Below are 56,860 nucleotides of genomic sequence, written 5' to 3'. Positions count from 1 at the left end.
GCGCCATCCCGTCCTGGGCAAGATCGGCACCGTCCTCAGTGAGGGGGCGGAGGAGGTGGCGGACGCCGTCGAGACCGCCATCGACGTCGTCGGCGCGATCGCCAGGATCGACTATGCCGGTCTGGGTGCGGACATCGGTCGATTGCCGCAGCTCATCGGGGTGGGAGACCTTCGCTCCGCCCATAAGGTCGCGGGGCGTGTGAACACGCAGTTGCGCCCATTCGTGAAGCTCGCGGACACGGTGGACTACGCGAAGACCGCCCGCATCCTCGACCTCATCCCGGATCAGACGGGTCTCGCCAAGGTCGGCGCCTCGATCTGCCGCGTACTCGATCGGGTGGACATCGAACGTAGCGCGGACCTGGTCGGGGAGGTTCAGGAGCTGACCTGGACGGCGGCAGGATCGGTGGGGGCACGAGTCGGTGCGGCATCGATCCCGGACACCGAGGTCTCGGCCGAGGAGGTTCTGGAGCTGGGGAAAGAACTCGCCTCGCTGGTTGCGGACACGACCGTCGATGCCTCTGACGACGAGGACGCGGGCGAGGGGAAGAACTCCGGGGTGTTGTCCGAACTGATCTCGCCCGAGTTCAGGGAGCTCGGCAAGGAGCTGGCCAGGATCGTCACGAAGCAGGCCATCACCGACCCGGCGTCGCTGATCCGCGACGCCGTCACGGCGAAGGACTTCTACTCCGGGAGCTCGCACACCGACTACGCGAAGCTCGTCGTGGATGAAGTGGGTCGGAGTGCGATCGCATGGCTGGGCGTCTGGCTGGCGGACACCATCAACAAGGCCGGCTCGAAGGTGGAAGGTGACTCGGACTAGGCCGCTGCCGACGTGTGCCAATAGCTGTTGTCGAAATACCAATGACCATTGTCGTAAATTTCGGGACATTAAAGATCTTGGTCGAATGTCCATTTGGATCTGTAGTTCAAACGGCCGACAGATACGACAACGGATGTAATCAGAATTCTGGAACAAATGACCTAGAGGCGGTGAGTCACTTCACACGGCCAATCTCGAAAAACAGGTAACAAAAAATCCGAAACAATCTAAATTACTCGTGAGTAGCAATGAGCTACGCCCCCGCAGAATGATGGACGGAAGATGACCAACAACCAGACCCCCACCAGCGCCCCCCTGACCGACGAAGAGCGCAACCGCAAGAGCCGCAAGCGCAAGGCCATCCTCGCCTCCGGTGCAGTCCTCGGCGTTGGCGCTGTGGTCACCCTCGCCGCGTGGAACGACACCGTATTCGGTTCCGGAACATTCGGTATCGGCGAGAGCGCTTGGAACGTGCAGGCCAGTACCGTGTCGGATACGGAGGGGTTCGCGGAGTATGCGGACAGCGCCGCCCCCGGCGTCATCTCGTTCCCAGTGGTCGCGGGTGTGAACCCGGTCAACCTGATGCCCGGGCAGACCACCAAGGGCAGCTTCTGGCTCAAAGAGACCAAGGGCAAGATGGACGCCGACATCACCATCCAGGCTCCTGCGAACGCGACCAACACTCTTGCCCAGGCGCTCTACGTGACCATCAAGGACGGGTCCACCACCCTGGTGAACAACCAGCAGCTGAGTAGCAGCGGCGTCGCAACGACGTTCCGGGTCACCAAGAACACGGCCAAGAAGATCGACTTCGAGGTGACGTTGCCGGCCAGCGCCAATCCCAACAACATCCTCGACACGAGTGTCACCCCGCGCTGGGAGATGAGGGCACAGAGCGTCGACAACCCGTGAGTCGTTCTCGATCCGGCGGCAAAGCCTCCTTCCCATCCCTGGGCGCCGCCGGATCGAGGGTTCACGCGACCCGCAGAGTTGTGCTGCCTGCCAACCGAATCCGCACCCCTAGATCTCAGAGAGACGGCGCGATGACGACGACCTCGAGTCCCTGCACCGACCGACCCGACGCGAATGGGTCCGGCATTCGGGATTCGTGGACGGTGACCGCACCGATGAGGGTCGTGGCACCTGCCCCGCGGGTGGTCTGGACGTCGGCTCCGGCGGGCCACGTTCCGGCGTCGGAGGCCCCGACCCTGCCGATTCCGATCGTGCCGTCACCGCCGGTTGTGGACGCGGCTACTGCCGAACCGGCGCCCGTCGAATCGCACGTGGCGACGCCGGCGACGCGGTCGCTGGGCAGTCGGCTCGTCGACTGGGGGCTGAACATCCTCGCAGTGTTCGGCGTGTTGTGTATTGCGCTGACAGTCCTCGCCTTCGTGGGCAACTACACGATCATCATGTTCAAGACAGGTTCGATGGATCCCACCATCCCGCAAGGATCCATCGCTGTCGTGCACGAGATCCCTGCGACCGAGGTGAAGGTCGGAGATGTCATCACCGTCGACCGTGGGATCGGTCTGAAGCCGATCACTCATCGGGCGATCGCGGTGAAGCAACTCGGCGGCGGCGAGGCCCTCATCGAGATGCAGGGCGATGCCAATCCGAACCCCGACCCGGAGCCCTACCGCGTGAGCCAGGTGCGCAAAGTCGTCTGGCATGCACCGGGTCTCGCAAAGCAGATCGTCTGGTTGTCGAATCCGTACGTTCTCGGGGCCATCACCCTCGGTGCGGCACTCCTCGTCCTCTGGGCGTTCTGGCCGAAGTCGACGACCGGTCGCCGCCGGGACGAGCACAACGAACCCTCTCGTTCTTGAACCCAGTTCCTCCGCAACTCATAGAGATACACGGCAAGCATGAACCTCACCAAGCGCAGCAAGATCCTGATCGCCGTCATCGGCATGATTGCGGTACTCGGCGTGGTCGCGCAGGCGACCGGCGTGCTCGCGGCGTGGAATGACAAGGTCTGGGGGAGTTCCACATTCCGTCTCGCTCCGGCCACTGACGGGTACGCCCGTTCGATCACCGCGCACACAAAGAACCAGCGGTTGATCAGCGGTGACACATGGGACGCCACGACTGCCACGCATACGTTTGCCAACCCGGGGACCACGGTGACCCCCGGTGCAACCACCTTCACCTCCAGGTACAGCGGGAGTGGCTTCTTCGGTGTGGGCATGGTCGCTGCGCGAGGGCGGTCGGAGGCGACGCTGACCCGCACCGCCGGCAACATTTCGGCATCCGCGACCTCAACGGCGCGGGACCTGAGGGCGTCCCCCACGCCGAACTGGTTGAATCCGTTCAGCTCGACCGTGTCGGTCCTGGACACGAAGGAGAACATCTACACGGCTGCGGTCAACTGCACTTCATCGAACTACGGCGAAACGGTCACACCCACGGCCACAGCTCCGACCGGCGGTGACATCTATATCGGCATCGGCTCAAACAACAATTACGCAATGCCCCCGCCGAACGGGTCGAGGTCCTTCACCGACAACGCGGTGGGGTACCGGGTAGAGGGGACGTTCCGCAGCATCGTTGCCACTACCGCGAAGACCGCTCTGTCGACGCTGATCCTGGACCTCGATATCCAGAACCTCTTGTGGCCGCACTCGACCGTCTGGACCGTCAGTATCCAGTTCGTCCGCGCCGAATGTGGTATCGGGGTTGCGCTTCCGGATGCAGGATCTTCTGTCCAGGCTGCGGGCGCGGCACGAATGGCGGCACGCCTCGCGCCGTCCTCGGAGAGCGCCACGCCGTCGGAGTCCGCGGAGAGTTCGGCCGCCGAGAGCTCCGAGAGTTCGGAATCGGAGTCCTCGAGCTCCGAGAGTTCCGAGAACTCCGAGAGTTCCGAGTCCGAGAGCTCCTCGTCGGCAAGCTCTTCCGAGAGCGAAGCCGCCGAAACCCCGGCGCTGAAGCAAGGTCCGACGACCCCGACCGACGTCGACGTCGGGGATCAGTTCCCGGTGATCGCCACCGATGGCACCGACCTCGGTACGGCGACGATCCAGAAGATCGAGTCCACCGCTCCCTCGGAAGGGGCGAAAGCGACGGTCGCGGTGAAGATGTCGGTGACCACGTCGGACACCGGGGGTGACGGCCGGTTGTCATCGATCGCCTGGGATGACTTCGCCCCGATGGTCGGGGGAGTGCAACAGGCATCAGGGCAGGCGACAACCGAGGGAGCGCAATTGCCGGATCAGCTGGCACCGGGGCAGACCTACACCGGTTGGGTGGCGTTCACCGCGCCGAGCGCCGCCGGTAAGGCGATGTGGAAGCCCGCGGGCACAGCCGGATTCACGTTCGTCCTGCCGGACCCGGAGGTGCCGGTGACCTCGACGACGACGTCCGCACCCGCACCCGTCGCGAACGCGCCGGAGACCAGTGAACCGGAAGCGGCCCCGACCGACGACGCGCCCGCGGCCGAGGCGCCTGCAGTCGAGGCCGAGGACTCCGACCCGGTGCCCACTCCCGAGAAGAAGAGCCGGTCGCGATCGAGTTCGGACGAGTCCTCGGCGGACTCCTCCGCGGACGACGAGTAACCGGTCTCTCGTCGTCAGGAGTCCTGCGTCAACCCGGCGAGAATGCTTGCGAGATAGTCGTCTTCGGCCTCGTTGCCGGGCAGCTCGAGCGCGCGACGGTAGGCGGCCGCTGCGCCGTCGTGATCGTCGAGTTCCGCGAGTGTCAGTGCCCGCGCCACATGGAACGGGCGATACCGGTCGAGCGAGGGGTTCGACGCCAACCGGTTGAGCATCTCGATCCCGCGTGACGGTCCGAACGCCCGTCCGACGGAGACGGCCCGGCCGATCCGCACGACCGGGCCGGGATCGTGCGCTTCCAACAGGCGGTAGAGAACCGCGATCTGCGCCCAGTCGGTGTCATCGGCGGTCCGCGCCTCCGCATGAACCGCGGCGATCGCTGCCTGGATCGTGTAGGCACCCGCGTCACGTTGTGCAGCAGCGGATTCGGCGAGTGCGGTGCCCTCTCTCACCATTGCCGTGACCCAGAGGGTCCGGTCCTGGTCGGACAGTGGGATCGGCCGGCCGTCGGGGTCCACCCGTGCGGGCCGCCGAGATTCGGTGAGCAACAGCAGAGCGAGCAGCCCGGCGGTCTCGGCGCAGGGGAGCAGGACATACAGAGTCCGCGCCAGCGCGATGGCCTCGGCGGTGATGTCGTCGCGGATGTGTGAGCTACCCGTCGACCGTGCGTAACCCTCCGAATACACCAGGTACACAACACGTAGGACGCCCCCGAGGCGGTCCGGTAGGTCGTCGGCACGCGGCGGATGGAACGGCACGCCGAGTGCCTTGATCCGCTTCTTCGCGCGCACGAGTCGCTGCTGTGCGGTCGGAACCGGGATCAGGAGTGCGTGCGCGACCTCGGGTGTGGTCAGCCCGGCGACGAACCGCAACATGAGCGCGATCCGGTCCTCGATCCGCAGAACCGGGTGGGTACACGCGAAGTACATGCCGAGGCGTTCGTCGGGCAATGCCGGATGCGTGATGTCGGCGGGGTCGCCGAAGTCCGCCGGAACGGGCGCGCGGTCCGAATCGGTCTGCAGCTGCCCGAGTTTCCCGGCGAGGACGTTCTCCCGCCGCAGTTCGTCGAGCACCCGACGTTTCGCGGTCGTCGTGAGCCACGCCTCTGGTGACTCGGGGACACCTGTCTGCGGCCAGGTGACCAGGGCCTGCGCCAGAGCGTCCTGCAGGGCGTCCTCGGCGCGATCGAGATCACCGAATCGTCTGGTGAGGGTGGCGATGACACGAGTGCGGATGCCGCGATCGATCGTGGCAACCGCTCGACGGGCCACGAGAGGCGCGCCCGCCGAGCGGTCCGGTGTTCCGGTCACGGCTCAGTACGGCGCGAGCGGCCGGATCTCCACGTGCCCACCCGGTGCCGAACCGGGACTACGGCGAGCCCACTCGATCGCCTCGTCGATGTCGGCGACGTCGATGACGTAGACGCCGCCGACGAACTCGCGAACCTCGGCGAACGGACCCGACGACGCCACGACGCGCTCGCCCGTGCCATTCGTGTGCACGACGGCGCGTTCGTCCTCGAGAGCGAAAGAGCTGACCACGACGCCGGCTTCGGTGATCTCCTGGTCGAACGCGAAGAACTCCTCGGGCGTCGCTCCGCCTTCTTCGCCGCATGCCGGGTCGTCGACGTGTCCCATGAGCAGCAGTGCGTATTTCATCGTTCCTCCAGTCATCTGCCGCCGGACCGGAGTGGTCCGACACCATGGTGACGTACGGGCGGACGCGATATCGACAGCCGCCGGAACTTCTCGTCGGAAACGAAAAATGGGAGGCCCGAAACTCGGACCTCCCACTCATCGGGGTGGATGACGGGACTCGAACCCGCGACAGCCAGGATCACAACCTGGTGCTCTACCAACTGAACTACATCCACCATCGGCATCCGACACCCGGGCTTTCGCGCCTGGTCTCAGAGCCAAGAACACTCTAGCGGGTAGATGCCGCAGAACTCCAATCGATTATCTGACCTGCGTTTTCAGGCGGGCCCGAGATCCTTGACGATGTTCGCGAGCGCATCGACGTCGGGGCCGGGAGCCGGCACGAAGGCGGCTGCACGGTAATAACGGAGCTCGCGGATCGATTCACGGATGTCGGCGAGGGCACGATGGGCGAGGCCCTTGTCGGGCTGGCCGAAGTACACCTTCGGGAACCAGCGGCGGCACAGTTCCTTGATCGAACTGACGTCGACCATCCGATAGTGCAGGTAGGCGTCGAGTTCGGGCATGTCCCGGGCGATGAAGCCGCGGTCGGTGGCGATCGAGTTGCCGGCCAGCGGGACGGCACCGGGCGACGTCACGTGCTTGCGGATGTAGTCGAGCACCATCTTCTCGGCCTCGGCGAGGGTGACGGTGGACGCGCGCACCTCTTCGGTGAGACCGGAATCGGCATGCATCTTGGTCACGACGTCGGGCATCGACGCGAGAGCCGCGTCGTCGGCGTGGATGACGACGTCGACGCCGTCACCCAGGATGTTGAGGTCACCGTCGGTGACCAGGGCCGCGATCTCGATCAACTTGTCCGACTCGAGTCGGAGGCCGGTCATCTCGCAATCGATCCACACCAGTTTGTCCTGCACCCGACAACCTTAGCCAACCGTCACGACGAGCCCGCGTCAGACGGAGAACAGGGGCACCTCGCGGGCTATTGTGTCCCTCGTGACCGAAGCCCTCAGCCCTGCTCAGACCATCGCCGCCGGCTACGCCTTCACCTCCACCTCGCTCGAACTGGGGACGGTGTCGGTGGACGGTCAGGTCGACGCGACCGCCTCGGTGCGCATCCCGCTCGCGATGATGAATCGGCACGGCCTCGTCGCCGGTGCCACGGGCACCGGCAAGACCAAGACCCTGCAATTGCTGGCCGAACAGCTCTCCGCCAATGGTGTGCCGGTGGTGATGGCCGACATCAAGGGAGACCTGTCGGGGCTGAGCCGCGAGGGCGTCAGCAACGACAAGATCGTCGAACGCGCACAGCAGACCGGCGATTCCTGGCAGCCCGCCTCTCATCCTGTCGAGTTCGTCTCGCTCGGTGACACCGGCATCGGCGTGCCCATCCGCGCGACCATCACGTCCTTCGGCCCGATCCTTCTCTCCAAGGTGTTGGGCCTCAACGACACCCAGGAATCGACCCTCGGATTGATCTTCCACTGGGCGGACAAGAAGGGTCTGCCGCTGCTCGACCTGAAGGACCTACGGTCGGTGATCGCCTTCCTCACCGGCGACGAGGGCAAGGAAGAGCTCAAGAACATCGGCGGGGTCTCGCGCCAGACCGCGGGCGTGATCCTGCGTTCCCTGACCAATCTCGAGGCCGACGGCGGCGACACGTTCTTCGGTGAGCCCGAGGTCGAGCCCGCCGACCTCATCCGCCTCGCCGCCGACGGTCGCGGCATCATCACGCTCTTCGAGCTCGGCGCCCAGGCCGCCCGGCCTGCTCTGTTCTCCACTTTCCTGATGTGGATTCTGGCCGACCTCTTCGAGTTCCTGCCCGAGGTCGGCGATGTCGACAAGCCGAAGCTGGTCTTCATCTTCGACGAGTCGCATCTGCTGTTCGACGACGCGTCGAAGGCGTTCATCGACCAGGTCGTGCAGACGGTCAAGCTGATCCGCTCGAAGGGTGTGGGCGTCTTCTTCTGCTCGCAGCTGCCCACCGACATCCCCAACGAGGTGCTGTCGCAGCTCGGCGCCCGCATCCAGCATGCGTTGCGTGCCTTCACACCTGACGATCAGAAGGCGCTGAAGAAGACGGTCAAGACGTACCCGGTGTCGGAGATCTACAAGCTCGAGCAGGTCCTCACCTCGCTGGGCACCGGTGAGGCCGTGGTGACGGTGCTGTCGGAGAAGGGTGCGCCGACCCCGGTCGCCTGGACGGTCGTGCGTCCGCCGCGTTCGTCGATGGATGCCATCGGGGCGGAGGCGATCACCGCCGCCGCCAAGGCGAGTCCGCTGTATGCGAAGTACGGGCAGTCGATCGACCGCGAGTCGGCCTACGAGATGCTCGCCGCCAACACGCTGTCGCCCGGCGAATCCGCCGACACGCCCGCACCGGCTCCGGTTCCCGTCCCGGCTCCGAAACATACTCCGGCACCGAAGCCCGTCCCCGAGGAGCCGGGCATCATCACCGAGGTGCTGACCAGCAAGCCGGTGCAGAGCTTCCTGCGGTCGGCGGCCAGCGCCGCGGGACGCGAGTTCAGTCGCGCGATCTTCGGTACGGGGCGGCGTCGGAAGCGTTGAGAAGTGTTCGGCGCCGGGCCTACTCGGCGCTGAACTTTCGGTAGAACCCGCCGACGATCGGCGCGACGACGGCGCGCGGGGTGTACCCGCCGGCCACCGACATGGCTTTGGACAGGGTTCCGGGGACGACACGCATCTTGTTGTGCGCCAGGGCATCCAGACTCATCTCGGCGACCTTCGCGGATGAATGCCAGAGAAAGTCGGGGACGACCTTGTCCACGATCGACGCCTCGTCGGGCGACGGTGTGTGGGTGCGGACCGGGCCGGGAGCCAGAAGTGTGACGTGGACGCCCTGTGCCGAGACCTCGCCCCGCAGCGATTCGCTGAACGTGTTGACGAAGGCCTTCGACGCGGCATAGGTGGCGTTGTTCGGGATCGGCATGTTGCCGGCTGCCGACCCCACCATGAGGATGCCGCCGGAACCGCGCTTCACCATCTGGGGGAGGACAGCGAGGGTCAGGTCGTGAACGGCGTTGACGTTCAGCAGGACCTGGGACTTCTCGTAGTCGGCGTCGAGTTCGGCGACGGGGCCGAAGGTGGCGATGCCGGCGTTGTTACAGAGGATCGAGATCTCGCGTCCGGCGAACTCGGCGGCAAGGACCTCGACCTTGGTCGGGTCGGACAGGTCGACCGCGCGGACCTCGACCGCGACCCGATGGGCGGCCCGCAGTTCGCCGGCGAGCTCTTCGAGGAGCTCACCGCGACGGGCGACGAGGACTACCGAGTGGCCACGGGCGGCCAGCGCCCGGGCGAGCTCGCGACCGATACCGGAGGAGGCCCCGGTGACGACGGCGCGGGCGTTTTCTGAAGGCGGCGGTACCGGCATGGGAGCAATCGTAGCGGCCGCTGCGCCCCGGCCCGAGAAGAGCCGGAGCGCAGCGACAGATGGGTCGAGAGGTCAGTCGATACCGGCGGCGACCTCGGTGCCCTGCCGGATAGCGCGCTTGGCGTCGAGTTCGCCCGCGTAGTCGGCGCCGCCGATCACGTGGGTGGTGACACCGGCGAGGGTCAGCGGATCGATGAGATCGCGCACCGATTCCTGGCCCGCGCAGATGACCACGTTGTCGACCTCGAGGACCCGGGTCTCCGTCACGTTGCCCTCGTCGTCGCGGAAGCTGAGGTGCAGACCCTGATCGTCGATCTTGTCGTAGGTCGCGCCACTGATCTGCTCGACGCCCTTCATCTTCATCGTGGCGCGGTGCACCCAGCCGGTCGTCTTGCCGAGCGACTTGCCCTGCTTACCGGACTTGCGCTGCACCATGTAGACCTGACGCACCGGCGGCAGGGGGCGGGGCTTGGTGACGAAACCGGGCTTCTCCGGATCGTCGGTGACGCCCCATTCCTGTTCCCATTCCTTGAGATTCAGCGTCGGCGACTCGTCGGTGGTGAGGAACTCGCTGATGTCGAAGCCGATACCTCCGGCACCGATGACGGCGACCCGCTTGCCGATCTCGCGATGACCGAGGACGGCGTCGGCGTACGACATCGCCATCGGGTGGTCGACGCCGGGGAAGCTCGGGATGCGCGGCACGACACCGGTGGCGACGATGACGTCGTCGAACTTCTCTGCGATGAGCGTGTCGGCGTCGACCCGGGTGTTGAGTCGGACGTCGACGCCGAGGACCTCGAGCTTGCGGGTGAAGTAGCGGATCGTCTCGTTGAACTCCTCCTTGCCCGGGATGCGGGCGGCGATGGAGAACTGGCCGCCGATGGACTTGCCACCTTCGAACAGCGTCACCTTGTGGCCGCGTTCGGCACTCGAGACGGCAGCCGACAGGCCGGCCGGACCGGCACCGACGACGGCGACCCGCTTGGCCTTGCGCGTCGGGCTGAGGATCAGCGTGGTCTCGCGTCCCGCACGCGGGTTCACCAGGCACGACACCTTCTTACCGACGAAGGCGTGGTCGAGGCAGGCCTGGTTGCAGCCGATGCAGGTGTTGATCTCGTCGGCGCGACCCGCGCGGGCCTTGTTGGCCAGGTGGGGATCGGCGAGGAACGGACGGGCCATCTGGATGGCGTCGACGCGGCCGTTGGTGAGGATCTCCTCGGCGAACTCCGCGGTGTTGATGCGGTTGGCGGCGATCAGCGGGATCGACACCTCGTCGCGGAGACGCTCGGTGAACTTCACGAAGGCGCCGCGGGGGACCGAGGTCACGATCGTGGGGACCTGGGCCTCGTGCCAGCCGATGTCGGTGTTGATCGCATCGACGCCGTGCTCCTCGGCCTTGCGTGCCATCAGGGCGATCTCGTCCCAGGTCTGGCCCTTGCGGATCAGGTCGGCGACGGACTGACGCAGGATGATCGGAAAGTCGCGGGGAACCTGACGGCGGATCTCCTTGATGACCTCGACGAGGAAACGCTGCCGGTTCTCGGTGTTGCCGCCCCACTTGTCGGTGCGGTCATTGGTGTGCGGGCACAGGAACTGGTTGATCAGATACCCCTCGCCGCCCATGATCTCGATGGCGTCGTACCCGGCCTTGCGTGCCAGCTTCGCCGACTGGCCGAAGGTCTTGATGACGTGCCAGATGATCGGCTCGGTCATCCGCAGGTGCTTGAACGGATGGATCGGCGACGGATCCTTGCCCGGAGCGACCTTGAACGGGGTGTACCCGTAACGGCCGGCGTGGATGAGCTGCATGGCGATCTTGCCGCCCTCGTCGTGCACGGCCTTGGTGACGCGCTGATGTCGCTTCCAGTCGAGGGCGTTGGTCATCTTGCCGCCGGCGAAGGCGAGCAGGCCGGTGCGGCTGGTGCCGAAACCGCCCGTGATGATCAGTCCCGCACCGCCTTTCGCGCGCTCGGCGAAGTACGCGGCGAGCTTGTCGGTGTCCCAGAGGCGATCCTCGAGACCTGTGTGCATCGACCCCATCACCAGACGGTTCTCGATGGTCATGCCGCCGATCTGCAGCGGCGTGAACAGGTGCGGGTAATGCGGGTTGGGTTGTGCCGTGTGGGCTGACATGGCGCGACCTTTCATCTCGGTGTCGTGGTGACGCTGTGTGCGTGCAATGCTCTGTCTGGGTGGTGGTTCCGTGCCGTCACGGGTGTCGCTGGTTCATCCCGGCGAGTTCGCGTTCGAGTGCGGGAATGACCTCGTCGCACCACTCGATGTAGCCCTCCTCCTGCCGGATGCCGCCGCGCAGCACGAGGTACTGGTGGAGCTTGCGGCCGGTCAGGGTGTCGGGCTCGGGGTAGTAGTCCGCCTGGAATCCCTTGAACAACGTCAGTTGTGCGACGTGCTCGTCGCGGTGGGCCTTGAGCTCGCCGATGATGGCGGCGAGGTCGCCGAACTCGGCGGCGCGGAGTTTGACGCCGATGTCGCTGCGGAGTGCCTGCCGTGGTGTGGGGCTCATCGCCCACTGCGCCAGCGCATCTCGGCCCGAGTCGGAGATGGTGTAGACCTTCTTGTCCGGGCGGCCGTCCTGGCTGATCGACTCGACACTCACCAGGCCGTCGTCGAGGAGCTTCTTGAGCGTCCGATAGATCTGCTGGTGGGTGGCCGACCAGAAGTAACCGATCGACCGGTCGAATTGCTGACCGATCTCGTAACCCGTGCCGGGTCGCTCCGCCAGCGACACCAGAATCGCATGTTCGAGCGCCATGTGAGCACGCTAACACCGCAACAGGGCACTATGCAACAAGGTGCTTATGAGTCTTGTTGCATATGCGCCGAGTGAGCACCGGGGTAAGGGGAGCGGGCAAGCCGTGAGTGCCGCAAACTGTTGCGCATGACTGAACCGGGGACGAGATCCCAGAACCTGCTGTCGTGGAAGCTCACGACGAACACCGTGGTGGCACCGGAGGAACGGCTGACCTGGCCGCGGACTGTGAGCATCGGTTTGCAGCATGTGGTCGCGATGTTCGGCGCGACCTTCCTGGTGCCGGTCCTCACCGGGTTCCCGCCGTCGACGACCCTGCTGTTCTCGGGTATCGGCACCATCCTGTTCCTGCTGATCACCCGTAACCGTCTCCCCAGCTATCTGGGCTCGAGTTTCGCGATCATCGCGCCGGTGACGGCGGCGGTCGCCTCCGACGGGGCATCGTCGGCGCTCGGTGGCCTGGTCGCGGTCGGTGCGCTGCTCGTCATCATCGGTCTGATCAGTCATTTCGCCGGCGTGAAGTGGATCGAGACGCTGATGCCGCCGGTGGTGACCGGTGCGATCGTGGCACTGATCGGCCTGAACCTGGCCCCGGCCGCGAAGAACAACTTCGTCGCGGACCCCGTCCTCGCGACCATCGTTCTGGTCCTGCTCGTCGCCTCGGCGGTGCTGTTCCGCGGGCTGCTCGGTCGTCTGGCGATCTTCCTCAGCGTCGCGTTCGGCTATGTGCTGGCGCTCGTCCTCGACTGGATCGACTCCGACAACGACTACATCGACACCTCCGGTATCGCCGACGCCGCGTGGGTCGGCCTGCCCGACTTCCAGACCCCGACCTTCGATCTCGGTGTCCTGCCGCTGTTCCTTCCCGTCGTCCTGGTCCTCGTCGTCGAGAACATCGGTCACGTGAAGTCGGTCGCGATGATGACCGGCAGGGACTACGACGACACGATGGGCCGCGCGCTCGCTGCGGACGGTCTGGCGACGATGCTCGCCGGCAGCGGTGGCGGTTCGGCGACGACCACGTACGCCGAGAACATCGGCGTGATGTCGGCGACCAAGGTCTACTCGACCGCGGCCTACTGGGTGGCCGGTGCGGCCGCGATCCTGCTCGGCCTGTCGCCGAAGATCGGTGCGGTGATCGCCGCCATACCGCCGGGCGTCCTCGGCGGGGTCACGACAGCCCTCTACGGCCTCGTCGGCATCATCGGCGTGCAGATCTGGGTCAGCAACAAGGTCGACTTCTCCAAGCCGATCAACCAGTTCACCGCCGCGATCCCGCTCATCATCGGCATCGCCGACTACACCTGGCAGATCGGCGATCTCGTGTTCGCCGGTATCTCGCTGGGCTCGGTTGCCGCCCTGGTCATCTACCACTCGATGCGGATCATCGGTGGCTGGCGCGGGACGGTGGTTCCCGACAAGTCCTGAACAGGTCGGTCGTCACCACGGGAGTTTCAGCGGGATGTCGGGGATGGGGCCTGGTAGGTCCACATCTCCGTCGGCGCGGTCGTTGAGCAGATACAGCCCCCACAGGGGTGCCGGTGCGCCGAGCGGTGGTGGCGGGAGTTCGGGGACATCGGGTTTGCGCGCGACGTACAGGTCGGGTTGCTGACCGGTGATGACCTTCACCATGTTCCGGAAGGCCGTCGAGTGCGGGTCGTCCCAGTAGCCGCCGTGGGTCTTGATCCCGCTGTCGTAGGTGCGTCCGTCGATCTGGACCGTACCGGTGTCGAGACGCGTCACCCCGGGTGCGGAGTCGGGGTCGGAGCCATGCGGGTTCCCGGGTAGGGACTGCGCGTAGTGGATCGGGTCGCCGGGAAATGTCAGCGAGTACCGTTCGACGCCGCCGGGGTGCGTTAGATCGTGCACCCCGGTGCCGGCCGACGACGCGTAGATGACGCGGTCCGGAGTCAGGCCCAGCTGCTCGGCGGTGCCGACCACCACCCCGCCATAGGAGTGGCCGATGTAGGTGGTGCTCGCGCCGGGTGCGTGGCGGGCGATCTCGGCGTCGAGTTCGGTTCCGAACAGCTCGAGCCGCGCGGCCATGGCGCCGGCGAAGGCCGGACTCGTGGCCGCGCGGAGATCCGGAGGCAGATCGCCGTCGAGGTAGAGGAACACCGGGCCGTTGGTCTGGTCGGCGAGTTCGGCTGCGGCGCGGCGGTTGTCGCCGCCGGCGGTGTCGATGGTGGTGCCGGTTCCCGGTACATAGGTGGCGGCATTCCTGGTGCCTGGACGCAGCGTGCCGATCATCTCGACGACGCGTCCCTGCCGTGTGTTCACGAAGGTCACGAACTGCCGCTCGCGCCCGTCGCCGGGCGTCAGCATCTCCCGCAGCGTCCGGGCACGACGACCCTCGCTCCGGCCGGCCTGGATCTCGTCGACCAGGGCGTTGCGGATGTTGATCTCGTTGGCTTGGATGCGAAGGTCGAAGGGAACGCCTGGAAGGTTGCCCAGCACATGCGGATTCGCCTGGATGAGGCGTCGTATGTCGTCGGGTGCCATCTGTTCGAGGATGTCGCGGACCTGGCCGGGAGTGAGTGACTCGAGCACTCGGACGGCAGCGTCGGCGTCCAAGGGGCGATTCCCGGGAAGCGTCACATCGGGTTGTCCGTCGACCATTGACGCGAGGTCGGTCGCGAGCCCGTCGAGTCGCGAGCCGTAGCGTTCGTCGAGACCGTCGACGGCGGCCAGACCGGACTCGATCGAGCCGCTGAACTCGGCGGCCGCCGTGACCCGGCCGGGATCGGGGTGGGTGACCGTGCCGTCGTCGGCGACGCGAAAACCTGCGCCGGTTGCGGCGTCGACGAGACGCAACACGTGCTCGCGCGCATATGCGAGGTCGGTCCCGGCGTCGGATGCTTCGTCGGCGACCATCTGCAGCGCGTTGCGGACCTCGCCGGCGTGGTCGTGCTCCTGCCGGATACGGTCGTGTGCGGCGGCACGGGTGCGTCCACGCCACGAGTCGGATGACTCGAATGCCGTCCGGGCGCGGTCGATTCCGGTGTCGAGAGATTCGGCCGCGGTCGATGCGGCCGATCCCGCGTCGGCGAAGGACTGCGGATTCCAGGCGCGCAGCGCCGAGATCGTAGGGCGCATCAGCGGTCCCGCAGTGCTTCGAACGTCGCGGCAGCTCGGGCGTCCGCCGAGGTCGTCGTCGCTTCGAAGGTGGCCAGGATCTCGCTCATCGCGATGAGGCGGTCGCCGATCGACTCGACGGCGCGACCGGCAGGTCCGGCGGTGTCGCGGAGTGCACGGGCCACCCGACTCGATGAGCCCCGGGCGTCGCCGAGGGTCGCGGTATCGATCGCGTGGATGGCGATGCCATTGGCGCGCCACGACCTGACGACCGCCTCGATCTCGTCCGGCGAAACCCCGAAAACATCCTTCTCCGAGTCGTTTCCGCGATCAGATCGGGGAAACCACTGGGGGACGAGCGGAACGGGTGAGGGGATGGGGAACGGGAATGGCATGATCCTCCGTGACTCTTCGAGGACTGCGACCACCCGGAGAGGTGGCGCGATTCTTGGACGCGCCGCGCGCCTCGCCGGTTCCGAAAACCGCTTCTCCGCGACCACGCGCGGGGGCTACGTTGGGGGCACTCGACAGGACAGGGGAGCCGCCGATGCCGCAACAGGCTTGGCATACGAGGGCGGAACGGCCCGACGACGTCGCGTGTGTCCACGAGATCAATGCGGACGCCTTTCCCACGTCGGAGGAAGCCGAGCTGGTCGACGCGCTCCGCGCCGACCCGGCCTGGCTCGACGGGCTCTCCATCGTTTCCGTCGATGCCGACGATCGCCCGGTTGGTTTCGCGCTGCTGACACGCTGTCACGTCGACGATGCCCCCGCGTTGTGCCTCGCACCGTGTGCCGTGGCCACCGCATACCAGCGGACCGGAGCGGGTTCGGCCGCGATCATCGCCGCCCTCGACGCGGCGCGCGACATGGGGGAGAGCACCGTCGTCGTGCTGGGCCACCCCGACTACTACCCGCGCTTCGGTTTCCGACGAGCCGTCGACCATGGCATCCGGCTCAGCATCGAGGTGCCCGAAGAGGCGTTGATGGTGCTCAGCCTCGACGGCACCGACGTCCCGTCCGGGACGGTGCGCTACGCGGCGCCGTTCGGCATCTGATGCCGTAAGTGACGGTGCCCCCGGCAGGACTCGAACCTGCGACCTAGGGATTAGAAGGCCCTTGCTCTATCCACCTGAGCTACGGAGGCGTGCTCGGCGCGCTCGTGGCACAAGGACACGGGGCGCCGGGCACATGGAGTTTACGACATGCCCTCGAGCTCGCCGCGGATGTGCCCCAGACCACGGCGGTACCAGGTCGGAGGGTGTGGCGTCGGCCCCCGGACCTACAGTTGAGGAATGACCCGCACGTCGACGTCCGCCTCGCCGGATCAGAATCGCGACGCGATGAACGAACCGCGCGGCGTCGTCACCGCGGTCCTCTGGGCGTCGGGATGGCTCGCCGCGATCGTCGCCATCGCCGTCACCGCCATCTCCGCGTCCACTGCGCTCAAGCTGACCGGCGTCCCCGACCCCGGGCCGCTCACCACCTACGGTCTGCCGACCCTGACCGCGATCGGTGAGTTCGCGGCCGCGATCGCGCTGGGCTGCGCGGTGTTCGCCGCCTTCTTCGTGCCGCCGCAGTCCGACAACGTGCTCGACGTCGGCGGCTATCGCGCCATCCGGATCGCGGCGTCGTCGGCGCTGGTGTGGTCGGTGTGCGCGCTTCTGCTGATGCCGCTGTCGGCGTCGGAGGTCAGCGGATCGCCGCTGTCGGAGGCGATCAAACCGGCCAACCTGATCAACGCATACGGTCAGGTCGCCGAGGTGCGCACCTGGTTCTGGACGGCGGTGTTCGCGCTGGTCGCGGCGATCATCGCGCGGACGATCCTCAAGTGGGGGCCGACCGTCGCGGTCATCGCGTTTACGATCTTCAGCCTGATGCCGTCGGCACTGGCCGGGCACTCGTCGTCGGGCGGTAACCACGACATCGCCACCAACAGCCTCATCCTGCACCTGATCGGCGCGACCCTGTGGCTCGGCGGGCTCGCCGCGGTGGTCGTCTACGCGCTCGCGTCCGGGCGGTGGCGGGGACTGGCGGTCCGACGCTTCTCGCGCGTCGCGTTCTGGTGCATCATCGTCGTCGGCCTCAGCGGCGTGATCAACGCCGCCGTGCGCGTGCCCCTCGATCAGCTCTTCTCCGACACCTACGGGCGCCTCGTTGTGGCGAAGGTGGCGGCACTCGTCGTCCTCGGTGCGCTCGGTGCGTGGCACCGGCGAGTGACCATCGCCCAGCTCGAGTCGGAGGAGCGGCCGTCGCTGTTCGTGCGCTTCGGGCTTGTCGAGCTGGCCGTGTTCGCGGCCACCTTCGGTCTGGCGGTCGGCCTGAGCCGGACCCCGCCGCCGGCCCTCGACACCGCGAACGTCTCACCGGTCGAGAACGCCATCGGCTACGACATCGACGGTCCGCCGACCTTCGTCCGGTTCTTCACCGACTGGCGATTCGACCTGATCTTCGGTCTTGCCGCCATCGTCCTGGCCGCCGTGTACATCCGCGGCGTCGTGCGACTGAAGCGACGCGGCGACGACTGGCCGATCGGCCGCACCTTCGCGTGGCTTCTCGGATGTCTGCTGCTGCTCCTGGCGACCTCGTCGGGTCTCGGCCGGTATGCACCGGCGATGTTCAGCGTCCACATGATCGCCCACATGCTGATGTCGATGATGATCCCGGTCCTTCTGGTCCTGGGTGGTCCGGTGACGCTGGCGCTGCGCGCCCTCCCGCCGTCGGGCCGCGGCAACCCTCCCGGACCCCGCGAGTGGATTCAGGCGGGTGTGCACTCGGGGCCGTCGCGCTTCCTGACGCACCCGCTGATCGCGGCCATCATGTTCGTCGGCAGCTTCTACATCCTCTATCTCGGCGGGCTGTACGAGTCGGTGGTCGAGTACCACGCGGCTCACCTGCTGATGAACCTGCACTTCCTGCTCAGCGGATACCTGTTCTACTGGCTCGTCATCGGCATCGACCCCGCACCACGACAGGTCAAACCGGTCGCCAAACTCGGCATCGTCCTCGGGTCGCTGCCGTTCCACGCCTTCTTCGGCGTGGCACTGATGATGACCACGGCCGTCATCGCCGAGAACTACTACCGCGGACTCAATCTGCCGTGGACCTACAACCTGTTCGACGACCAGCGCGCCGGCGGCGGAATCGCCTGGGCGGCAGGCGAGATCCCGCTCGTCGTCATCATGCTGGCCCTGCTGGTCCAATGGCAGCGCAGCGACACCCGGCAGGCGAAGCGCTACGACCGCAACGCGGTCCGCGACCACGACGCCGAACTCGAGAACTACAACGACATGCTCAAGGAGCTCAACAAACGCGGCTGAGTTGCAACGGAACTCAGCTCGATCCGGTCGACACCGTGCAGACGGACGCCCCGGCCTGGACCAGCGCGGCGACGTGAAGCGGGTCGAATCCCGCGTCGGCGGCGGTCTGCGCGGTCGACACGGTCAGCTCCGGCGGGCAGCGCAGGGTCGTCACGATGTCGCGTGAGGCCGCGAGTTCGTCGACGATCGCCACATTGAGTTCGTTGATCGCCGCCCGGACCGGACCGAGATCCGGTGTCGCGGGTGGGGCCGTCTGCCCGGGTAGGCGCCACTGGGCGAACAGCCTGCGTTGTACCGTCTTGCTCGCCTCGATCTGATCGCGGAACACACCGCGAACGTAGCCGGGGTCGAGGTCCCGGTCGAGAGCGAGCTGCGACACGGTGTCGAGGACGACCTGTTCACGCGCGGGATCGTCGATGGCGGCGCCGGATGCCCACTTGGACGCGGCCACCGCGTCGGCCAGTGCGAGGCGACCGGCGATCGCGTCGGTCAGACCCGACATCGCCGGGGCCGGTGCCGCCGCGGACAGGGGTGGCGCGACCAGCATCGTGGCCGCCGCGATCAGACCGGTCAGGAACACTCGCATCCGCATTCCGCGATCCTATGGGCGGAACGCCAGGGGTACCCGCGATCTGTGGGTAATCCGTGGAGAGTTCTCCACAGCCCGATCATGTCCCCGTCTCCGGCGTATGTCGGGGGAGATGCTGATGCGGCCACACTTCCCGTGGCCGACACCAGTAGGAGACGACCATGTTTGAGACGTACACGACCGTCATCGGAACCGTTGTGTCCGAGCCCCGCCGACGCCAGACCACCACCGGCGAGGACGTGATCTCGTTCCGCGTGGCCTGCACCTCGCGCCGCATCGACAAGCGCAGCGGCGAGTGGGTGGACGGACCGACGCTGTATCTGACGGTGAGCTGCTGGCGCCGACTCCTCGCCGGCGTCGGCCTCGCCATCGCGAAGGGCCGGCCCGTCATGGCGCACGGTCAGATCAAGACCAACGAGTATCCGACGGCCGACGGCTCGCGCCGCTCCGATCTCGAGATGACCGCCGTCGCAGTGGGACTCGACCTGAGTCGCTGCATCGTCACCTACCGTGGCACGCCGTCGTCGGAGCGAGACATCGCGGCCGCCTTGCCGGTCGCCGCCGCGGAGAAGGCGGAAACCCAGACGGCTGCGTGAGTTTCACGCCGTCCGGTTGCGGACCAGTCGCCAGTGGTTGCGCCCGTCGGCGCGCCGGTAGGAGAGCTCGTCGAGGATCTGGATGGCGATGGCCAGTCCGCGACCGCGCTCGGCGAAGTCGTCGGGCAGGCTCACCGCGTCGAGGTCGACGCGGGCCGGATGACCGTCGTCGCTGTAACGGCCCTCGATCCGGTCCGCCGCGACCTCGAGTTCGAGCCGCATGGCCACCCGGCTGCCGTCACGGGCGTGTTCGACGATGTTCGAGCCGATCTCGGCCAGCGCGAGCTCGAACTGCATTGCGTCCATGTCGTCGACCGGGCAGTCGCGCAACAGATCTGCGAGCAGCTCGTGAATGTGCTCGAGGGTGGCGTCCGACGTGACCTCCTCGAGAACACGCGTCCCGGTGTTCTCGGTCATGAGGGTGGCCTCTCGGATCTCACTCGGCACCGTACGCGGCGTCCGCGGACTCGTGCACCCGCAACACGCGATTGAGGTTGGTCAGTTCCAGGACGGTGACGACCTGCTCGGTGGGGGCCGCGATCCGGAGATCGCCACCCGCCTGGCGTGCGACCTTCAGTCCGGAGACGAGCGCACCCAGCCCGGACGAGTCGATGAAATCGGTGCCGGATAGGTCGACGACGATCCGGGTCGTCCCGGCCCCGACGAGTTCGTGCAACTGATCGCGCAGCCTGGGTGCGGCGATCATGTTGAGCCGTCCGTCCGGCGTGATCGCCACGGCATCACCGGCGACGGGGCGAGTCGAGTATGTCGTCATCATGGCCTTTCTGGACGGGCGGGGTTGTCGCCGGTGGGCGAGTCTTCTGCCGTGTCGTCGTGACCGCGGTAGCGGACCGCCATGATGACGACGCTCAGGATCACCAGATCGAACAGTACCCAGAACAGGTTGACGCCCACGCCCAGAACAGAGATCGCGCCCCGCCACAACTGCACGATGCCGATGACCGATGCCACGACGAGGAGGACCATCGCGGCGAGCTGCGGGCGGACGAGATGCCACGGCAGCGCGTCCTGGGACTGTTTCGTCTTCGGCGTGACCGCGAATCCGAGTGGCCGGTTCAGGTAGACGTTGCGGAACGCGGTGGTGCAGGCCCGGATCCAGACCGGGAACAATGCGAGACTGTACTGTTGGCCCCGCCAGGTCGGGGTTCCTCTCGCCACGACGAGGAACAACACCTGGTTGATCACCAGGAACGGGATGAGGCGGAGGAAGAAGTCCCAGCTGTAGGCCTGCACCGGGAGAACCCCCAGCACGAGATACACCACCGGGGCGGCGATGTAGGCGATCGCCGCGAAACCGGCCAGGTAGCTCCACATCGTCGCCCAGTACATGAGTCGCTGGGCTACGGTCAGCCCCTTCTGGACCAGCGGGTTCTCCCGCAGCATCACCTGGATGGTGCCCTGAGCCCACCGAAGGCGTTGGGTGAGCATCGTTTTCAGGTCCTCGGGAGCGAGCCCGTAGGCGAGGTTCTCGTGGTGGTATGCCGAATTCCACCCCAGGGCGTGCAGCCGCATGCAGGTGGCCATGTCCTCGGTGACCGAGATCGTCGCGAGCGGCAACATCGGTTGCGCCTCATCGGATCTGCCGACATCGACCGCCGCGACCAGGGCACGGATCGACTCGATGGCGCCGAGTGGGGACCATTCGCGATCGGCCAGAACCGCCAGAGCATCGAAGTCGAGTGCCCCGGCACCGGTTTCCTGCTCGCTGAACTCGGTGAGGGCCTCGATGGCCTCGAGGTCGGCACGCATCGCCTCGACATCGGCGTCGACGAGTCCGCGGGCGGCCTCGTCGACCCACGCCTGGAATCGGTAGGTGATATCGGCCAGCGGTGCCCGATCCTTCAGCTGCTTCCGTGCCTCGGTGACCGCGGCGTCCACCCGGTCGAGCGCGGCGAGTGCCGGAGGGTTGTCGCGGACACGTCGTCGGGTCTTTCGGAGCACGGTCCGCGCGGTCCGCAGGGCGCGGTCGACGCCGTCCTCAACGGCGGTGACGTACTGGGTGATCCCGAGCTGCATCAGTGCTTCACGACGCAGGACCGCGTTCGAGCCGCAGAAGAATGCGGCGTTCCAGCCGTCCTTCCCCTGCTGGATCGGCCCGTAGAAGAGCGGTGCCTGCGATCCCAGCGGGTCCGAGGGTGGCACGTTGACGAAGTACTGCGGGGTCTGGACCACGGCCATCTTCTCGTCGTGGAAGTAACCGAGCGTGCGGTCGAGGATCTGCGGTTCGGGGACCTGATCGGCGTCGAGGATGAGGATGAACTCGCCCTCGGTCTGCATGAGCGCGTTGTTCAGGTTGCCGGCCTTGGCATGTCGTGGCTTGTCCAGCCAGTTCGACGACCGGGTCAGGTAACCCAGGCCGGCCTTGCGCGCGCACTCGGCGAGTTCGGCGCGGTCACCGTCGTCGAGGATCCAGGTGGTGTGCGGGTAGGTGATGGCCTTCGCGGCGAGCGCGGTCTTCATCACGAGGTCGATCGGTTCGTTGTAGGTGGTGATGAAGACATCGACCGTGGCGCCTGCGGGCGGCGGCGGGGGTTCGGGGCGGTGCTGCAGTTTCCACATGGTGAGCCCGAACAGCAGCGAGTCGATGAGGCTGTAGGTCTCGGCGACGACCAGCGGGACGGCGATCCACCACGCCTCCCAGTTCACCGATGCCAGCCAGCGCCACACGATGTAGTTGAGGCCGAGCACTGCTGCCACGACGATGAGCAGCCGTAACCACGGCGACGGGGCGGTGCGGGCGAGGGTGGCCTTCTCGATGCTCTCGCTCATCCGGCATCGTCCCGCCGGATCGCGACGAGTGTGACGTCGTCTACGGGTGGGAGACTGGCCACCAGTTCCTCGACCTTCGTCCGCACTGCGGCGGGAGTGCTTGTGCCGCAGAGCATTCGGAGGAGGTCGAGTGCGTCCCCACCGGCGACGAGGTCGAGGAGGCCGTCCGAGGCGATCACGAGCATGTCGCCGGGGCCGAGATCGATTGCGGCCGAACGCCAGGTGTCCTCCGGCAGGATTCCGATGGGGAGTCCGCCGCCGTGTAGGACGGTGCAGTGGCCGTCAGCGCGGCGCACGGTGGCCAGCCCGTGGCCACCGTCGACGTAGTCGACGTGACCGTCCCGGGTGCGCAGCCGGGCGTGGAACAGGGTCGCGAAGGTTTCCGTGCCGGCGAAGTCCTCGGCGAGCTGACCGGCCACCGTACCCACGACCTCGCCGAGATCATGGTCTGCGCTCTCACCACCGGTGGCGTCGAAAGCCCGTGAGGCAGCACGCATCGCCGACCGCACGGTGGCGGTGAGGATCGCCGCCCCCAGACCTTTGCCCATGACGTCGGCGACGGTGAACACCAGTCCGTCGTGGCAGGGGTAGTGGTCGTAGAAGTCGCCGCCCACGGCGAACGCGGGGAGGCACATCGTCTCGATGGAGTAGCCGGGCACGATACCGAGCGGTGGGGGGAGCAACTGGCGTTGCACCTTCGCGGCGCGTTCGAGATCGTCGGAGTTCTCGATCTCGCGTTGCGCCCAGGCCGCCAGCTCGCGGAACGCGGCCAACTGGTCGGCGGTCAGCTGCCGCGGCCGGGTGTCGTAGACGCAGAAGGTGCCCACCGGGTGACCGCCCGGACCGTACAACGGATACCCGGCGTAGAAACGGATTCCGCCCTCCCCGCTGATCTGAGGTATCTCGGCGAAGAACGGGATCGTCGACACGTCCTCGATGACGAGCGCCGGGTCGGCAGGGCGCGTGTAGGCCCGCGCGACCGTCACCTGGCACACGGTCTGCTCGCGTGGCTGGTTCTGCAGTTCGATGCCGTCGACCGCCTTGAACCATTGCCGATCCCGGTCGAGGAGGGACACCGTCGACATCGGTACGCCGAACACCGCTTTGGCCATGCGGGTGATCTGCGCGAACCGGTCCTCGGGGGCGGAGTCGAGCAGGTTGAGCTGCTCCACCGCTCGGAGACGTGCTTCCTCGACGTCGGGGGCGATCAGCGCTTGCGTCTCATCCACCGTGACCCGACCCGGACGTTCCGACTCGGCTTCCGTCACCGCTCGACTCCTATCACCGCAACCCCACTTCTTCGAGTGCACGTGCCATCGCCCGGCCTGCCTCCGGCGAGCTGTTCAGACCCCAGTCCGATTCCTTGTCGTGGTCGAACCAGACGAAACCCGTGACCCCGTCGGCCTTGTCGAGGTAGTCGACGAGATCTGCGATCCAGTCGGCCTTGGACCCGCCCGCCTCGGCCGAACCGACCTCGGTGACGAGAATCGGCTTGTCCGGCGCGAGTTCGCGCAGCTGGTCGAGGGAGGACCCGAAGAGCTCGTTCGGCGACGTCCATCGGTGGCCGGGTACCGAGCCCCAGTTGTAACCGTCGATGCCGAGGACATCGACGTAGTCGGCGCCGGGGTACCAGCGGGACAGCGGAACGTCCGAGATCGGGACGTTCGGCGCCCACACCCACTTCACGTTCACCGCGTTCTTCGACGCAAAAAGGTCGTGGACGTGCCGCCACGCCGCGACGTACAGCTCGGGCGGCGTCCCACCCGCGGGACTCCACGGGTACCAGTCGCCGTTGGGTTCGTGGGCGAACCTCAGATAGACGGTCGAACCCCAGGCGACGAGCTCGTCGGCCCAGCGGTACAGGTAGTCGTCGTGCGTTCCGGCAACGATCGAGGACATCGAGAAGGCGGCGCGATCGTAGGTGCCGTCGCCGAGATGCCGCCAGGGTTCCCAGGTGACGATCGGCTCGGCCCCCGCGCCGATCACCGCGTTCAGCGCCGCGATCGGTGGGATGGCGGTGAAGTCCTCGAAGAACAGATTGATGGTCGGAGAGACCCCGGTCAGCGCGGTGACGCCGGCGACCTCCGCGGGCTCGAGCGGGCCGCTCGGTGTCGTGACCCCGAATCTCAAACATGGGCCGGCCGGACCGTACAGCGGTGAGATGGTTGGAGGACAATGCCGGGGCTCGGCCGCACAGGCGCCGACAGCACCCATCGACGTGACGATCACGCCCACGACCACCGTCACCACTGTCCACCTACCCACCGAGCGCATGACACTCCCATCGCGCCAACCCAGCGCCGCACTTGTGCTCGCCCGGCGCCGCAACTCACACCCCGTCGTCGGCCCTCGCCGACGCGAACCATTCTCGCGACAAACCGCGCGTCGCGCGCGGCATCCGCCCAATTGCGTGGCCGGTACCGGGCGGACCGGGTCACCGGGCGACGGGCCCGCCGGGGCCGACCACTAGGCTGGGACCCATGTATGCGCACCGACCGTGCGTGCGCCAGAGCATCTGAATTGCTGACATCCACCCGGCATCGAGCAGGTCCGAAGGAGTTTTCACGTGGCTGAGTTCATCTACACCATGAAAAAGGTGCGCAAGGCGCACGGCGACAAGGTCATCCTCGACGACGTCACCATGTCCTTCTATCCGGGCGCCAAGATCGGCGTCGTCGGCCCCAACGGTGCCGGTAAGTCGTCGATCCTGAAGATCATGGCCGGCCTCGACCAGCCGTCGAACGGCGAAGCCTTCCTCGACCCCGAGGCGACCGTCGGCATCCTGCTCCAGGAGCCGCCCCTCAACGAGGAGAAGACGGTCAAGGAGAACGTCGAAGAGGGCATGGGCGAGATCAAGGTGAAGCTCGACCGCTTCAACGAGATCGCCGAACTGCTCGCCACCGACTACTCCGACGAGCTGATGGAGGAGATGGGCAAGCTCCAGGAAGACCTGGACAACGCCGACGCCTGGGACCTCGACTCGCAGCTCGAGCAGGCCATGGACGCGCTGCGCTGCCCGCCCGCCGACTCACCGGTCACGCACCTCTCCGGTGGTGAGCGCCGCCGCGTCGCACTGTGCAAGCTGCTGCTGCAGAAGCCCGACCTGCTGCTCCTCGACGAGCCCACCAACCACCTCGACGCCGAGTCGGTGCTGTGGCTCGAGCAGTTCCTCGCGAGCTACCCGGGCGCCGTCCTGGCCGTGACCCACGACCGGTACTTCCTCGATCACGTCGCGCAGTGGATCTGTGAGGTCGACCGCGGCAAGCTGCACCCCTACGAGGGCAACTACTCCACCTACCTGGAGAAGAAGGCCGAGCGTCTCGAGGTCCAGGGCAAGAAGGACCAGAAGCTGCAGCGCCGCCTGAAGGAAGAGCTCGCGTGGGTTCGTTCCGGTTCCAAGGCCCGTCAGACCAAGAACAAGGCTCGCCTGTCCCGTTACGAGGAGATGGTGGCCGAGGCCGAGAAGACGCGGAAGCTCGATTTCGAGGAGATCCAGATCCCGACGCCACCGCGCCTCGGCGATGTGGTGGTCGAGGTCTCCCACCTCGACAAGGGCTTCGAGGGCCGCGTCCTCATCAAGGACCTGTCCTTCACGCTGCCGCGTAACGGCATCGTCGGTGTCATCGGCCCCAACGGTGTCGGTAAGACGACGCTGTTCAAGACCATCGTCGGCCTCGAGGCACCCGATTCGGGCACCGTGAAGGTCGGCGAGACGGTCAAGCTGAGCTACGTCGACCAGACGCGCGCCAACATCGACCCCAAGAAGAACGTCTGGGAGGTCGTCTCCGACGGACTCGACTTCATCGAGGTCGGCCAGAACGAGATGCCGTCGCGCGCCTACGTCAGTGCCTTCGGCTTCAAGGGGCCGGATCAGCAGAAGAAGGCGGAGGTCCTCTCCGGTGGTGAGCGCAACCGCCTGAACCTCGCGCTCACATTGAAGGAGGGCGGCAACCTCATCCTGCTCGACGAGCCGACCAACGACCTCGACGTCGAGACCCTGGGATCGCTGGAGAACGCGCTCGAGAACTTCCCCGGCTGTGCCGTGGTCATCAGCCACGACCGCTGGTTCCTCGACCGCACCTGTACCCACATCCTGGCGTGGGAGGGCAACGTCGAAGAGGGCAAGTGGTTCTGGTTCGAGGGCAACTTCGAGGCGTATGAGGCGAACAAGGTCGAGCGTCTCGGCGCCGACGCGGCACGTCCGCACCGGGTGACCCACCGCAAACTCACCCGCGATTAATACCGACCCCGTCCGGCGCGGGTGACTAGCATCGGCGATGTGACGTCACTCGTGCCGGACGCGGTGAACCACTACTTCAGGTCCCGGGCCGAAGGCTCGGGGACGGACAGCGCCGCCGAGCAGGTGGTGCGTCATCTTGACGTCGCGACCCGGCGGGATCCCGGACAGGCACTGGTCGAGGTCGTCGACGACGACGGCGGCGCGGTCGAGATCGTCGTCGTCAACGACGACATGCCGATGCTCGTGGAGGCGGTTCTGGCGACCGTTGAGGCACACGACCTATCCATCGAGCGCATGGACCATCCGGTCATGCCGGTGCAACGCGACACCGACGGCGGGCTCGAGGCGATCGACGACGTCCCCGGTGCCGCCTGGGAGTCCTGGATCTTCGTCGGCGGGCTCGCCGGACATCCCGGCGTCGATCCAGAGGCGCTCCGATCGGACCTCCTCGAGGTCGTGTTCCGGGTGGGCGACGTCGACCACGACGCCGCCCGGATGCGGTCGCTGATGACGTCGTGTGCGGCCGACCTGGCGGTAATGCCGGTGCGTGAGTCGACAGGCATGCGCAACACCGACCGGCACGAGTACGCCGAACTCCTCGAATGGTTCGCCGGGAACCACTTCCATCCCCTCGGATACACCCGGGTGGGTACCGACGGCGCCGGTGACGGTGACGAGCGGCTGGGGGTCTGGCGCACCGGCTCCATCACCCGGGACTTCCCGTCGGTGACCACGCAGCCACTGCTCCCGCGAGCGAGTCGGGTCTTCGTCGCCACCGGCATCCAGCGGTCGAATTTCCCGGTGCTGCTGCAGGTTCCCGCCTTCGACGCGCACGGCAACCACGACGGTGAGCACCGGTTCCTCGGCACCATGACCTCTTCCGGTCTGCACCAGACAGTGCTCGACGTCCCGGTGTTGCGCACCAAGGTGCACGACGTGCTCGCGCGCGTCGGCGTCGACGAGGACTCCTTCGCCGGACAGTCCATGATCGAGCTGCTGCAGAACTATCCGGTGGTGGAGATGTTCGCCTCCACCACCGACGAGCTCGCCCGTCGTGTCACCGAGATGCTCGACGCGGTCGCGACCCGGTCGTTGCGCCTGTTCGTGCGTACCAGTCTCGACGGCAAGACCGCGGTCGCCCTCATCTACCTGCCCCGGGACCGCTACAACACCCAGAATCGACTCGCCCTCGAACGTGCCTTGATGGATGAATTGAAGGGCAGCGCACTGGAATACACGGCCCGTGTGAGTGAGATGCCGCTCGCGCTCCTGCAGGTGCTGGTGTGTATCGAGCCGGGCGCCGCATCCGAACTCGGCTCGGTGGACACCGGATCACCCGCGCACGCACGGATGCAGGCGGCGCTCGCGGCGGCGATCCGAGGATGGGACGAGCGTGTCCGGGAACTCGCCGTGAACCTCGGCGACCGTTCCGGATCGGTCTCGGGTGGACCGGAACTCCTTCTGCGGCAACTGCCCTCACTCTCCGACGACTACAAGGAACTCCGCGAACCCCAGGACGCCCTCGCGGACCTGATCCACGTCGTCTCCCTCGAGCCGGGCGCGTTGGCGGTGACCCTCGACGCCATCGAGCAGCGCGGGCCGGGCGACCACCACAGCTGGCGGTTCACCCTCTACCTGTGCGGGGAGTCGGCGACCCTCACCGATGTCCTGCCGGTGCTGCACAGTCTCGGCCTCGATGTTCTCGAAGAACATCCGTACGAGATCCGGCGGTCCGACGACACCGTCTGCTGGGCCTACGAGTTCATCGTGCAGCTCGCCGCCGGGATGTCGGTGGACCTCGACCATGCCGACGACCTCGAGGAGCGCTTCACCGAGGCGTTCCGTCAGATCTGGCTCGCCGCAGCGGAAGTCGACGACTACAACGAGCTGATCATCCGGTGCGGACTGGACTGGCGGTCGGCGGCGATGCTGCGCGCCTACGGGCAGTACCTGAGGCAGTGCGGATTCTCTTACAGCACCGCCCATGTCGCGAATGTGCTGGGCCGTCATCTGCAGATCACGCGCGGGCTGGTCGAACTGTTCGTGACCTCCTTCGACCCGGCCGCCTCCGACCCCGAACGGCGCGAGCGGGTGAGCGCACAACTCCGGGCCGACATCGGCACGGTGCTGAGTCTCGACGCCGATCGCATCGTGTCGGCCTTCGCCGCGGTCATGACCGCGACGTCACGGACCAACTACTTCGTCACGACCGGTGAACGGGATCTCGAGCACCGCCCGGTCATCTCGTTCAAGCTCCGGCCTCGCGATATCCCGCAGACCCCCGAACCCCGTCCGTTGCACGAGATCTTCGTGTACTCGCCCCGTGTGGAGGGCGTCCATCTGCGGTTCGGCGCAGTGGCACGCGGCGGGCTGCGCTGGTCGGACCGCAAGGAGGATTTCCGCACCGAGGTCCTCGGTCTGGTGAAGGCACAGGCCGTCAAGAACGCCGTCATCGTCCCCCTCGGCGCGAAGGGCGGCTTCGTCGTCAAGCGTCCGCCGGCGCCGACCGGGGACACCGCTGCCGACCGGGATGCGCAGCGCGAGGAGGGGATCGCCTGCTACCGGCAGTTCATCTCCGGTCTGCTGGACATCACCGACAACATCGACCGCTCGACCGGGGAGGTCATCCCGGCGCGGGGTGTGGTCCGGCTCGACGAGGACGACACCTACCTGGTCGTGGCGGCCGACAAGGGCACCGCGGCGTTCTCCGACATCGCCAACGAGGTGTCACAGTCCTACGGTTTCTGGCTCGGTGACGCGTTCGCCTCGGGCGGCTCGGCCGGATACGACCACAAGGCCATGGGCATCACCGCACGCGGTGCCTGGGAGTCGGTCAAACGGCATTTCCGGGAGATGGGCGTCGACACCCAGTCGCAGGACTTCACCGTCGTCGGGATCGGCGACATGAGCGGGGACGTGTTCGGCAACGGGATGCTGCTCAGCGAGCACATCCGGCTCGTCGCCGCCTTCGACCACCGGCACATCTTCGTCGACCCGGACCCCGTCGCCGACCGGTCCTACCTCGAACGCCGCCGCCTGTTCGAGGTGCCGCGATCGTCGTGGGCCGACTACGACACCGATCTGATCGGTGAGGGCGGAGGGGTGTGGTCGCGGGACCGCAAGTCGATCCCCGTCAGCGCGGAGATGGCGGCAGCGCTCGGTATCGCGGAGGGCGTCGACGAACTCTCGCCGCCCGAACTGATCCGAGCGATCTTGCTCGCGCCCGTCGACCTGCTCTGGAACGGCGGCATCGGAACATACATCAAGGCGTCGACGGAGAACCACGGGGACGTCGGCGACAAGTCGAATGACGCGATCCGCGTCGACGGTGATCAGGTGCGTGCCAAGGTGATCGGGGAGGGCGGCAACCTCGGCGTCACCGAACGGGGGCGGATCGAGTTCGATCTCGCGGGTGGCCGGATCAACACCGACGCACTCGACAACTCGGCCGGAGTCGACTGTTCCGACCACGAGGTCAACATCAAGATCCTGCTCGACTCCGCGGTGTCGGGCGGTGCGCTGGAGACCGACGACCGGGACCCGTTGCTCGAGTCGATGACCGATGACGTCGCCGATCTCGTTCTCGCCGACAACATCTCACAGAACTCCGAGTTGGGCTTCTGCCGCACCTTCGAACTCACGCGCGTGGAGGTCCACGCCCGGATGCTCGACCAGCTGTCACGCGAACGCGGCGTCGACCTCAGACTGGAAGCCCTCCCGCAGGCACGCGAACTCCGCAAGCGGTTCGACGGTGAGTTGCAGCGCGGGCTGACCTCACCGGAGTTCGCGACCCTGATGGCGCACGTCAAACTCGAGGCGAAGTCGGACCTGCTGGCCAGTGACCTCCCCGACAACGACGTGTTCGCCGCACGCGTGGCCCGCTACTTCCCGGAGGCCCTGCGCGAGACGTACCGCGAGCAGATCAACTCCCACCGGCTACGCCGCCAGATCGTCACGACGACCCTCGTCAACGACGTCATCGATCACGCCGGGATGACGCATCTGTTCCGGTTGAGCGAGGGCACCGGGTGCACCACCGAAGAAGGTGTCCGCGCCTACGTCGTGTCCAACGAGATCTTCGGCATGAGCGACGTCTTCGAGAGCATCCGGCACGCACCGGCACCGGCCGAGGTCGTCGACGGAATGATGCTCTACGCCCGACGCCTGCTGTTCCGGGCGTCGCGGTGGCTGCTCGCGTTCCGTCCCCAGCCACTCGCCATGGCCGCCGAGATCACCCGCTACTCCGATCGGGTCACCCGGCTGTCCGCGGCCGTCGACGGCTGGCTGGGGGAGAGCTCCGCGAAAGACATCTCCGACCGGGTACACGCGTACGTCGACGAGGGGGTCCCCGACGACCTCGCCCGGACGGTGGCCGTCAGCCTCCACCGGTTCTGCCTGCTCGACATCATCGATGCCGCCGAGATCTCCGACCGCGACCCCGAGGAGGTCGGCGACCTCTACTTCGCGGTGATGGAGCACTTCGGACTCGAGGAACTGCTGACGGCGGTGTCGAACCTGGACTACGGCGACCGCTGGCACGCGCTCGCCCGGCTGGCGCTGCGCGACGACATGCACGGCGCGCTACGGGCGCTCACCCTCAAGATCCTCGAGGTCAGCGAACCCGACGAGTCGAGCGACGAGAAGATCGCCGAATGGGAGTCCTCCCAGTCGAACCGGCTCAGCCGCGTGCGCAGCGTCCTCGGAGAGATCGAGGAGACCGGGACCCTCGACCTCGCGACGCTGTCGGTCGCCGCGCGACAGCTCCGCAGTGTCATCCGCTGAATCCCTTTCGGCCCCTGATCCGTTTCGGCCCCTGATCCGTTTCGGCCACGCCGACCCGATGCCCGGGCCTAGCCTGGGCACATGACGCGCACGGCACCGCGAATCTGCCCACTCTGCGAGGCAACCTGCGGGTTGTCCCTCGTCGTCGACACCCACGGCGGCCCGATCGAGGAACACGCCGAGGCGGACGGGCATTTGCGTGAACACGTGACCGGTGCCCGCGGCGACGCCGACGACGTGTTCAGCCACGGCTACATCTGTCCGAAGGGGGCGAGCTTCCCTCAGCTCGACAACGATCCCGACCGTCTCGAACGTCCACTGGTCACACGGGACGGACGGTTCGTCGAGGTCGGCTGGGACGAGGCGCTCGACGAAGCCGTCACCCGTCTGCGCGCGGTCATCGACACCCACGGCGGATCGTCGGTCGGTTTCTATCTCGGCAACCCGTCGGCGCACACCATCGCGGGCACCATGTACGCGCCGCTGCTCGCGCGTGCGATCGGAACCCGCAACGTGTTCAGCGCCGGCACCCTCGACCAGATGCCCAAGCAGGCGGCGTCGGGATACCTCTTCGGTCACGCCGGGACCTTTGCCGTCCCCGACCTCGACCGCACCGATCACCTGGTGATCATCGGCGCGAATCCCGTTGTCTCCAACGGGAGCATGGCCACCGCCGCTAACTTCCCCGGCAAGCTGAACGCCCTCCGGCATCGCGGCGGGCGGCTCACGGTCATCGACCCGGCGCGTACCCGCACCGCCCGGCTCGCCGACACCCACCTCGCGCCACGGCCGGGAACCGATGCCGCGTTGCTGGCCGCCATCGTCACCTGCCTGTTCGACGAGGGACTGGTCGCCGACGACCTCGGCGGTATCGCGACCCACGTGCAGGGCGTCGACGAATTGCGCAGGGAGATAGGTGATCTCACGCCCGAGCGGGTGGCGCCGTACTGCGATGTCCCGGCCGAGGACATCCGCGGGCTCGCCCGTGCGATCGCGTCGGCACCGTCGGCGGCGGTCTACGGCCGTCTGGGTACCACCGTCGTCGAGTTCGGCACCCTCGGTAGCTGGCTCATCGACGTCGTGAACGTCCTCACCGGCAACCTCGATCGGCCGGGCGGAGTGATGTTCCCGACGGCGCCGACCGCCCCCGCACCGCGTCCGGCACGCCCGGGCCGGGGTTTCCGGACCGGCCGCTGGCGCAGCCGGGTGTCGGGACATCCGGAGGTCGCGGGGGAGTTGCCCGCCGTCGCGATGGCCGAAGAGTTCGAGACACCCGGCGAGGGGCAGTTGCGGGCACTGGTCACGGTCGCGGGCAACCCCGTCCTGTCGGCACCCAACGGCGGCCGCCTGGCCGCCGCACTCGACGCCGCCGACGTCGTCGTGTGCGTCGACCCGTATCTGAACGAGACCACCCGGCACGCCGATGTCATCCTGCCGCCCCCACGTCCGTCCCAGAGTCCGCACTTCGACGCGATCCTCAACAACCTCGCCGTGCGGGCGAACGCCCGCTATTCGCCGCGGGTGCTGCCGCTTCCCGACGGTCGGCCCGACGAGATCGACATCGTGTGTCGCCTGATCCTCGGTCTGTCCGGGGCGGGCATCGACGCCGATACGGGCCTGGTCGACGAGCAGGTCATCGCCGCGACCTTGTCCAAGGAGGTGACCGACCCGCATTCGTCTGTCGCCGGCCGGGACGTCGAGACGCTGGTGGCGATGCTGCCCGATGCGCCGGGCCATCAGCGCCGCCTGGACATGATGCTGCGTCTCGGCGCCTACGGTGACGGTTTCGGTGCGCGGGAGGGCCTCACGTTCGCCGATGTCCTGGCAGCCCCGCACGGCATCGACCTGGGTCCGATGTGCCCGCGTCTGCCCGGCGTGCTCCGTACCGCGTCGGGGAAGGTCGAGTTGGCGCCGGATCCGCTGATCGGGGACCTCGCCCGGCTGCGCGCCGCGGTCCACGCCGAACATGCGACAGGCGATCCGTCGCTCCTCCTCGTGGGGCGCCGGCACCTGCGGTCCAACAACAGCTGGATGCACAACCTGCCCGCACTCACCGGCGGCACCAATCGGTGCACCCTGCAGATGCACCCGGACGACGCCGCGCGGCTCGGCATCGACGGCGTCGCGACGATCCGCGGAGCGGGCGGGTCACTGACCGTCCCCGTGGAGATCACCTCCGACATCAAGCCGGGCGTCGCGTCGGTGCCGCACGGCTGGGGTCACGACGACGCGGAGACCCGACTCTCCGTGGCGGCCGCCGAACCCGGGGTCAACGTGAACATCCTCAACGACGGGACACGGATCGACCCGCTCTCGGGGACAGTCGTCCTCAACGGCCTGCGGGTCGTGGTCGGCCCCGCCTGAGCCCGTGCGGTCGTCGCCCGTCCGGAGCGCCGGGGCCCGTCGTGCGTAGGGTTGACTCCGCGGCGCCCGGCGTCGTACCAGCAGATCCGTATCGACAGGGGATGGAACGCACGTGCTCAACGAGGACTCGGGGACCGCGACGGCCGACGGCTACGTGGTGAAGGTCCCGGTGCGATGGTCGGACATGGACGTCTATCAGCACATCAACCACGCCCGGATGGTCACGCTGCTCGAAGAGGCGCGCATCCCGTGGCTGTTCCTCGACGGCCGGCCCACCGCGCCGCTGCGGGACGGCTGCCTGGTGGCCGACCTGCACGTGAAATACCAGGCCCAGCTGCGGCACTCGGAGGGCCCGATCGAGGTCACCATGTACGTCCAGCGGCTGCGTGCCGTCGACTTCACCGTCGGGTACGAGGTCCGCGCGGCCGGGACGGATCCCGCGGCGAAACCGGCGGTCGTCGCCAGCACCCAGCTCGTCGCCTTCGACGTCGCCGGGCAGCGCATCGCACGACTCACCCCGGAGCAGAAGGACTACCTGAACTCCTTCCGCCGCGGCGACGAGACGTCGACGAAGCAGCGCTGATGGAACGGTTCATCCAGATCGCGGAGTCCGATCGCTCCAACGCGTCGGCGTTTCTCGCCCATGCCCAGCGGCTCGACGACGCCGCGGTCGTGCGCGTCGTGGCGCGTCCCGACGGACTCGTCGCGCTCTGGACCCACACAGGGTTCGAGGTGCTCGCGACCCGCGCGGTCTCCGGACGGGTGGCGCCTGCCGACATCGTCTGCGACGCCGCGTCGCTGCACTCCGCGCTGGCCGCGTCTTCCGCAGGCGCACAGATCGATCCCGGGTTCTCCCTCGACTCTGCCTGGCGCGGTGCACTTCCCGCATCCGCCGGTTATCGCCACGTCGACGACGTGCCCGCGCGCAGCATCGTCGGCCTGGCGCGCAACGGTGCCCGCGTGGCGCGCGAGGAGGGAAGTGCTCACGGACCGGCCACCGGCGTGCTCGACCAGGACGTGCTGGAGGTCTCGACCGAGGACGGCGCGCTGCGCGCGGCCGTCACCATGCGGTCGCTCTTCGCCCTCACCGGAATGGGTTTCATCCGCGACCGCGACGGGCGCGCGGTCACCGAGAGCTCACCGGTCGAGGACATCGACGCTGCCGAACCCGTCCGGATCCGCTTGTCGGCGGCCTGGATTCGGGTCGACGCCCGGTACGGCTCGGTGTACCAGCGGCGTCACCGCGATCTGTCGGTGACGGTTCTCTAGACCAGCCAGGCGGCGGCGTCGGGCGGCAGCATGCCGTCGGCCAGCGGCGAGCTGATCAGCAGGAGTTCGCCCGGCGGCAGCGGAACCGGGACCTCGCCCGCGTTCAGCGCGCAGATCAAGAAGCCCTCCGACCGCCGGAATGCCAGGCAGCCCTCGGGTGCTTCGTACCAGTCGATCGAGTCACCGGCGAATTCCGGGCGGTCGTAACGCAATTCGATGGCCGCCCGGTACAGCGACAGCATCGAGCCCACGTCCTCGAGTTGCGCCTCGGCGGTCAGCGATCGCCACGACTCCGGCATCGGCAACCAGGTGTCGGCCGACGTGCTGAAACCGAACGGCGGCTCGGTGCCCTGCCAGGGCAGCGGAACCCGGCATCCGTCGCGGCCGCGTTCGGTGTGACCCGACCGCTCCCACACCGGATCCTGGAGGACCTCCTCGGGCAGGTCGTCGACGTTGGGCAGGCCGAGTTCGGAACCGTTGTAGAGAAAGATCGAACCAGGCAGGGCCATTTCGACGACGAGCATCGCCCGCGCACGGCGCGTCCCGCGTGCGAGGTCGAGATCACCGGTCGCGGGGTCGACGGGGGCGTACCGCGTCACCTCTCGTTCGACGTCATGGTTAGACAGCGTCCACGTGGGCGTCCCGGACACCGACAGGACCGCGTCGAGAGAGTTCTCGATGGCCTCCCGGATCGCCTCGGGTTTGAAGGGAGCCTTGGCGAGTCGGAAGTTGAAACCCAGATGCAGTTCGTCGGGGCGCAGGTACTCGGCGAACCTCTCGTTGTCGTTCACCCAGATCTCGCCGACGTTCGCGGCGCCCGGGTACTCGTCGAGGACCTTGCGGATCTTGCGGTGGATGTCGTGCACCGCATAGTTGTTGAACCGCGGATCGTCGTCGTCGTTGGAGAGCAGCGCGGTGTTGGTCAGGTCCATGTCGGGCAGGTCGGCGGGCTTGGCCATCCCGTGCGCGACGTCGATCCGGAAACCGTCGACGCCGCGATCCAGCCAGAACCGCAGTGTCTTCTCGAGATCGTCGAAGACCTCGGGGTTCTCCCAGTTCAGGTCGGGCTGCTCGGCGGCGAAGATGTGGAGGTACCACTGGCCGGGGCTGCCGTCGGCCTCGGTGACACGGGTCCACGACGGTCCGCCGAAGATGCTGTGCCAGTTGTTCGGTGGCTCGTCGCCGTTCTCGCCGCGCCCGTCCCGGAAGATGTACCGTTCGCGCTCCGGACTACCCGGGCCCGCGGCGAGAGCGGCCCGGAACCACTCGTGCTGATCGCTGGTGTGATTGGGGACGAGGTCCATCGTCACCCGGATGTCGCGTGCGTGGGCCTCGGCGATGAGGGCGTCGAAGGTGGCGAGATCGCCGAAGAGCGGGTCGATGTCGCGCGGATCGGCGACGTCGTAACCGTGGTCGGCCATCGGGGAGGTCATGATCGGGCTGAGCCAGATCGCGTCGATGCCCAGCAGTTCGAGATATCCGAGCTTGCCGATGACACCGGCGAGATCGCCGACGCCGTCGCCGTTCGCGTCGCAGAACGACCGCGGGTAGATCTGGTAGAAGACCGCGGACTTCCACCAGGTGGTGTCGGTCGGGTCCAGCTGCGGCACCACGACGGACGCCGGTTCGTCTCGTGCGGCGGCGGTTTCGGCGCCCGGATCGTATTCGGCGCCCGGATCGAGTTCGGCATCTGCCTCGGCCTCGATGGCCTCGTCGTCGAGGGCATCCGGATCGGTTGTCGCGGATTCGATCTCGGGGGTGTCTCCCGACAAGTCACTCACGTTGCCCTCGGTACCCGTGGTCTCCGGTACGTCGGTGTGTGCGCCGTCGGTCTGACCCCCGTCAGATGGCTCGGCGGGGACAACACCTGGTGTCTCATCGCTCACCGTGGTCATTCTGCCCTACCTGAGTTTTCGGCGAGAAATCCTGGTCAATCGGCGAGTCGTGGGCGTGTCGAAACTGCGGGTGGCGAAAGGCGGAAGGTTTGCGCGGCTCTCAGATCGGCGAGTTCATCATCGACTGCGCGGCCATCTCCATGTAGTCGACGAGTGCCTGGCGGTGTGGCGGGTCCAGGGTCTCGTCGTCGATCGAGGCGATCGCGGTGTGCATGCAGCGCAGCCAGGCGTCGCGCTCGATCGGGCCGACGCGGTAGGGGTTGTGGCGCATGCGCAGTCTCGGATGGCCGCGCTCGTCGGAGTAGGTCCGCGGACCGCCCCAGTACTGCTCGAGGAACATCCGCAGCCGTCGCTCGGCGGGGCCGAGATCCTCCTCGGGGTACAGCGGGCGGAGCACCTCGTCCTTCGCCACCTCGGTGTAGAAGACCTCGGTGAGCCGTCGGAACGTCTCCGCGCCGCCGATCTCCTCGTAGAAGCTCCGCGGGGCCGGGTCTGGGGAGTTGCCGGATTCGCCAGTCACAGCCGCCATTGTCCCTACGACCGAGGGGCGCCTCAACGTCGCGTGCCGCCGGCGGGGCCCGGCCGAGGTGCCGTGCAGCGGGTTTTCCCTGCACGAGGTCGGCGTCCGTGGTGAACTTGTGCAGGTCAACCAGTTCGAGCAGGGCCGGCGGGAGGTCGAATGACGCACCGGTCACACCACCAGACGGGCGAGGTGACGAGACTGCACGGCGGTGCGGCCTCGCCGGCGGCCGGGTCGCGGTCGTGGACACGCCGCCGGGTGCTGCTGCTCAATGCCACCTACGAGCCGCTGAGCGCGGTCACCATCCGCCGCGCCGTCGTCCTGATCCTGCGTGGACGCGCCGACATGGTCCACGCCGACGAGTCCGGGGGAGCGTTCCACTCGGCCGCGACGGCGGTGCCGGTGCCGACGGTGATCCGGCTGCGGAACTACGTGCGGGTCCCGTACCGCGCGTCCGTGCCGATGACCCGGGCGGCGCTGATGCACCGCGACCGGTTCCGCTGCGGGTACTGCCGCAAGCCCGCCACCACCATCGACCACGTCGTGCCGCGCAGCCGGGGCGGGGCCCACAACTGGGAGAACTGCGTCGCCTGCTGCGCGTCGTGCAATCACCGCAAGGCCGACCGGCTGATCACCGAGTTGGGTTGGACGCTGCGGAACCGGCCGGTCGCCCCGAAAGGCCGGCACTGGGGGCTCATCGCCGCCGTCAAGGACATCGATCCGGCCTGGATGCAGTACATCGACGCGGGCGCCGCGTGAGGCGCCGGAAGGCGCCGCGAAATGTCCTTCGGAAGGCCGCTCGGCGACCGTCTACGACGCGCTGTAGGGGTCGCTGCACCGGTCGGTGTGATGTGGGCTAGATTGATCAACGATGACCTGTGCCGACAACCGGCCTGGTCCGGCGCGACCATCGAAAGGGTGACATGGACAGCCTGATCGTCCCCATCGGAGTGCCAGTCACGATCGTGACGGTGCTCTTTGTCGTGCTCTGCGTTGTCGCGATGGTGTTCTCCGGCGGGGTCAAGTACCCGGAGGTCAAGGAGTACACCCTCGATCAGCAATGGGAGCATGCTCCGCTTCTCTTCAGTGCCACCGACATCGAACCGATGGCACTTCCGCGGCACGCGGAACCCGGCGACGTTGATGGGAGCTCGGCAAGTGGCAAGTGGTGAGGTTTCGCACGCGAACGTGAGTGCAGAGGTCGCGGCCCGCTCGGCCGCCGAACTTCCGCTGGGCACCGTGATCACCAACAGCGGACGCATCTCGGCGGCCCGCTACCCTGGTGACGCCCCGACGACGCCGCCCTTCAGCAAGAAGGATCTGATCGCTCTCGACGACACCCTGAAGGCCGCGAGCGAGAAGGCTCTCGTGCGTTTCTCGGTCTACATCGGCGATCTCGACGGTGACCTCGACGCGAGCGCCCGTGCCGTCCTGGCGAAGGCTCCCGAGCCTGCCCACGGCACCCTGATCGCGGTGTCGCCGAACACGCGCGACGTCGTCATCGTCTCCGGCAGCGAGGTGTCGAGTCGTGTCAACGACCGTGTCGCCGCACTCGGTGTGACCGCCGCGGTCACCGGCTTCCGTCAGGGCAACCTGATCGACGGCCTCATCGCGTCGCTGCGCGTGATGGCGACCGCTGCCGCCGCGGGCTAGTCCCGCAGACCACGAAGAAGGCCGCCCCACCTGTCGGTGGGGCGGCCTCTTTCGTGTTCGCGGCCGGCCGTTTCTGCTCAGGACCGCGGGGCAGAGCCCTCGAGCACCTTCTCGTGTGCCCCGGTCCCGGCCGACTCGAGCTCGTCGTCGACCATGTTGGACTCGTCGAACGGAATGCGACCCGCCAGCACCTCGTCGACCTGGTGCTTGTCCACCGTCTTGGTCCAGGAACCGACCAGCAGCGTCGCCACCGCATTGCCGGAGAAGTTGGTGACCGCACGCGCCTCGGACATGAACCGGTCGATACCGACGATCACGCCCACACCCTCGAGCATGTCCGGCCGGTGCGCCTGGAGACCGGCGGCGAGGGTCGCCAGTCCGGCGCCGCTGACGCCGGCGGCGCCCTTCGACGCGATGATCATGAACGCGAGCAGACCGATCTGCTCGCCGACCGAGAGCGGGTCGCCCATCGCATCGGCGATGAAGATCGACGCCATCGTCAGGTAGATGGCGGTGCCGTCGAGGTTGAACGAGTACCCGGTCGGCACCACGACACCGACGGTCGTCTTCTCGACGCCGAGGTGTTCCATCTTGGCGATGAGCCGCGGCAGGGCCGACTCCGACGACGACGTCGCGAAGATCAGCAGGTACTCGCGGGCCAGATACCGCACGAGCTGGAATATCGAGACCCCGGCGATCGTTCGGAGCAGGACCCCGAGCACACCGAACACGAAGACCAGGCAGGTGAGGTAGAAGGCGAGCATCAGGGTCAGAAGCTGTTGCACGGCAGCCCAACCGGTCTGGCCGACGACGTTCGCGATGGCGCCGAACGCGCCGATCGGCGCGACCCACAGGACCATGGTCAGGACCTTGAAGACCAGCTTCTGGAAGTAGGAGACCGCGGTCAGGATCGGCTCGCCGGTGCGTCCCATCGCCTGGATCGCGAAGCCGACCAGGAGTGCGACGAACAACGCCTGCAGCACACTGCCGTCGGTGAGGGCCGAGAGCATCGACTCCGGGATGATCCCCTGGATGAAGTCGATGGTTCCGCCCGACTCGTGGGCCTCCTTCGCGAGTTCCTCACCCTTACCCGACATCGACGAGATGTTCAGCCCCTCGCCGGGCTGGATGAGGTTGCCGACGACCAGACCGATTGCCAGCGCGACCGTCGACATGATGAGGAAGTAGACGAACGCGAGACCGCCGACCTTGCCGACCGTCGCGGCCTTGCGGACCGATCCGATGCCCAGCACGATCGTGCAGAAGATGACCGGGGCGATCATCATCTTGATGAGGCTGACGAACATGGTGCCCAGGACACCGAGTTGCTTGCCGACCTCGGGTGCCACGAGACCGACGACCACGCCGGCGACCACCGCGATGATGACCGCGATGTACAGCCAGTGCGTGCGGTCGCGCTTGGCCCGTGGGGCCTCGACCGCCTCGTCACCGGCCTTGGGATCTGCGTTCATCGGCGGTTCTCTCCTCGTGTACCGGGAACATGGGTGGTTAGGATTGTGAACCGACGTGGTGATGACCGTCACGATTCTGTTCATTACGTTCACCGATGCCGGGGGAATAACCCGATATGGGGCTTTGCCGAACCCGAACGTCGGAAGACGAAGCTCGACAGACAGATGAGGGGCCGAGCATGCGGTGGTATCCGCGGACGCTGGCCGGCCAGGTGGCGGCGCTCGCGCTGGCCGTCGTGGCGGTGGTGGTCGTGGCGGGCAGTGTGCTCGCGGCGATCGACGCCCGGGTCGACGGGGACCGGGCCGCCCGCGACGAGGTCACCGCGGTGGCGGTCAGCCTCGCGCAGGCGCCCTCGACGGTGTCCGCACTCACCTCGCCGGACCCGAGCGCGATTCTTCAGCCGGTCACCGACCGGATCCGGCGGGAGACGGGCATCGCCTTCATCACCGTGCTGGGTCCCGACCGGACGCGCTATACCCACACCGACCCGTACCTGATCGGGGCGCCCTACATCGGCAGCATCGATGCGGCCCTCCGTGGCGAGACGATCACCGAGACCTACACGGGCACCCTCGGTCCGTCCATCCGGACGATCACGCCGGTCCGGCGACCCGACGGCCGGATCATCGGCATGGTGGCAGCCGGTATCACCCAGCGGTCCTTGACGTCGGCCTGGCGCGGGGAGCTCCCTCGGATCGCCGTCACCGCCGTCGCGGCCCTGTTGACCGCGGCCGCCGGGGTCTGGTGGATCCGGCGACGGCTGTTGCGGCAGACCGGCGGACTGGCCCCGGGCGACCTGCGACTGATGTACGACCACCACGACGCGGTGCTGCGCGCGATCCGCGAGGGACTGATCGTCGTCGAGGCCGGCCGGCCGGCGCTGGTCAATGCCGAGGCGCAACGTCTGCTCGGCATCGGAACAGACACGCCCGCAGGCGATCTGCCGGACTTCCTGACCCGCGGCGACGGGGTGTCCGACGAGTTGCACGCCGAGGGCGGACGGGTGTTGCTGGTCAGTCGGTCGCCGGTGTCCGGACGACGCGGCTCGTCGGTCGTCACGATCCGCGACCGGACCGAACTGGCCGAGGCGATGGGAGAGTTGGATTCGATGACCCGATTCGCCGAGGCGCTCCGCTCCCAGGCGCACGAGTCGGCGAACCGGCTCCACACCCTGGTCGCACTGGTCGAGATGGGGCGGTCGGAAGAGGCGGTCCGACTGGCGACCACCGAACTCGAACTGTCCCAACACCTCATCGACCGGATGACCCAGGCGGTCGCCGAACCGGCGCTGGTCGCGTTGCTCCTGGGTAAGAGTGCGCAGGCGGCCGAACGGGGAATCGCATTCTCGCTCACCGAGGATTCGCAGTTGAGTGACGACGCCACCCAGATCCTGTCACCGCGCGAGCTGATCACCGTCGTGGGGAACCTCGTCGACAACGCCCTCGATGCCTGCGATCCGGGCGACCCGTGGGTGGAGGTCGGGGTCGTCGGGGACCACGAGGCGCTCGAGATCGTCGTCGCCGACAGCGGACCAGGGATGGACGACGAACTGTTCGGCCGCGCGACTGCGCGCGGTTACTCCACCAAATTCGGTGGCGACGACGCCGGACGCGGACTGGGTCTGGCCCTCGTCGCGCAAGTGGTCTCCCGGCACCACGGGTCGTTGATCGCCCAGAACACCTACGGTTCGGTGGTCACTGTGCGCATCCGGGCGGTGTCGTCAGAGGCGGGGGAGACCCGATGATCCGCGTACTGATCGTCGAGGACGAACCGGTGATCGCCGAGGCGCACCGCGACTACCTCGCGCGCATCGGCGGATTCGAGATCGTGGGCGCGGTCACCACCGCGCAGGAGGCGTTACGCGCCGCGCGGGCACACGGCGTCGACCTGGTGCTGCTCGACCTCGGTCTGCCCGACGCCCGCGGCACCGACCTCGCCTCCGCGCTCTCCGGGGTGCGCCCGGCCCCTGACGTCATCGCCATCACCGCGCAACGCGACCTGCCGACCGTGCGCGACGCGATGTCGCGCGGGGTGCTGCTCTACTTGCTCAAACCGTTCACGTTCGCGGCCTTCCGCGAGAAGATCGAGCAGTACCTGCGGTACCGGGAGGCGTTGACCGGCGAGGCGGAGGCGGTCAGTCAGCGCGACGTCGACCGAGCACTGGCCGAGTTGCGTTCCGGCGACTTCCGGCGGTCGGCGAAGAAGGGTTCCGCACCGCAGACCGAGGATGCGGTGTGCCGGGCCGTGCGGGACAGCGCCGACGGGCTCACCGCGTCGGAAGTCGCTCGCGCACTGGGATCTTCGCGGGTCACCGCATGGCGCTACCTGGAACGACTCGCCGACGACGGCGTCCTCGACCGCGACACCCAGTACGGTTCGGCGGGACGGCCACAGGTGCGGTATCGGTGGAGGCGGGCCCGTCGGTGACCGCCATCGGTACGCGGAGATGGCGCTGGTACTGGACAGACGGCGTAGACTGAAACTCATCGGGCTGCACGCCGAGGGAATCACCGTTGGCGGCCCCGGTCACTTCGGCCGCATCCAGACGGCGACCGAGTCAGGCGAATGCCATGATCACCACCACTCGAATTCTCGACTCGCTTCCGCGCAGCCGCCTCTTCGGGCACATACGCGACTATCACCGCGCCCGACCGGGTCACTCATCGAGGCCTCAGACCATCGTGAGCGGAATCCAAGAGCAGGATTCGCGCGATGTGCCGGGCGACCTCCTCGCCGAATGGGATGTCCAGTTCCATCCCGCGACCAGCGCCGAAACGAACGAAGCGAACGAAGTCGTCGGTGACGTCCTCGCTTGCCGGACCCTCCGGCGGGCCCGCCATTCACGGACCGAGGTTCTCGATGCCGACTCGCACCCGGTGATTCTGCTCGCCACAGATGTTCTCAAGGTCCGTGCCGGGGACGTCTGGGAAAAGGTGACGAGCACTGTCGAGGGTGGCGGAACCCTGTCAGATGTCCTGTTCGAAAACCAGAGACGGGAACCCTGATGTCCACACGCCTCGATCTGCCTCCCATTGCCCGCCGGCTCAACGAGCGACTTCTCGCGCGCTCCCGGGCCGGCCGAACCGATGACGACACCGCGGCCATGGTCGGTGACCTGCGTTCTCTGATCGTCGACGCGGTGACCGAGCTGGAGAATGACATGATCATCAGCAATAACCGATCTCGCAGTGCCGCAACGCAATCGACTGATTCTGCGGTCCCCTCCGACTCGTCGGGAGCCGGAACAACCCGGCGGTCCCGGAACCGAGAAGAGAGCTGATGTCGTGACAGTCATCATCGGAGTCATCATCCTGGTCGCCGCGGTGATCGCGACGGCGGCCGGATTTCTCGCCAACAACGGCAGCGCGAACGGCCTCGCACCTGACAGCTTCGCCGTCTTCGGCTACCACGTGAGTAGCAGGGCATGAACGCGCCGACCACGCACCCGCCTCGCCAGTTGCGGTTGCGGCTCAAGCCGGCCGATTCGGTCCGGGGGTCGGTCGATGGCGCGTGGTGGCCGCGATCCCGGGACCTGGCAACGGAACTCCCGGATATCGCGCAAGCACTCGACACCCGGTTGCCGCGGCTCGAACGGGTGGGCTACCGGATCGCCGACTGGGATGCCGCGCCGGACCGGAAGATTGCGGTCGACGGCCGGTCGGTGCACTTGGAGGGCTTCACCACGTGGCCGCCCGGGGTCGTTCGATTCTCTTGTCCGAGTGGGACACTCACGCTTGCCGTACTTGGTCCTGACACTGACTCGGATGCAGCGCACGAGACGATGATGCGTGCCGCCGAGCGGACCAACACCCAGTCGGCGGAGACTCTCATCGCGTCGGCGGCCGCTGTCGACGGACACCGGACCGGTCACGCCCCACCGGCGTGGGACACCCACGAGAAGCCTGCACCGATCGGCTGATCGGGCGCAGACTCGAGGTGAGCCGATGGGGCGGAGCCGGTCGCTAGATCTCAGCCCTGCGCGTCGAACTCGCGTGCCCGCAGCGAACGTGCCACGCCGTCACGGCCTTCGGAGATCAGCCGCTTGAGGGCAGGCGGATGATCACCCGCGACGAACTCCTCGGCGAGGTCGAGGGCCTGCTGCGTCATCGCCCAGCTCGGGTAGAGGCCGATGACGACGGTCTGGGCGACCTCGCTCGAACGGCGTGCCCACACCTCGGGGATCGCCTCGAAGTACTTCTCGACGTAGGGCTCGAGCAGCTCGCCCTGGCCGGGACGCGCAAAGCCCTCGATCATGGTGCGGGTGTAGATGTTCGACAGCGAATCGTCGTCGATCGCCTGCGACCACGTGTCGGCCTTGGCCTCGGGGAGCGGTCGCGACGAACGTGCCGCGGCGGCCTGCCGGGTGCCGGTGGCGGTGTTGTCGCGCTGGGCCTCGGCGTCGATGGTCGGGGTCGAACCCGCGTCGGCATCTATCGCACCGGCGGTCGCCAACGCGCGCACCAGCTTCCAGCGCAGGTCGGTGTCGACGGCCAGGCCGCCCAGACCCTGCTCGGCCGGGTCCCCTCCATCGAGAAGTGCCCGTGCCACGTCGATCTGGTCGTCGTTGAGCTTGCCGGCCAGCCAGGTGTTGACGAAGGCGAGCTGGTGGTCGGAGCCCGCATCGGCGCCCCGGGCGAGTTCCAGCAGGCGCGCGCTGAACGCGGGCCCGCCGGTCGAGGACACCCAGGTGGGGTCGGCGTAGGACTCGATCGCGGTGGTCGCCTGCATCAGAACACGCTGCACCACACCGATCTCGGTCTCCGACGCGATCCCGCGCTGCACGAGTTCGACGAAGTCGCGGGCACGCATCTCGGCCTGACGGGTCATCTCCCAGGCCGCCGACCACACGAGGGTGCGCGGCATGGAGTCGGTGATGTCGCCGATGCGGGCGGTCGCGGTCGCCAGCGACTCGGGGTCGATGCGGATCGACGCGTAGGTGAGGTCACCGTCGTTGAGCAGCACCAGGTCTCCGCGGTGCACGCCGACGAGTCCGGGCACGTCGGTGCGCTCACCCTCGACGTCGAGTTCCACGCTGTGGGTCTGTTCGATGGCGCCGGAACCGTTGTCGGCGTAGATGCCGACGCGGAGCCGGTGCACGCGGGTCTCGCCGGCGCCCGGCGCGGCGCCGTCCTGGACGATGGTGAACCGGGTGAACGCCCCGGACTCGTCGACCTCGAAGTCGGGGCGCATGACGTTGATGCCGGTGGTGCGCAGCCACTGGTCGCCCCAGTCCGACAGATCACGACCGGACGACTTCTCCAGTGCGCCCAGCAGATCGGAGAACGTCGCGTTGCCGAACTTGTGGGCGGCGAAGTAGTCGCGCAGACCCGCGAGGAAATCGTCCACACCGACATAGGCGACGAGCTGTTTGAGCACCGAGGCGCCCTTGGCGTAGGTGATGCCGTCGAAGTTGACCTCGACGGCGGCGATGTCGGGGATGTCCGCGGCGACCGGGTGGGTCGAGGGCAGCTGATCCTGCCGGTACGCCCAGGACTTCTCGACGTTGGCGAACGTCGTCCAGGCGTTGGTGTACTCGGTGGCCTCGGACTGGCAGAGAACCGAGGCGAAGGTGGCGAAGGACTCGTTGAGCCACAGGTCATCCCACCACTGCATGGTGACGAGGTCGCCGAACCACATGTGCGCCATCTCGTGCAGCACGGTCTCGGCGCGACGCTCGTAGAGGTACTTGGTGACGCGCGACCGGAAGACATAGTCCTCCAGGAAGGTCACCGCGCCGGCGTTCTCCATCGCGCCCGCGTTGAACTCGGGCACGAACAGCTGGTCGTACTTACCGAAGGCGTAGGGGATGCCGAAGTTCTTGTGGTAGAAGGCAAATCCCTGCTTGGTCTCGGTGAAGAGCCGATCGGCGTCCATGTGCTCGGCCAGCGAGGCGCGGCAGTAGATGCCCAGGGGGATGTCGCCGTGGTCGTCGGAGTAGACGTCGGTCCACTCGGCGTACGGCCCGGCGATCAGCGCGACGAGATAGGTGCTCATCGGCGCGGTCTCGCGGAAGCGATGGACACCCGGCTCGGCGGCGGCGGTCTCGACGTGTGCCGCGTTGGAGATGACCTTCCAGTCCTCCGGCGCCGTGACCGTGAGCGTGTAGGTGGCCTTGAGGTCGGGCTGGTCGAAGCAGGCGAACATGCGCTTGGCGTCGGCGGTTTCGAACTGCGAGTACAGGTACACCGATTCGTCGGACTGGTCGACGAAACGGTGCAGTCCCTCACCGGTGTTCGAATAGGCGCAGTCGGCCACCACGGTGAGGGTGTTCTCCGCTGCCAGCCCGGGCAGGGTGATGCCGACGGATTCGTCGAAGCCGGAGACGTCGAGGTCGACGCCGTTGAGCGTCGCCGAGTGCAGCGTCGGCGCGACGAGGTCGATGAAGGTCTCGGCGCCCTCGGTCGCGGTGAACGTGACCGTCGTGGTGGATCGGAACGTCTCGGTGCCGGAGGCGCCCTTCCCGGCGGTGCCGGGCGCACCGTTCCCGTCGGTGAGGTCGAGTTCGATCTGGTAGTTCGACACGTCGACGATCGCGGCGCGTTCGCGGGCCTGGTCTCTGGTGAGGTTCGGGGCAGTCACGCAGGCCAGCTTATCGAGAAGGGCGGTGCTCAGCCGTCCGACAGCAGATCGGCGGGCTGCAGGATCGCTGTCGCGAGGGCGGCGAGCGCTGCGGAGATCCCCGGTCGTGCGCGCAGTTCCGGCACTTGCACGACGTCGCCGGACACCCCGATGAACGCGCGGGTGAGACCTGCGGCGTCGCTCTCGGACAGCTCGGGCGACCGGGCGCGGATGGCGACGGCCCATTCGGCGATGTACGCGCGCTGGGCGGCACGCAGCGCATTCTGGTCGGCCTCGGGCAGGTAGACGAGGTCGCGGGTGAAGATGGGGATGATCCGTCCGTGCACACCCAGCGATTGCCGCACGTGCAGGGAGATGAGCACGTCGAGGGCATCGCGGGGCTCGACGCCGTCGAGGGCGTGGGTCGTGAGGAAGAGAATGCCTTCGAAGGCGCGGACCAGGATCGCTCGCAAGACCTCGGTCTTGCCGGGGATCTGTTGGTAGAAGGTGGCCACCGAGATGTCGGCCGCCCGCGCGATGTCGTCGATCCGGACGTCGTGGAATCCCCGCTCGGCGAACAGGTCGGTGGCCGCGTCGAGGATGCGCTCGTGCCGATCGGCGGGGCGCCGGGTGGCCGGCGCCGGCGGTGAGGCATCGGGTCCGGGCGCTGGCAGTTCGCCGTCGACGATCGACCGGGCGACGGCCCGCTGGATCTGCATCACGTGCGCCGGCGGCATCGTCCCGCGGATCACCGAGGTGTTGGAGTACAGGCTCAGGACGGCGAATCCGAGCAGACGGGCGTCGACGGCGGGCAGGTCGGGTCTCACAGCGGCGACCTTGTCGGCGATGTAGTCGCTGAACTTCGCGAAATAGACCCGCATGTCGGCGAGCTGGGCGGGGTGCAGGTGCCGTTGCTCGCGGCGCCAGAGGATCGACACGTCGTGGTTGGCGGTCTGGTCGCCGAGGCGATCGAGGAACCGCCACAGCTGGGCCTGCGGCGTCTCGCCGTACTCGTCGGCCTCGCGGACGAGTTCGTCCACCAGGTCGACCTGGGTCAGCAGCGCCTGTACGAGGATGTCGTGCTTGCCGGGGAAGTGGCGGTACACCGCGGGCCCGGTGAGACCGACCGCGGCACCGATCTGTTCGATGCTGACGTTGCGGTACCCGGCCTCCTGGAACAGGGTCGTCGCCGCCCGGACGATCTGCTCGGCCCGGAGGCCCCTGGGGTTCGCCCGCCCGCCCGCCGGACCGGGACCGGAGTCCGGATCGTGCGGCGTCGACGGCATGGACGTTTCCTTCCCGGGAACGGTGGCGGATCCGAGCGGTGACCCTTCCAACGAACGGTAACCGGATCCGGCGCAGAATTTCGCCGCTCACATGACAAACCGGGAACAGGCAGGCCCGTGCCGATGTCGAGCACGGTTGACAGTGCCGCCGGTACGGTCGAGATCGATCACCACTTCTGAGAGGACGTCGACGATGTCAGAGCAGGGCCAGTCCACCACCGATCGGGTCGACTTCTGGTTCGATCCGCTCTGCCCGTGGTGCTGGATCACCTCCCGGTGGATCCTCGAGGCCGAGAAGGTCCGGCCGATCGAAGTCAACTTCCACGTCATGAGCCTGGCTGTCCTCAACGAGGGCAAGGACATCCCCGACGAGTACCGCGAGGCACTGAAGAACGCGTGGCGTCCGGTCCGGGTGATCGCCGCCGCGGCTGCGGAGAAGGGCGACGAGATCCTCGCACCGCTCTACGCCGCGATGGGCACCCGCATCCACAACGAGGGGATCGAGGACTTCGACGCGGTCATCGCGGGCGCGCTCGCCGAACTCGGGCTCGACGCCTCGCTGGCGGAGGCCGCCGACTCCGAGGAGTTCGACGAGGCCGTCCGAAAGAGCCACCACGAGGGCATGGACAAGGTCGGCGACGACGTCGGCACCCCGACGATCCACGTGAACGGTGTCGCCTTCTTCGGCCCGGTGCTGTCGCGCATCCCGCGCGGCGAGGACGCCGGCAAGGTCTGGGACGGCGCGCTCGCACTCGCGTCCTACCCGCACTTCTACGAGCTCAAGCGCAGCCGCACCGAGGAACCCCAGTTCGACTGAACCACAGTCTGATTCGCCTCCCGCGAAGCCGCTGCGTCGAACCTCCGCTCAGAACCTGGGCGGGGGTTCGATGCCGTTCGGGAGCGAACCGGGCGGGACCGTCGCCGGGTGCGCCGGTGGTGGCACGGCCACGACGTTGCCGCTGCCGATGTCGCGCACGATCTGGCGCGGCCGCAGCAGCATCGCGCCGGCCCGGGTCCGGTTGCGGAGCGCGGCCGCGCGCCAGGTGAGGACCGGGTGGGTCGAGATCGCGTTCACCAGGTGCACGAAGAACCCGCGTTCGTGGGTGGCGCGGTCGGCGAACTCGTCGAAGTCGACCGCGGACAGCATGTACTTGCCGGCGGCCAGGACGCCGATCGCGCCCGGAGCACCCGCCGGCTTCGCGTAGTAGCCGTAGTTGTCGGCGGTGTACTCCTGAGCTCGTGAGAGTGCGCTGCCGAGCAGGGGGATGCTGGTACCGAGGACCGTCGCCAGCTGACGCCAGTACGACGTGTGACCGGCCGCGATGTGCCCGACCTCGTGGCCGATGATGAACTCCAGGGCCTCGGGACTGCGAGCGGCGCCGCCGACCTCGAACAGGTCGGAGTAGACGACGACGAACCGCCGGAATCCGTGGCCGGAGGCGAAGGCATTGATCTGCCCGTTCCCGAGTACGACGTAGGCGTCGGGTACGTACTCCAGTCCGTAGCGGGCGGCGGCCTCGACCAGCATCCGGTAACCGTCCGGGAACTGGGTGGGCGTCATCTGCACGCCGTTCACGCGCGGCGTCGCATAGGTGAGACCGCGGATCACGAACAACACCAACGGAAATGCCAAGGCGGCCAACAGGATCTGGTCCAACATGCCGAGGGCGACGAGGACCACGATCGCCGCGTATCCCACCGTCGTGGTGAGGATGACGAGGACGAGGACGGGGATCTCCCACGGATGCAGCTGCGGGCGTGCGGCGAAACGAGCAGCGCGAAGCCAGCGTCGTGACGGGTCGGGAGGTGTCTCCGGGAGCGGGTCGGCGACCCCGGGCACGTTCGGGATCGGGTTCGGCAACGCTCGGGGGATGGGCGCAGGCGTGTCCACGCCCTCAATCTATAGTGGCGCCATGCGTGTCTATCTCGGTGCCGACCATGCCGGATTCGAACTCAAGAACCAGATCGCCGACCATCTGAAGGCGAACGGACACGAGGTGGTGGACTGTGGCGCCCACGTCTACGACGCCCTCGACGACTATCCGGCATTCTGCATCGACGCCGCGGCCCGGACCGTCGCGGATCCCGGCAGCCTGGGCATCGTCCTCGGCGGCAGCGGCAACGGCGAGCAGATCGCCGCGAACAAGGTGCCCGGTGCCCGCTGCGCCCTGGCCTGGAGCGTCGAGACCGCGCAGCTCGCGCGCCAGCACAACAACGCACAACTGATCGGCATCGGCGGCCGCATGCACTCCACCGAGGAAGCCCTGGCCATCGTCGACGCCTTCCTGGCCACCGAGTGGTCGGATGAGCCGCGCCACCAGCGCCGCATCGACATCCTCGCCGAGTACGAGCGCACCGGCGTGGCCCCCGAGGTCCCGCAGCCGCCGGCCTGATCGGTGCCCGAAGGTCACACACTGCACCGGCTCGCCCGCCGGCAACAGCGACTCTTCGGCGGCCGCCGGGTCCGGGTGACCAGCCCCCAGGGGCGGTTCGCCGACGGTGCGGCCGCCGTGGACGGGATGACCTTCCACGCCGCGGAGGCGTGGGGTAAACATCTGCTTCACCGCTATCGCGACGGTCGTACCGAGCAGATGGTGCACATCCACCTCGGCCTCTACGGCGCCTTCACCGAACTGACGGCGCCGCTGCCCGAGCCCGTCGGACAGGTCAGGCTGCGTATCGAGACCGAGGACACCGGCACTGACCTGCGCGGACCGACGGCGTGTGAGATCTACCACCCCGTCGACCTCGACGCGCTGATCGCCCGTCTGGGTCCCGACCCCCTCCGCCGCGACGCCGACCCGGAGCGCGCCTGGGCGGCGATGTCCCGGTCCTCGCGTCCGATCGGCGCGCTGCTGATGGACCAGAAGGTCATCGCGGGCATCGGGAACGTGTATCGCGCCGAGGTCCTCTTCCGTGCCGGAATCGACCCCATGCGGCCCGGAAAACGCCTTCTCCGAACCGAATTCGACGAGATGTGGCTCGACCTGGTGGCACTGATGAAGGTCGGTGTGCGCCGCGGACGGATCCATGTGATCCGTCCCGAGGACGACCACGGGGCGCCGGCGTATGCCGCGAACCGTCCGCGGACCTATGTCTACCGCCGGGCGGGAGAGCCGTGTCGGATCTGTGGCACCCCGGTCCTGCTCGCCGAACTCGAGGCCCGGAAGCTCTACTGGTGTCCGGTTTGCCAGGAGTGACGATCCCCTCAATTGATGTATGGATAGGCGAACCTCAGTAACATCGCGGTAGTTCGGGATGCATGGCATCCGCGTCGCAATCTGTGGGGGTAGCGTGTCGATCGCCGAGGAAGCCCGTCTCCATGCCGGTCTGATCTCGCGCGGGGAGGTGTCGCCGCTGAAGGACGTGCCGTTCCACGGTGCATCCGACGCGCCGATCACCCGACGCGTCCTCACCGGCGGTGATCTGTTCCCCGAGGCCGAGAAGCGCGTCGTCGCTCACGAGATGCGAGCCGTCTCGGCCGCGACCCGGGACTACTGTGAACCCCACGTGCACGACTGCCCCGAAATCAACATCCTGCTCTCGCTCGACCACCTGGTCTATGAGATCACCCTGGGCGACGAGTCGTACGTGGTGGAGGCGCCGGCGAGCATCTACATCCCGGCCGGCCTGACCCACAGCGCGAACGTGATCGAGGGGAGCGGTTTCTTCATCGCGATCATCGAAACCGCGGACTACGTCGCCAAGCCGCCGCCCGGCGCCACCTTCTGACGTCCGTTCGTCGCGAGCTCCCGCCGCCGATCTCAGCGAACCCACAGCGTCGTCTGACGTCCGCTCACATGTGCGGTCGTCACGATGGATGAGGTGTACAGCGACGAGCAGGCCCTGCACGACGTCCTCGGCGACGCCGACCAGCCGGAGATCACTGTCCTCGTGGTCGGCGGAACCGGTGAGTCGTACCCGGGTGATGTCCGCACCGAGGTGACCGGACTCCTCGCGGGGGTGGCCGACGAACTCGACGATCGATTCTCCAGTCGCTGGGTCGCCTATCCGGCCAGTTACGGCCCGGCGCCCCATCCCGGTGGCATGAGCTTCGCCGACAGTGTCGCGATCGGCGCCCGGCGGTTGTCCGAGCTGCTCGAGCGGACCACGGGGCCGGTGGCGTTGCTGGGATATTCGCAAGGAGCCGTGGTGATCCGGGCGGCGCTAGCCGAGCTGGGGACACGCCGTCATCACGTCGTCGGGCGAGTACTGGGCGTCGGACTCGTCGCTGACCCGCACCAGCCGGCGGGCGTCATACCCGGTTGTGACGGATGGGGTGTCGCGGGTCCCGGTGAACAGCTACCGACAGGCCTGCCCGTGGTGTGGGTGGGCGCTCCCGACGACATGATCTGCAACGCGCGTGCCGATTCCCTCGTCCGCGACATCGCCGACCTGACACGGGCGATGACGTTCGCTGCGCTGGGTCGTTGGGGAGGCAGTGCATTCGGGGTGCTGCGCCGCAACGCCTTCCAGAACGCCCGCCGCACCGCGGTGCGCCCGTCGCAGTGGCGGCGAGACGTCCACCGACTCGCATCGGCGTGGTGGGAGATCCGCTGCTACCTGCCGTCGATGATCCGGTTCCTCGGTGTCGTGTGGACGAATTCGCCGGGCGGACGCCACACCTCGTACCGGCACGAGCCGTACCGGCGCGGTTCCGTGACCGATCCCGCATCGACCGGATGCCAGGTGATCGCGGGCTGGTTGCAGGTGCAGGCGACGTTCACAACACTCGCTGCTGATCCCGCGGATGACGTCCGCGCTGCGTGACGATCAACCGCTTCGACGACGAAGGCCGGTCACCGTGTCGGTGACCGGCCTTCGAGGTCGGATGTCGCGGAGGTCAGTCGCCCTGGAACTGACCGCCAATGGTGTTGCGGACCACGATCGGGGTTCCGCGCGGGACGTTGTCGTAGACCCACTTGCCGAACTCGGTGGTGACGTTGATGCAGCCGTGGCTCACATTGCTGTTGCCCTGCTGCGCGACGGACCACGGCGCCGCATGGATGAAGATGCCGTCCCAGGACATGCGGGTCGCGTACTCGACGTAGGTGCGGTAGCCCTCGGCGGAGTCGACCGGCACACCGTACGTGGACGAGTCCATGTACATGTCGCGGTACTTCTCCTTGGTGTAGTAGACACCGTTCGGGGTCGGGTGCTTGTCCGAACCCATCGAGATCGGCATGGTCTTGACGACCTCGCCGTTCTTCCACCAGGTGATGGTGTGGGTGTTGTCGTCGGCCAGGGCGATGTACCCGGTCGGGGTCTTCACGTTCGGGATGGCCGGACCCGCGGGCTTCTCCGGGGTGGTGCTGCTCGACGGCGGCTCCGGGGCCTTCGGGGTGCTCGGTGCCGGCGGCGTCGGCAGTCCGGGGATCACAGGGATCTCGACCGGCGGCAGGCCCGGGATCACGGTGACGGGTGCAGCGTTCGCAACGCCGGGGAGGGCGAGAGCCATGGCCAGGACGCCGACGACGATCCCGCTGAGGCGTCGAGTGGAGCGTCGACGAGACCGCGAGGTCGGCACTTTGTTGGTCTGCACTAGTCGTACCTTCGGTTCGATGAATATCTCGCGCATTACATCTGAAAGCGCTAATCCATCGTTACACAACCGTTGTCTAGCGGCCAAGGAGTGCGGACGTCTCATCGGCGCCACGATCGCGAACGGGGGGGTGCGAGCTGGCAAAAAGCCGTGGTGAACGCATCGACCATAGCTCGTGTGACGGTAGTCACACTCGGATGACATACTGCGCCGATCATCTCATTGGCGTACATCATCGCCCCAGTTGTGGCGATGTCAACAGGATCGGTTGTCCCACTGGGGCGTCGGGGATCAGGCAGGTTGCGGGTGCTCCGTGCGCACGTGTCGCACGGGCTGCGCACATGCCTCGTCGCGACAGACGAGCATGACGTCGACGCGTTCGAGTCCCGTCTCGGATTCGGTGACGTCCCTGCGTATATAGAGCGGCGCGCCGCAGGTCTGACACTTTCGCTGGGTTTTCGTGTGTGAAGAGGGCATGCACCCACCCTACGCGAGTGTGTCGTGGGTCACAGCTAGGTTTCGGCTTCGCGAACTGCTCAAACATGGCTGCCGGGCGGAGGAACGTATATGTCGGCACCCGGGAAGGAGAGGGCGCGTGCACGAGAGTGCACGCAGGTCGGGAGACATTTCCGCGCGGAGGGGGGTGCTGACGTCTGCGAATGGAAGACCGAGAGCAATGAACCGACCCTTGACCACCTTGACGTTCGCTGTCGCCACCGCCACCGCCGGGCTTTTCGGTGGCGCGGCACTTGCGAGCGCCGACGCACCATGCACGATGCCCATCGCCAACGGGCAGACAGCTCCGTGTCCGCCACCCGTCATCTCGACGGGTCCGGGGGAGAACGGTCCGCTGAAGGAAACCCCGACGACACCGCCACTGCCGGAACTCCCGCCGTTCTACGACTATCCGTACGACTTCTACGAGTTCGGCGACGGCTTCCCGTTCTTCGAATTCTGAGGTCTGCCGTGATCCGCGGTAGCTGACCGGCCGGAGAAACGAAACGACCCTGGTCCGTTCGTCTTTCGACGGACCAGGGTCGGGTCGTGTCCTCGACCGGGATCGAGGACTGTGGTGGAGCGGGTGACGGGAATCGAACCCGCGTAGCTAGTTTGGAAGACTAGGGCTCTACCATTGAGCTACACCCGCGTGCGATGAGTGACTGTACATGGCGGCGCGCCGGATTTCTAAATCGGGATGGGTGGCGCTGCGTCCGGCACCCGTTGGTCGCGTCGCAACAGGCGCCACGTACTATCTTCTGTTGGCCCTGATGCGCGGTCGGCCGTGAGGCCTCCACCGCGTGCGCAGGACCGCGGGATGTGGCGCAGCTTGGTAGCGCATCCGCTTTGGGAGCGGAGGGTCGCAGGTTCAAATCCTGTCATCCCGACTTGTCGATTGTGGCCGTGTGGGTCACGGGGGCACACCACCCGAAACCGAACTTTCATCACCACCGCAGATATAAGGAGCAGTAGGCGTGAAGAGCACTGTCGAGCAACTCACCCCGACCCGAGTGAAGCTCAATGTCGAGGTCCCGTTCGAGGAGCTGTCCGCAGACTTCGACCGGGCATACCGGTCGTTGGCCCAGCAGATCCGGATCCCCGGCTTCCGTCCGGGCAAGGCGCCCGCCAAGCTGATCGAGGCCCGCGTCGGTCGCGACTCGGTCCTGGCGCAGGTCGTCAACGACGCCATCCCCGCCAAGTACTCGGAGGCCGTCGCCGAAACCGAGACCAAGGCCATCGGCCAGCCGGAGATCGATCTGTCGGAGCTGAAGTACGGCGAGTCCGTCACCTTCACCGCCGAGGTCGACGTCCGCCCGGAGATCACCCTGCCCGACTACTCGACCCTCTCGGTCGAGGTCGACGCCATCGAGATCGACGAGGCCGCCGTCGACGAGCAGCTCGAGGGCCTGCGGGCCCGCTTCGGCACCCTCAAGGGTGTCGAGCGCGGCATCGAGAACGGCGACTTCGTGTCGATCGACCTCGAGGCCACCGTCGACGGCGAGCCCGTCGAGGAGGCCACCACCGAGGGCCTGTCCCACGAGGTCGGCTCCGGCCAGCTCATCGACGGACTCGACGATGCCCTCATCGGCCTGAAGGCCGGCGAGAGCAAGGAGTTCACCACCAAGCTCGTCGCCGGCGACCACGCCGGTGACGAGGCACTGGTCAAGGTCACCGTGCAGTCGGTCAAGGAGCGCGAGCTCCCCGAGGTCGACGACGAGTTCGCCCAGATGGCCAGCGAGTTCGACACCGTCGAGGAGCTGCGTGCGAGCCTGGCCGAGCGCGTCGAGCAGTCGGCGAAGCTCGAGCAGGCCAACAAGATCCGCGACGCCGTGCTCGAGAAGCTGATCGAGACCGTCGATGTCCCGTTGCCGGAGAAGGTCGTCGCCGAGGAGATCGAGGGTCAGCAGCACCAGATCATCCACGCTCTCGGTCATGACGACGAGCAGGTCGCGAAGTTCCTCGAGGCGCAGGGCAAGACCCGCGAGGAGTGGGACGCCGAGGCGCGCGAGGAGGCCGAGAAGTCGGTCAAGCAGCAGCTGCTCCTCGACGCGATCGCCGATCAGCAGGAGACCGAGGTCAGCCAGGACGAGCTGACCCAGCAGATCATCTTCACCGCGCAGCGCTACGGCATGCAGCCGCAGGAGTTCATCCAGCAGCTGACCCAGGCCAACCAGGTCGGCGCGGTCTACGCCGACGTCCGTCGCGGCAAGTC

At 67.3% G+C, this 56,860-nt stretch carries 52 protein-coding genes and 4 tRNA genes (2 of these 56 cut by a window edge); 30 read left to right on the top strand and 26 right to left on the bottom strand.

Features of this window, described 5'->3' with window-relative positions; all coding sequences use genetic code 11:
* On the top strand, window positions 1-823 hold the 3' portion of the coding sequence (locus PWF70_RS14935) for a hypothetical protein (protein ID WP_006360066.1). 71 nt of this gene lie to the left of the window's left edge; the window shows 823 of its 894 coding nt (coding positions 72-894); the start codon falls outside the window, past its left edge; it ends in the stop codon at window positions 821-823.
* 282 nt (window positions 824-1,105) lie between these two features.
* Window positions 1,106-1,735: a SipW-dependent-type signal peptide-containing protein gene (locus tag PWF70_RS14930; protein WP_006360065.1), complete on the top strand. Its 630-nt coding sequence runs from the start codon at window positions 1,106-1,108 to the stop codon at window positions 1,733-1,735.
* 115 nt (window positions 1,736-1,850) lie between these two features.
* On the opposite strand, the gene PWF70_RS14925 is transcribed toward PWF70_RS14930, so the two are convergent.
* Window positions 1,851-2,165, bottom strand: coding sequence for a hypothetical protein (locus tag PWF70_RS14925; protein WP_231380936.1), 315 nt, complete (start codon window positions 2,163-2,165; stop codon window positions 1,851-1,853).
* 7 nt (window positions 2,166-2,172) lie between these two features.
* Here PWF70_RS14925 and PWF70_RS14920 point away from each other — a divergent pair, with 7 nt between their 5' ends.
* Together PWF70_RS14920 and PWF70_RS14915 are read left to right on the top strand one after the other, a co-directional pair.
* Window positions 2,173-2,652, top strand: coding sequence for a signal peptidase I (locus PWF70_RS14920; protein ID WP_231380939.1), 480 nt, complete (start codon window positions 2,173-2,175; stop codon window positions 2,650-2,652).
* A 39-nt stretch (window positions 2,653-2,691) separates the two neighbouring features.
* Window positions 2,692-4,377 carry a hypothetical protein gene (locus PWF70_RS14915; protein ID WP_006360063.1) on the top strand — a complete coding sequence of 562 codons (1,686 nt, stop codon included), beginning with the start codon at window positions 2,692-2,694 and terminating at the stop codon, window positions 4,375-4,377.
* A 14-nt stretch (window positions 4,378-4,391) separates the two neighbouring features.
* Here the strand turns inward: PWF70_RS14915 and PWF70_RS14910 are convergent, their stop codons facing one another.
* From PWF70_RS14910 to orn, 4 genes are all read right to left on the bottom strand, one after another.
* Entirely contained in the window at window positions 4,392-5,684 is a 1,293-nt protein-coding gene (locus tag PWF70_RS14910) for an RNA polymerase sigma factor (protein ID WP_006360062.1), read from the bottom strand.
* Between the two features lie 3 nt (window positions 5,685-5,687).
* Window positions 5,688-6,032, bottom strand: coding sequence for a YciI family protein (locus tag PWF70_RS14905; RefSeq protein ID WP_006360061.1), 345 nt, complete (start codon window positions 6,030-6,032; stop codon window positions 5,688-5,690).
* Window positions 6,033-6,174: 142 nt separating this feature from the next.
* A tRNA-His gene (locus PWF70_RS14900) sits at window positions 6,175-6,247 on the bottom strand.
* A 102-nt stretch (window positions 6,248-6,349) separates the two neighbouring features.
* Window positions 6,350-6,949: an oligoribonuclease gene (gene orn / locus PWF70_RS14895; protein ID WP_006360060.1), complete on the bottom strand. Its 600-nt coding sequence runs from the start codon at window positions 6,947-6,949 to the stop codon at window positions 6,350-6,352.
* A gap of 70 nt (window positions 6,950-7,019) precedes the next feature.
* Between orn and PWF70_RS14890 the strand changes: the two genes are divergently transcribed.
* Window positions 7,020-8,600 (top strand): helicase HerA-like domain-containing protein, encoded by a 1,581-nt coding sequence (locus PWF70_RS14890; protein ID WP_006360059.1) that lies wholly within the window; start codon window positions 7,020-7,022, stop codon window positions 8,598-8,600.
* Window positions 8,601-8,619: 19 nt separating this feature from the next.
* Here the strand turns inward: PWF70_RS14890 and cmrA are convergent, their stop codons facing one another.
* From cmrA to PWF70_RS14875, 3 genes are all read right to left on the bottom strand, one after another.
* Entirely contained in the window at window positions 8,620-9,426 is an 807-nt protein-coding gene (gene cmrA / locus PWF70_RS14885) for a mycolate reductase (protein ID WP_006360058.1), read from the bottom strand.
* Between the two features lie 72 nt (window positions 9,427-9,498).
* Window positions 9,499-11,562 carry an NADPH-dependent 2,4-dienoyl-CoA reductase gene (locus tag PWF70_RS14880; RefSeq protein WP_035754063.1) on the bottom strand — a complete coding sequence of 688 codons (2,064 nt, stop codon included), beginning with the start codon at window positions 11,560-11,562 and terminating at the stop codon, window positions 9,499-9,501.
* 76 nt (window positions 11,563-11,638) lie between these two features.
* Window positions 11,639-12,202, bottom strand: coding sequence for a PadR family transcriptional regulator (locus PWF70_RS14875; protein ID WP_006360056.1), 564 nt, complete (start codon window positions 12,200-12,202; stop codon window positions 11,639-11,641).
* Between the two features lie 126 nt (window positions 12,203-12,328).
* Between PWF70_RS14875 and PWF70_RS14870 the strand changes: the two genes are divergently transcribed.
* Window positions 12,329-13,627: a uracil-xanthine permease family protein gene (locus PWF70_RS14870; protein WP_035754064.1), complete on the top strand. Its 1,299-nt coding sequence runs from the start codon at window positions 12,329-12,331 to the stop codon at window positions 13,625-13,627.
* Between the two features lie 12 nt (window positions 13,628-13,639).
* Here PWF70_RS14870 and PWF70_RS14865 read toward each other — a convergent pair whose 3' ends face one another.
* Window positions 13,640-15,295, bottom strand: coding sequence for an alpha/beta hydrolase (locus tag PWF70_RS14865; RefSeq protein WP_006360054.1), 1,656 nt, complete (start codon window positions 15,293-15,295; stop codon window positions 13,640-13,642).
* The gene (locus PWF70_RS14860; RefSeq protein ID WP_006360053.1) at window positions 15,295-15,669 is read right to left on the bottom strand and encodes a hypothetical protein; all 375 of its coding nucleotides are present in this window, start codon (window positions 15,667-15,669) and stop codon (window positions 15,295-15,297) included. The genes PWF70_RS14865 and PWF70_RS14860 overlap by 1 nt, the downstream gene beginning before the upstream one ends.
* 152 nt (window positions 15,670-15,821) lie before the next feature.
* Between PWF70_RS14860 and PWF70_RS14855 the strand changes: the two genes are divergently transcribed.
* Entirely contained in the window at window positions 15,822-16,331 is a 510-nt protein-coding gene (locus tag PWF70_RS14855; RefSeq protein ID WP_006360052.1) for a GNAT family N-acetyltransferase, read from the top strand.
* Window positions 16,332-16,346: 15 nt separating this feature from the next.
* On the opposite strand, the gene PWF70_RS14850 is transcribed toward PWF70_RS14855, so the two are convergent.
* Window positions 16,347-16,420 (bottom strand) — tRNA-Arg (locus tag PWF70_RS14850).
* Between the two features lie 148 nt (window positions 16,421-16,568).
* Here PWF70_RS14850 and PWF70_RS14845 point away from each other — a divergent pair.
* Window positions 16,569-18,593, top strand: a complete 2,025-nt coding sequence (locus PWF70_RS14845) for a bifunctional copper resistance protein CopD/cytochrome c oxidase assembly protein (RefSeq protein ID WP_006360051.1) — start codon at window positions 16,569-16,571, stop codon at window positions 18,591-18,593.
* A gap of 13 nt (window positions 18,594-18,606) precedes the next feature.
* Here PWF70_RS14845 and PWF70_RS14840 read toward each other — a convergent pair whose 3' ends face one another.
* On the bottom strand, window positions 18,607-19,185 hold the full coding sequence (locus PWF70_RS14840; RefSeq protein WP_006360050.1) for a chorismate mutase: 579 nt from the start codon (window positions 19,183-19,185) through the stop codon (window positions 18,607-18,609).
* Between the two features lie 158 nt (window positions 19,186-19,343).
* On the opposite strand from PWF70_RS14840, the gene PWF70_RS14835 reads away from it, so the two are divergent.
* Window positions 19,344-19,778 (top strand): single-stranded DNA-binding protein, encoded by a 435-nt coding sequence (locus tag PWF70_RS14835; protein ID WP_005198896.1) that lies wholly within the window; start codon window positions 19,344-19,346, stop codon window positions 19,776-19,778.
* A gap of 3 nt (window positions 19,779-19,781) precedes the next feature.
* Here PWF70_RS14835 and PWF70_RS14830 read toward each other — a convergent pair whose 3' ends face one another.
* From PWF70_RS14830 to PWF70_RS14810, 5 genes are read right to left on the bottom strand one after another with little or no spacing between them, the layout of a single operon-like run.
* A complete protein-coding gene (locus tag PWF70_RS14830) occupies window positions 19,782-20,195 on the bottom strand; it encodes an ATP-binding protein (protein ID WP_035754143.1) in 414 nt (137 codons plus the stop codon).
* Between the two features lie 19 nt (window positions 20,196-20,214).
* Complete coding sequence (locus tag PWF70_RS14825; protein WP_006360048.1) at window positions 20,215-20,553, bottom strand: STAS domain-containing protein; 339 nt, start codon at window positions 20,551-20,553, stop codon at window positions 20,215-20,217.
* Complete coding sequence (locus PWF70_RS14820; protein ID WP_006360047.1) at window positions 20,553-22,568, bottom strand: glycosyltransferase family 2 protein; 2,016 nt, start codon at window positions 22,566-22,568, stop codon at window positions 20,553-20,555. The genes PWF70_RS14825 and PWF70_RS14820 overlap by 1 nt, the downstream gene beginning before the upstream one ends.
* Window positions 22,565-23,836, bottom strand: a complete 1,272-nt coding sequence (locus PWF70_RS14815) for a PP2C family protein-serine/threonine phosphatase (protein ID WP_006360046.1) — start codon at window positions 23,834-23,836, stop codon at window positions 22,565-22,567. Before PWF70_RS14815 ends, PWF70_RS14820 begins: the two co-directional genes overlap by 4 nt.
* 13 nt (window positions 23,837-23,849) lie before the next feature.
* Window positions 23,850-24,842, bottom strand: coding sequence for a glycoside hydrolase family 26 protein (locus PWF70_RS14810; RefSeq protein ID WP_035754066.1), 993 nt, complete (start codon window positions 24,840-24,842; stop codon window positions 23,850-23,852).
* 292 nt (window positions 24,843-25,134) lie between these two features.
* Here PWF70_RS14810 and ettA point away from each other — a divergent pair, with 292 nt between their 5' ends.
* From ettA to PWF70_RS14785, 5 genes are all read left to right on the top strand, one after another.
* A complete protein-coding gene (ettA, locus tag PWF70_RS14805) occupies window positions 25,135-26,808 on the top strand; it encodes an energy-dependent translational throttle protein EttA (protein WP_006360044.1) in 1,674 nt (557 codons plus the stop codon).
* A gap of 39 nt (window positions 26,809-26,847) precedes the next feature.
* Window positions 26,848-31,590 carry an NAD-glutamate dehydrogenase gene (locus PWF70_RS14800; RefSeq protein ID WP_035754067.1) on the top strand — a complete coding sequence of 1,581 codons (4,743 nt, stop codon included), beginning with the start codon at window positions 26,848-26,850 and terminating at the stop codon, window positions 31,588-31,590.
* Window positions 31,591-31,671: 81 nt separating this feature from the next.
* Window positions 31,672-33,954 carry a molybdopterin-dependent oxidoreductase gene (locus PWF70_RS14795; protein ID WP_035754068.1) on the top strand — a complete coding sequence of 761 codons (2,283 nt, stop codon included), beginning with the start codon at window positions 31,672-31,674 and terminating at the stop codon, window positions 33,952-33,954.
* 112 nt (window positions 33,955-34,066) lie between these two features.
* Entirely contained in the window at window positions 34,067-34,537 is a 471-nt protein-coding gene (locus PWF70_RS14790) for an acyl-CoA thioesterase (protein ID WP_035754069.1), read from the top strand.
* Window positions 34,537-35,223 carry a DUF8010 domain-containing protein gene (locus PWF70_RS14785; protein ID WP_035754070.1) on the top strand — a complete coding sequence of 229 codons (687 nt, stop codon included), beginning with the start codon at window positions 34,537-34,539 and terminating at the stop codon, window positions 35,221-35,223. The genes PWF70_RS14790 and PWF70_RS14785 overlap by 1 nt, the downstream gene beginning before the upstream one ends.
* On the opposite strand, the gene PWF70_RS14780 is transcribed toward PWF70_RS14785, so the two are convergent.
* Both PWF70_RS14780 and PWF70_RS14775 read right to left on the bottom strand, forming a co-directional pair.
* Window positions 35,220-37,118: a glycoside hydrolase family 13 protein gene (locus tag PWF70_RS14780; RefSeq protein WP_075862601.1), complete on the bottom strand. Its 1,899-nt coding sequence runs from the start codon at window positions 37,116-37,118 to the stop codon at window positions 35,220-35,222. The genes PWF70_RS14785 and PWF70_RS14780 overlap by 4 nt on opposite strands.
* A 100-nt stretch (window positions 37,119-37,218) precedes the next feature.
* A complete protein-coding gene (locus PWF70_RS14775) occupies window positions 37,219-37,647 on the bottom strand; it encodes a globin (protein WP_006360039.1) in 429 nt (142 codons plus the stop codon).
* Between the two features lie 150 nt (window positions 37,648-37,797).
* Between PWF70_RS14775 and PWF70_RS14770 the strand changes: the two genes are divergently transcribed.
* The 3 genes from PWF70_RS14770 (at window position 37,798) to PWF70_RS14760 (ending at window position 39,291) form a co-directional block, all read left to right on the top strand.
* Entirely contained in the window at window positions 37,798-38,397 is a 600-nt protein-coding gene (locus PWF70_RS14770) for an HNH endonuclease (RefSeq protein ID WP_035754071.1), read from the top strand.
* A gap of 164 nt (window positions 38,398-38,561) precedes the next feature.
* Complete coding sequence (gene ctaJ / locus PWF70_RS14765) at window positions 38,562-38,810, top strand: aa3-type cytochrome oxidase subunit CtaJ (protein ID WP_005198911.1); 249 nt, start codon at window positions 38,562-38,564, stop codon at window positions 38,808-38,810.
* Window positions 38,797-39,291 carry a DUF5130 domain-containing protein gene (locus tag PWF70_RS14760; protein ID WP_006360037.1) on the top strand — a complete coding sequence of 165 codons (495 nt, stop codon included), beginning with the start codon at window positions 38,797-38,799 and terminating at the stop codon, window positions 39,289-39,291. Before ctaJ ends, PWF70_RS14760 begins: the two co-directional genes overlap by 14 nt.
* Before the next feature lie 77 nt (window positions 39,292-39,368).
* On the opposite strand, the gene PWF70_RS14755 is transcribed toward PWF70_RS14760, so the two are convergent.
* A complete protein-coding gene (locus tag PWF70_RS14755) occupies window positions 39,369-40,763 on the bottom strand; it encodes a cation:dicarboxylate symporter family transporter (protein ID WP_035754072.1) in 1,395 nt (464 codons plus the stop codon).
* A 179-nt stretch (window positions 40,764-40,942) separates the two neighbouring features.
* Here PWF70_RS14755 and PWF70_RS14750 point away from each other — a divergent pair, with 179 nt between their 5' ends.
* The 5 genes from PWF70_RS14750 (at window position 40,943) to PWF70_RS14730 (ending at window position 44,683) form a co-directional block, all read left to right on the top strand.
* Entirely contained in the window at window positions 40,943-42,508 is a 1,566-nt protein-coding gene (locus PWF70_RS14750; RefSeq protein WP_075862602.1) for a sensor histidine kinase, read from the top strand.
* Window positions 42,505-43,191, top strand: a complete 687-nt coding sequence (locus PWF70_RS14745; protein WP_035754074.1) for a response regulator — start codon at window positions 42,505-42,507, stop codon at window positions 43,189-43,191. Before PWF70_RS14750 ends, PWF70_RS14745 begins: the two co-directional genes overlap by 4 nt.
* Before the next feature lie 143 nt (window positions 43,192-43,334).
* Entirely contained in the window at window positions 43,335-43,769 is a 435-nt protein-coding gene (locus PWF70_RS14740) for a hypothetical protein (protein ID WP_006360033.1), read from the top strand.
* A gap of 279 nt (window positions 43,770-44,048) precedes the next feature.
* Entirely contained in the window at window positions 44,049-44,192 is a 144-nt protein-coding gene (locus tag PWF70_RS14735) for a hypothetical protein (RefSeq protein ID WP_006360031.1), read from the top strand.
* Entirely contained in the window at window positions 44,189-44,683 is a 495-nt protein-coding gene (locus tag PWF70_RS14730) for a DUF5994 family protein (RefSeq protein ID WP_006360030.1), read from the top strand. Before PWF70_RS14735 ends, PWF70_RS14730 begins: the two co-directional genes overlap by 4 nt.
* A gap of 50 nt (window positions 44,684-44,733) precedes the next feature.
* Here the strand turns inward: PWF70_RS14730 and pepN are convergent, their stop codons facing one another.
* Window positions 44,734-47,343 (bottom strand): aminopeptidase N, encoded by a 2,610-nt coding sequence (gene pepN / locus PWF70_RS14725; RefSeq protein ID WP_035754075.1) that lies wholly within the window; start codon window positions 47,341-47,343, stop codon window positions 44,734-44,736.
* Window positions 47,344-47,372: 29 nt separating this feature from the next.
* Complete coding sequence (locus tag PWF70_RS14720) at window positions 47,373-48,608, bottom strand: TetR/AcrR family transcriptional regulator (RefSeq protein ID WP_035754076.1); 1,236 nt, start codon at window positions 48,606-48,608, stop codon at window positions 47,373-47,375.
* 193 nt (window positions 48,609-48,801) lie between these two features.
* Between PWF70_RS14720 and PWF70_RS14715 the strand changes: the two genes are divergently transcribed.
* On the top strand, window positions 48,802-49,425 hold the full coding sequence (locus PWF70_RS14715) for a mycothiol-dependent nitroreductase Rv2466c family protein (RefSeq protein WP_035754077.1): 624 nt from the start codon (window positions 48,802-48,804) through the stop codon (window positions 49,423-49,425).
* 48 nt (window positions 49,426-49,473) lie between these two features.
* Here PWF70_RS14715 and PWF70_RS14710 read toward each other — a convergent pair whose 3' ends face one another.
* Entirely contained in the window at window positions 49,474-50,499 is a 1,026-nt protein-coding gene (locus tag PWF70_RS14710) for a M48 family metallopeptidase (protein ID WP_006360026.1), read from the bottom strand.
* Window positions 50,500-50,521: 22 nt separating this feature from the next.
* Between PWF70_RS14710 and PWF70_RS14705 the strand changes: the two genes are divergently transcribed.
* The 4 genes from PWF70_RS14705 to PWF70_RS14690 all read left to right on the top strand — a co-directional run bounded on the left by PWF70_RS14705 (window position 50,522) and on the right by PWF70_RS14690 (window position 53,378).
* Window positions 50,522-51,001, top strand: a complete 480-nt coding sequence (locus PWF70_RS14705) for a ribose-5-phosphate isomerase (RefSeq protein ID WP_006360025.1) — start codon at window positions 50,522-50,524, stop codon at window positions 50,999-51,001.
* 3 nt (window positions 51,002-51,004) lie between these two features.
* On the top strand, window positions 51,005-51,808 hold the full coding sequence (locus tag PWF70_RS14700) for an Fpg/Nei family DNA glycosylase (RefSeq protein ID WP_006360024.1): 804 nt from the start codon (window positions 51,005-51,007) through the stop codon (window positions 51,806-51,808).
* 94 nt (window positions 51,809-51,902) lie between these two features.
* Window positions 51,903-52,340 (top strand): cupin domain-containing protein, encoded by a 438-nt coding sequence (locus PWF70_RS14695; protein WP_035754078.1) that lies wholly within the window; start codon window positions 51,903-51,905, stop codon window positions 52,338-52,340.
* Window positions 52,341-52,424: 84 nt separating this feature from the next.
* The gene (locus tag PWF70_RS14690) at window positions 52,425-53,378 is read left to right on the top strand and encodes a PE-PPE domain-containing protein (RefSeq protein WP_006360022.1); all 954 of its coding nucleotides are present in this window, start codon (window positions 52,425-52,427) and stop codon (window positions 53,376-53,378) included.
* A gap of 73 nt (window positions 53,379-53,451) precedes the next feature.
* Here PWF70_RS14690 and PWF70_RS14685 read toward each other — a convergent pair whose 3' ends face one another.
* Both PWF70_RS14685 and PWF70_RS24225 read right to left on the bottom strand, forming a co-directional pair.
* The gene (locus PWF70_RS14685; RefSeq protein WP_281430766.1) at window positions 53,452-54,186 is read right to left on the bottom strand and encodes a L,D-transpeptidase; all 735 of its coding nucleotides are present in this window, start codon (window positions 54,184-54,186) and stop codon (window positions 53,452-53,454) included.
* Window positions 54,187-54,441: 255 nt separating this feature from the next.
* Window positions 54,442-54,627, bottom strand: a complete 186-nt coding sequence (locus PWF70_RS24225; RefSeq protein WP_006360020.1) for a hypothetical protein — start codon at window positions 54,625-54,627, stop codon at window positions 54,442-54,444.
* Between the two features lie 211 nt (window positions 54,628-54,838).
* Here PWF70_RS24225 and PWF70_RS14680 point away from each other — a divergent pair, with 211 nt between their 5' ends.
* Complete coding sequence (locus tag PWF70_RS14680; protein ID WP_230461801.1) at window positions 54,839-55,108, top strand: hypothetical protein; 270 nt, start codon at window positions 54,839-54,841, stop codon at window positions 55,106-55,108.
* Between the two features lie 115 nt (window positions 55,109-55,223).
* Here PWF70_RS14680 and PWF70_RS14675 read toward each other — a convergent pair.
* A tRNA-Gly gene (locus tag PWF70_RS14675) sits at window positions 55,224-55,297 on the bottom strand.
* Between the two features lie 164 nt (window positions 55,298-55,461).
* On the opposite strand from PWF70_RS14675, the gene PWF70_RS14670 reads away from it, so the two are divergent.
* Both PWF70_RS14670 and tig read left to right on the top strand, forming a co-directional pair.
* A tRNA-Pro gene (locus PWF70_RS14670) sits at window positions 55,462-55,535 on the top strand.
* Between the two features lie 87 nt (window positions 55,536-55,622).
* Window positions 55,623-56,860, top strand: the 5' portion of a protein-coding gene (tig, locus tag PWF70_RS14665) for a trigger factor (RefSeq protein ID WP_006360018.1). The gene runs 127 nt beyond the window's last position; the window shows 1,238 of its 1,365 coding nt (coding positions 1-1,238); its start codon is at window positions 55,623-55,625; its stop codon lies off the right edge, out of view.

The sequence above is a fragment of the Gordonia sp. Swx-4 genome (assembly GCF_030316175.1).
Classification (GTDB): domain Bacteria; phylum Actinomycetota; class Actinomycetes; order Mycobacteriales; family Mycobacteriaceae; genus Gordonia; species Gordonia alkanivorans.
This window is presented reverse-complemented; position numbering and strand designations above follow the sequence as displayed.

Bases quoted from the DNA above. Each gene is read 5' to 3' on its own strand.
- PWF70_RS14930 (WP_006360065.1), top strand. From the start codon at position 1,106: ATGACCAACAACCAGACCCCCACCAGCGCCCCCCTGACCGACGAAGAG.
- PWF70_RS14925 (WP_231380936.1), bottom strand. From the start codon at position 2,165: ATGTTCAGCCCCCAGTCGACGAGCCGACTGCCCAGCGACCGCGTCGCC.
- PWF70_RS14915 (WP_006360063.1), top strand. From the start codon at position 2,692: ATGAACCTCACCAAGCGCAGCAAGATCCTGATCGCCGTCATCGGCATG.
- PWF70_RS14905 (WP_006360061.1), bottom strand. From the start codon at position 6,032: ATGAAATACGCACTGCTGCTCATGGGACACGTCGACGACCCGGCATGC.
- cmrA (WP_006360058.1), bottom strand. From the start codon at position 9,426: ATGCCGGTACCGCCGCCTTCAGAAAACGCCCGCGCCGTCGTCACCGGG.
- PWF70_RS14880 (WP_035754063.1), bottom strand. From the start codon at position 11,562: ATGTCAGCCCACACGGCACAACCCAACCCGCATTACCCGCACCTGTTC.
- PWF70_RS14875 (WP_006360056.1), bottom strand. From the start codon at position 12,202: ATGGCGCTCGAACATGCGATTCTGGTGTCGCTGGCGGAGCGACCCGGC.
- PWF70_RS14870 (WP_035754064.1), top strand. From the start codon at position 12,329: ATGACTGAACCGGGGACGAGATCCCAGAACCTGCTGTCGTGGAAGCTC.
- PWF70_RS14865 (WP_006360054.1), bottom strand. From the start codon at position 15,295: ATGCGCCCTACGATCTCGGCGCTGCGCGCCTGGAATCCGCAGTCCTTC.
- PWF70_RS14860 (WP_006360053.1), bottom strand. From the start codon at position 15,669: ATGCCATTCCCGTTCCCCATCCCCTCACCCGTTCCGCTCGTCCCCCAG.
- PWF70_RS14855 (WP_006360052.1), top strand. From the start codon at position 15,822: ATGCCGCAACAGGCTTGGCATACGAGGGCGGAACGGCCCGACGACGTC.
- PWF70_RS14845 (WP_006360051.1), top strand. From the start codon at position 16,569: ATGACCCGCACGTCGACGTCCGCCTCGCCGGATCAGAATCGCGACGCG.
- PWF70_RS14840 (WP_006360050.1), bottom strand. From the start codon at position 19,185: ATGCGGATGCGAGTGTTCCTGACCGGTCTGATCGCGGCGGCCACGATG.
- PWF70_RS14835 (WP_005198896.1), top strand. From the start codon at position 19,344: ATGTTTGAGACGTACACGACCGTCATCGGAACCGTTGTGTCCGAGCCC.
- PWF70_RS14830 (WP_035754143.1), bottom strand. From the start codon at position 20,195: ATGACCGAGAACACCGGGACGCGTGTTCTCGAGGAGGTCACGTCGGAC.
- PWF70_RS14825 (WP_006360048.1), bottom strand. From the start codon at position 20,553: ATGACGACATACTCGACTCGCCCCGTCGCCGGTGATGCCGTGGCGATC.
- PWF70_RS14820 (WP_006360047.1), bottom strand. From the start codon at position 22,568: ATGAGCGAGAGCATCGAGAAGGCCACCCTCGCCCGCACCGCCCCGTCG.
- PWF70_RS14810 (WP_035754066.1), bottom strand. From the start codon at position 24,842: ATGCGCTCGGTGGGTAGGTGGACAGTGGTGACGGTGGTCGTGGGCGTG.
- PWF70_RS14795 (WP_035754068.1), top strand. From the start codon at position 31,672: ATGACGCGCACGGCACCGCGAATCTGCCCACTCTGCGAGGCAACCTGC.
- PWF70_RS14785 (WP_035754070.1), top strand. From the start codon at position 34,537: ATGGAACGGTTCATCCAGATCGCGGAGTCCGATCGCTCCAACGCGTCG.
- PWF70_RS14780 (WP_075862601.1), bottom strand. From the start codon at position 37,118: ATGACCACGGTGAGCGATGAGACACCAGGTGTTGTCCCCGCCGAGCCA.
- PWF70_RS14775 (WP_006360039.1), bottom strand. From the start codon at position 37,647: ATGGCGGCTGTGACTGGCGAATCCGGCAACTCCCCAGACCCGGCCCCG.
- PWF70_RS14770 (WP_035754071.1), top strand. From the start codon at position 37,798: ATGACGCACCGGTCACACCACCAGACGGGCGAGGTGACGAGACTGCAC.
- ctaJ (WP_005198911.1), top strand. From the start codon at position 38,562: ATGGACAGCCTGATCGTCCCCATCGGAGTGCCAGTCACGATCGTGACG.
- PWF70_RS14755 (WP_035754072.1), bottom strand. From the start codon at position 40,763: ATGAACGCAGATCCCAAGGCCGGTGACGAGGCGGTCGAGGCCCCACGG.
- PWF70_RS14750 (WP_075862602.1), top strand. From the start codon at position 40,943: ATGCGGTGGTATCCGCGGACGCTGGCCGGCCAGGTGGCGGCGCTCGCG.
- PWF70_RS14745 (WP_035754074.1), top strand. From the start codon at position 42,505: ATGATCCGCGTACTGATCGTCGAGGACGAACCGGTGATCGCCGAGGCG.
- PWF70_RS14740 (WP_006360033.1), top strand. From the start codon at position 43,335: ATGATCACCACCACTCGAATTCTCGACTCGCTTCCGCGCAGCCGCCTC.
- PWF70_RS14730 (WP_006360030.1), top strand. From the start codon at position 44,189: ATGAACGCGCCGACCACGCACCCGCCTCGCCAGTTGCGGTTGCGGCTC.
- PWF70_RS14720 (WP_035754076.1), bottom strand. From the start codon at position 48,608: ATGCCGTCGACGCCGCACGATCCGGACTCCGGTCCCGGTCCGGCGGGC.
- PWF70_RS14715 (WP_035754077.1), top strand. From the start codon at position 48,802: ATGTCAGAGCAGGGCCAGTCCACCACCGATCGGGTCGACTTCTGGTTC.
- PWF70_RS14705 (WP_006360025.1), top strand. From the start codon at position 50,522: ATGCGTGTCTATCTCGGTGCCGACCATGCCGGATTCGAACTCAAGAAC.
- PWF70_RS14690 (WP_006360022.1), top strand. From the start codon at position 52,425: ATGGATGAGGTGTACAGCGACGAGCAGGCCCTGCACGACGTCCTCGGC.
- PWF70_RS14685 (WP_281430766.1), bottom strand. From the start codon at position 54,186: ATGCGCGAGATATTCATCGAACCGAAGGTACGACTAGTGCAGACCAAC.
- PWF70_RS24225 (WP_006360020.1), bottom strand. From the start codon at position 54,627: ATGCCCTCTTCACACACGAAAACCCAGCGAAAGTGTCAGACCTGCGGC.